Source organism: Arthrobacter sp. NicSoilB11 (assembly GCF_019977375.1).
Taxonomy (GTDB): domain Bacteria; phylum Actinomycetota; class Actinomycetes; order Actinomycetales; family Micrococcaceae; genus Arthrobacter.
Genome location: NZ_AP024657.1, coordinates 4276736 through 4332452 on the forward strand (window position 1 = coordinate 4276736; position 55717 = coordinate 4332452).

56 protein-coding genes (2 of these 56 cut by a window edge) are annotated in these 55717 nt (G+C 66.9%); 21 read left to right on the plus strand and 35 right to left on the minus strand.

Features of this window, described 5'->3' with window-relative positions:
• The 5 genes from LDO14_RS19885 to LDO14_RS19905 form a co-directional block, all read right to left on the minus strand.
• A protein-coding gene (locus LDO14_RS19885) for a phosphatase PAP2 family protein (RefSeq protein ID WP_026265843.1) crosses the window boundary here: on the minus strand, positions 1 to 616 show its 5' portion. It extends 2 nt beyond the left edge of the window; only the first 616 of its 618 coding nucleotides appear in the window; its start codon is at positions 614 to 616; the stop codon is cut by the window's left edge — 1 of its three bases falls inside, at position 1.
• Between the two features lie 15 nt (positions 617 to 631).
• Positions 632 to 2101: a dihydrolipoamide acetyltransferase family protein gene (locus LDO14_RS19890; protein ID WP_018769757.1), complete on the minus strand. Its 1470-nt coding sequence runs from the start codon at positions 2099 to 2101 to the stop codon at positions 632 to 634.
• Between the two features lie 7 nt (positions 2102 to 2108).
• Positions 2109 to 3089, minus strand: coding sequence for an alpha-ketoacid dehydrogenase subunit beta (locus LDO14_RS19895; RefSeq protein ID WP_018769758.1), 981 nt, complete (start codon positions 3087 to 3089; stop codon positions 2109 to 2111).
• Entirely contained in the window at positions 3089 to 4321 is a 1233-nt protein-coding gene (gene pdhA / locus LDO14_RS19900) for a pyruvate dehydrogenase (acetyl-transferring) E1 component subunit alpha (protein ID WP_018769759.1), read from the minus strand. The genes LDO14_RS19895 and pdhA overlap by 1 nt, the downstream gene beginning before the upstream one ends.
• Before the next feature lie 150 nt (positions 4322 to 4471).
• Entirely contained in the window at positions 4472 to 5590 is a 1119-nt protein-coding gene (locus LDO14_RS19905; protein ID WP_208324268.1) for a histidinol-phosphate transaminase, read from the minus strand.
• A gap of 105 nt (positions 5591 to 5695) precedes the next feature.
• On the opposite strand from LDO14_RS19905, the gene LDO14_RS19910 reads away from it, so the two are divergent.
• Complete coding sequence (locus LDO14_RS19910) at positions 5696 to 6121, plus strand: phage holin family protein (protein WP_018769761.1); 426 nt, start codon at positions 5696 to 5698, stop codon at positions 6119 to 6121.
• Positions 6122 to 6316: 195 nt separating this feature from the next.
• Positions 6317 to 7225 (plus strand): hypothetical protein, encoded by a 909-nt coding sequence (locus LDO14_RS19915; protein ID WP_223993106.1) that lies wholly within the window; start codon positions 6317 to 6319, stop codon positions 7223 to 7225.
• 31 nt (positions 7226 to 7256) lie between these two features.
• On the opposite strand, the gene LDO14_RS19920 is transcribed toward LDO14_RS19915, so the two are convergent.
• Together LDO14_RS19920 and LDO14_RS19925 are read right to left on the minus strand one after the other, a co-directional pair.
• Complete coding sequence (locus tag LDO14_RS19920; protein ID WP_223993108.1) at positions 7257 to 8603, minus strand: hypothetical protein; 1347 nt, start codon at positions 8601 to 8603, stop codon at positions 7257 to 7259.
• On the minus strand, positions 8603 to 8905 hold the full coding sequence (locus tag LDO14_RS19925; RefSeq protein ID WP_018769764.1) for a hypothetical protein: 303 nt from the start codon (positions 8903 to 8905) through the stop codon (positions 8603 to 8605). The genes LDO14_RS19920 and LDO14_RS19925 overlap by 1 nt, the downstream gene beginning before the upstream one ends.
• Before the next feature lie 167 nt (positions 8906 to 9072).
• On the opposite strand from LDO14_RS19925, the gene purB reads away from it, so the two are divergent.
• On the plus strand, positions 9073 to 10515 hold the full coding sequence (gene purB, locus LDO14_RS19930; RefSeq protein WP_223993110.1) for an adenylosuccinate lyase: 1443 nt from the start codon (positions 9073 to 9075) through the stop codon (positions 10513 to 10515).
• Between the two features lie 133 nt (positions 10516 to 10648).
• On the plus strand, positions 10649 to 11326 hold the full coding sequence (locus LDO14_RS19935; RefSeq protein WP_018769766.1) for a histidine phosphatase family protein: 678 nt from the start codon (positions 10649 to 10651) through the stop codon (positions 11324 to 11326).
• Here the strand turns inward: LDO14_RS19935 and LDO14_RS19940 are convergent.
• The 3 genes from LDO14_RS19940 to LDO14_RS19950 all read right to left on the minus strand — a co-directional run bounded on the left by LDO14_RS19940 (position 11323) and on the right by LDO14_RS19950 (position 13218).
• Positions 11323 to 12315, minus strand: coding sequence for a serine/threonine-protein kinase (locus LDO14_RS19940; RefSeq protein WP_223993111.1), 993 nt, complete (start codon positions 12313 to 12315; stop codon positions 11323 to 11325). The two genes, LDO14_RS19935 and LDO14_RS19940, sit on opposite strands and share 4 nt — an antisense overlap.
• The gene (locus LDO14_RS19945; protein WP_223993112.1) at positions 12312 to 12626 is read right to left on the minus strand and encodes a hypothetical protein; all 315 of its coding nucleotides are present in this window, start codon (positions 12624 to 12626) and stop codon (positions 12312 to 12314) included. The genes LDO14_RS19940 and LDO14_RS19945 overlap by 4 nt, the downstream gene beginning before the upstream one ends.
• 76 nt (positions 12627 to 12702) lie before the next feature.
• Positions 12703 to 13218, minus strand: a complete 516-nt coding sequence (locus tag LDO14_RS19950; protein ID WP_043425008.1) for a MarR family transcriptional regulator — start codon at positions 13216 to 13218, stop codon at positions 12703 to 12705.
• A 156-nt stretch (positions 13219 to 13374) separates the two neighbouring features.
• On the opposite strand from LDO14_RS19950, the gene LDO14_RS19955 reads away from it, so the two are divergent.
• The 5 genes from LDO14_RS19955 (at position 13375) to LDO14_RS19975 (ending at position 18562) form a co-directional block, all read left to right on the plus strand.
• The gene (locus LDO14_RS19955) at positions 13375 to 13878 is read left to right on the plus strand and encodes a GNAT family N-acetyltransferase (RefSeq protein ID WP_018769769.1); all 504 of its coding nucleotides are present in this window, start codon (positions 13375 to 13377) and stop codon (positions 13876 to 13878) included.
• A 77-nt stretch (positions 13879 to 13955) separates the two neighbouring features.
• On the plus strand, positions 13956 to 14390 hold the full coding sequence (locus LDO14_RS19960) for a hotdog domain-containing protein (protein ID WP_018769770.1): 435 nt from the start codon (positions 13956 to 13958) through the stop codon (positions 14388 to 14390).
• 168 nt (positions 14391 to 14558) lie between these two features.
• Positions 14559 to 15635 (plus strand): extracellular solute-binding protein, encoded by a 1077-nt coding sequence (locus LDO14_RS19965; RefSeq protein WP_026265846.1) that lies wholly within the window; start codon positions 14559 to 14561, stop codon positions 15633 to 15635.
• 45 nt (positions 15636 to 15680) lie between these two features.
• Positions 15681 to 16745 (plus strand): ABC transporter ATP-binding protein, encoded by a 1065-nt coding sequence (locus LDO14_RS19970; protein ID WP_144601156.1) that lies wholly within the window; start codon positions 15681 to 15683, stop codon positions 16743 to 16745.
• Positions 16742 to 18562 (plus strand): iron ABC transporter permease, encoded by a 1821-nt coding sequence (locus tag LDO14_RS19975; protein ID WP_223993113.1) that lies wholly within the window; start codon positions 16742 to 16744, stop codon positions 18560 to 18562. Before LDO14_RS19970 ends, LDO14_RS19975 begins: the two co-directional genes overlap by 4 nt.
• 1 nt (position 18563) lies before the next feature.
• Here LDO14_RS19975 and LDO14_RS19980 read toward each other — a convergent pair whose 3' ends face one another.
• A complete protein-coding gene (locus LDO14_RS19980) occupies positions 18564 to 19619 on the minus strand; it encodes an FAD-dependent monooxygenase (RefSeq protein WP_223993114.1) in 1056 nt (351 codons plus the stop codon).
• 57 nt (positions 19620 to 19676) lie between these two features.
• Here LDO14_RS19980 and LDO14_RS19985 point away from each other — a divergent pair, with 57 nt between their 5' ends.
• On the plus strand, positions 19677 to 20216 hold the full coding sequence (locus LDO14_RS19985; RefSeq protein WP_223993116.1) for a TetR family transcriptional regulator: 540 nt from the start codon (positions 19677 to 19679) through the stop codon (positions 20214 to 20216).
• Between the two features lie 40 nt (positions 20217 to 20256).
• Here the strand turns inward: LDO14_RS19985 and LDO14_RS19990 are convergent, their stop codons facing one another.
• Entirely contained in the window at positions 20257 to 21444 is a 1188-nt protein-coding gene (locus tag LDO14_RS19990) for a 4-hydroxybenzoate 3-monooxygenase (RefSeq protein ID WP_134164884.1), read from the minus strand.
• Between the two features lie 113 nt (positions 21445 to 21557).
• Positions 21558 to 22301: an IclR family transcriptional regulator gene (locus tag LDO14_RS19995; RefSeq protein ID WP_026265847.1), complete on the minus strand. Its 744-nt coding sequence runs from the start codon at positions 22299 to 22301 to the stop codon at positions 21558 to 21560.
• Between the two features lie 215 nt (positions 22302 to 22516).
• Here LDO14_RS19995 and LDO14_RS20000 point away from each other — a divergent pair, with 215 nt between their 5' ends.
• A complete protein-coding gene (locus LDO14_RS20000) occupies positions 22517 to 23686 on the plus strand; it encodes an aromatic acid/H+ symport family MFS transporter (RefSeq protein WP_223993118.1) in 1170 nt (389 codons plus the stop codon).
• 52 nt (positions 23687 to 23738) lie between these two features.
• Here LDO14_RS20000 and LDO14_RS20005 read toward each other — a convergent pair whose 3' ends face one another.
• The gene (locus tag LDO14_RS20005; RefSeq protein ID WP_223993120.1) at positions 23739 to 24803 is read right to left on the minus strand and encodes an FUSC family protein; all 1065 of its coding nucleotides are present in this window, start codon (positions 24801 to 24803) and stop codon (positions 23739 to 23741) included.
• 153 nt (positions 24804 to 24956) lie between these two features.
• Here LDO14_RS20005 and LDO14_RS20010 point away from each other — a divergent pair, with 153 nt between their 5' ends.
• From LDO14_RS20010 to LDO14_RS20035, 6 genes are all read left to right on the plus strand, one after another.
• Entirely contained in the window at positions 24957 to 25799 is an 843-nt protein-coding gene (locus tag LDO14_RS20010; protein WP_134164881.1) for an ACT domain-containing protein, read from the plus strand.
• Between the two features lie 286 nt (positions 25800 to 26085).
• Positions 26086 to 27444 carry an MFS transporter gene (locus LDO14_RS20015; protein WP_223993122.1) on the plus strand — a complete coding sequence of 453 codons (1359 nt, stop codon included), beginning with the start codon at positions 26086 to 26088 and terminating at the stop codon, positions 27442 to 27444.
• A gap of 78 nt (positions 27445 to 27522) precedes the next feature.
• On the plus strand, positions 27523 to 28206 hold the full coding sequence (locus LDO14_RS20020; RefSeq protein ID WP_018769782.1) for a GntR family transcriptional regulator: 684 nt from the start codon (positions 27523 to 27525) through the stop codon (positions 28204 to 28206).
• A complete protein-coding gene (locus tag LDO14_RS20025) occupies positions 28203 to 28991 on the plus strand; it encodes an aspartate/glutamate racemase family protein (protein ID WP_223993124.1) in 789 nt (262 codons plus the stop codon). The genes LDO14_RS20020 and LDO14_RS20025 overlap by 4 nt, the downstream gene beginning before the upstream one ends.
• A gap of 30 nt (positions 28992 to 29021) precedes the next feature.
• Entirely contained in the window at positions 29022 to 30449 is a 1428-nt protein-coding gene (locus tag LDO14_RS20030) for an amidohydrolase family protein (protein WP_223993126.1), read from the plus strand.
• A gap of 8 nt (positions 30450 to 30457) precedes the next feature.
• Entirely contained in the window at positions 30458 to 31183 is a 726-nt protein-coding gene (locus tag LDO14_RS20035; protein ID WP_223993127.1) for an Asp/Glu racemase, read from the plus strand.
• A 6-nt stretch (positions 31184 to 31189) separates the two neighbouring features.
• Here the strand turns inward: LDO14_RS20035 and LDO14_RS20040 are convergent, their stop codons facing one another.
• From LDO14_RS20040 to LDO14_RS20065, 6 genes are all read right to left on the minus strand, one after another.
• Positions 31190 to 32110 carry a diacylglycerol kinase family protein gene (locus LDO14_RS20040; protein ID WP_018769786.1) on the minus strand — a complete coding sequence of 307 codons (921 nt, stop codon included), beginning with the start codon at positions 32108 to 32110 and terminating at the stop codon, positions 31190 to 31192.
• Between the two features lie 72 nt (positions 32111 to 32182).
• Positions 32183 to 33556 carry an NAD(P)(+) transhydrogenase (Re/Si-specific) subunit beta gene (locus tag LDO14_RS20045; protein WP_223993129.1) on the minus strand — a complete coding sequence of 458 codons (1374 nt, stop codon included), beginning with the start codon at positions 33554 to 33556 and terminating at the stop codon, positions 32183 to 32185.
• On the minus strand, positions 33553 to 33876 hold the full coding sequence (locus LDO14_RS20050) for an NAD(P) transhydrogenase subunit alpha (RefSeq protein ID WP_223993130.1): 324 nt from the start codon (positions 33874 to 33876) through the stop codon (positions 33553 to 33555). The genes LDO14_RS20045 and LDO14_RS20050 overlap by 4 nt, the downstream gene beginning before the upstream one ends.
• On the minus strand, positions 33876 to 35087 hold the full coding sequence (locus tag LDO14_RS20055; protein ID WP_223993131.1) for a Re/Si-specific NAD(P)(+) transhydrogenase subunit alpha: 1212 nt from the start codon (positions 35085 to 35087) through the stop codon (positions 33876 to 33878). The genes LDO14_RS20050 and LDO14_RS20055 overlap by 1 nt, the downstream gene beginning before the upstream one ends.
• A 161-nt stretch (positions 35088 to 35248) precedes the next feature.
• Entirely contained in the window at positions 35249 to 36031 is a 783-nt protein-coding gene (locus LDO14_RS20060; protein WP_056392429.1) for an IclR family transcriptional regulator C-terminal domain-containing protein, read from the minus strand.
• A 117-nt stretch (positions 36032 to 36148) separates the two neighbouring features.
• Positions 36149 to 36973, minus strand: a complete 825-nt coding sequence (locus tag LDO14_RS20065) for a shikimate dehydrogenase (protein WP_134164876.1) — start codon at positions 36971 to 36973, stop codon at positions 36149 to 36151.
• A 138-nt stretch (positions 36974 to 37111) separates the two neighbouring features.
• On the opposite strand from LDO14_RS20065, the gene LDO14_RS20070 reads away from it, so the two are divergent.
• Complete coding sequence (locus LDO14_RS20070; protein ID WP_056392427.1) at positions 37112 to 38449, plus strand: MFS transporter; 1338 nt, start codon at positions 37112 to 37114, stop codon at positions 38447 to 38449.
• A 162-nt stretch (positions 38450 to 38611) separates the two neighbouring features.
• On the opposite strand, the gene LDO14_RS20075 is transcribed toward LDO14_RS20070, so the two are convergent.
• From LDO14_RS20075 to LDO14_RS20130, 12 genes are all read right to left on the minus strand, one after another.
• On the minus strand, positions 38612 to 39424 hold the full coding sequence (locus tag LDO14_RS20075) for an IclR family transcriptional regulator C-terminal domain-containing protein (RefSeq protein WP_018769794.1): 813 nt from the start codon (positions 39422 to 39424) through the stop codon (positions 38612 to 38614).
• 23 nt (positions 39425 to 39447) lie between these two features.
• Positions 39448 to 40122 carry a 3-oxoacid CoA-transferase subunit B gene (locus tag LDO14_RS20080; RefSeq protein ID WP_056392424.1) on the minus strand — a complete coding sequence of 225 codons (675 nt, stop codon included), beginning with the start codon at positions 40120 to 40122 and terminating at the stop codon, positions 39448 to 39450.
• 2 nt (positions 40123 to 40124) lie between these two features.
• Positions 40125 to 40826 (minus strand): 3-oxoacid CoA-transferase subunit A, encoded by a 702-nt coding sequence (locus LDO14_RS20085; protein ID WP_223993132.1) that lies wholly within the window; start codon positions 40824 to 40826, stop codon positions 40125 to 40127.
• Positions 40826 to 42025, minus strand: a complete 1200-nt coding sequence (locus LDO14_RS20090) for a thiolase family protein (RefSeq protein ID WP_056392422.1) — start codon at positions 42023 to 42025, stop codon at positions 40826 to 40828. Before LDO14_RS20090 ends, LDO14_RS20085 begins: the two co-directional genes overlap by 1 nt.
• Entirely contained in the window at positions 42022 to 42462 is a 441-nt protein-coding gene (gene pcaC / locus LDO14_RS20095) for a 4-carboxymuconolactone decarboxylase (protein WP_018769798.1), read from the minus strand. Before pcaC ends, LDO14_RS20090 begins: the two co-directional genes overlap by 4 nt.
• Positions 42459 to 43277: an alpha/beta fold hydrolase gene (locus LDO14_RS20100; protein WP_223993133.1), complete on the minus strand. Its 819-nt coding sequence runs from the start codon at positions 43275 to 43277 to the stop codon at positions 42459 to 42461. Before LDO14_RS20100 ends, pcaC begins: the two co-directional genes overlap by 4 nt.
• Complete coding sequence (locus LDO14_RS20105) at positions 43270 to 44745, minus strand: lyase family protein (protein WP_223993134.1); 1476 nt, start codon at positions 44743 to 44745, stop codon at positions 43270 to 43272. Before LDO14_RS20105 ends, LDO14_RS20100 begins: the two co-directional genes overlap by 8 nt.
• Positions 44742 to 45299: a protocatechuate 3,4-dioxygenase subunit alpha gene (gene pcaG / locus LDO14_RS20110; protein ID WP_223993135.1), complete on the minus strand. Its 558-nt coding sequence runs from the start codon at positions 45297 to 45299 to the stop codon at positions 44742 to 44744. The genes LDO14_RS20105 and pcaG overlap by 4 nt, the downstream gene beginning before the upstream one ends.
• Positions 45300 to 45303: 4 nt before the next feature.
• Positions 45304 to 46176, minus strand: coding sequence for a protocatechuate 3,4-dioxygenase subunit beta (gene pcaH, locus LDO14_RS20115; RefSeq protein WP_223993136.1), 873 nt, complete (start codon positions 46174 to 46176; stop codon positions 45304 to 45306).
• A gap of 56 nt (positions 46177 to 46232) precedes the next feature.
• Complete coding sequence (locus tag LDO14_RS20120) at positions 46233 to 48104, minus strand: sugar phosphate isomerase/epimerase and 4-hydroxyphenylpyruvate domain-containing protein (RefSeq protein ID WP_018769803.1); 1872 nt, start codon at positions 48102 to 48104, stop codon at positions 46233 to 46235.
• A complete protein-coding gene (locus tag LDO14_RS20125; RefSeq protein WP_018769804.1) occupies positions 48104 to 48985 on the minus strand; it encodes a shikimate dehydrogenase in 882 nt (293 codons plus the stop codon). The genes LDO14_RS20120 and LDO14_RS20125 overlap by 1 nt, the downstream gene beginning before the upstream one ends.
• A gap of 147 nt (positions 48986 to 49132) precedes the next feature.
• The gene (locus tag LDO14_RS20130) at positions 49133 to 49924 is read right to left on the minus strand and encodes an IclR family transcriptional regulator (RefSeq protein ID WP_051081380.1); all 792 of its coding nucleotides are present in this window, start codon (positions 49922 to 49924) and stop codon (positions 49133 to 49135) included.
• Between the two features lie 309 nt (positions 49925 to 50233).
• Between LDO14_RS20130 and LDO14_RS20135 the strand changes: the two genes are divergently transcribed.
• Positions 50234 to 51553 carry an MFS transporter gene (locus tag LDO14_RS20135; RefSeq protein ID WP_018769806.1) on the plus strand — a complete coding sequence of 440 codons (1320 nt, stop codon included), beginning with the start codon at positions 50234 to 50236 and terminating at the stop codon, positions 51551 to 51553.
• Positions 51554 to 51663: 110 nt separating this feature from the next.
• On the opposite strand, the gene LDO14_RS20140 is transcribed toward LDO14_RS20135, so the two are convergent.
• Positions 51664 to 52752 (minus strand): ATP-dependent DNA ligase, encoded by a 1089-nt coding sequence (locus LDO14_RS20140; RefSeq protein ID WP_018769807.1) that lies wholly within the window; start codon positions 52750 to 52752, stop codon positions 51664 to 51666.
• 62 nt (positions 52753 to 52814) lie between these two features.
• On the minus strand, positions 52815 to 53738 hold the full coding sequence (locus tag LDO14_RS20145) for an AEC family transporter (RefSeq protein WP_018769808.1): 924 nt from the start codon (positions 53736 to 53738) through the stop codon (positions 52815 to 52817).
• A gap of 151 nt (positions 53739 to 53889) precedes the next feature.
• Between LDO14_RS20145 and LDO14_RS20150 the strand changes: the two genes are divergently transcribed.
• A complete protein-coding gene (locus tag LDO14_RS20150) occupies positions 53890 to 55116 on the plus strand; it encodes a pyridoxal phosphate-dependent aminotransferase (RefSeq protein ID WP_056392398.1) in 1227 nt (408 codons plus the stop codon).
• Between the two features lie 150 nt (positions 55117 to 55266).
• A complete protein-coding gene (locus LDO14_RS20155; RefSeq protein WP_056392396.1) occupies positions 55267 to 55503 on the plus strand; it encodes a hypothetical protein in 237 nt (78 codons plus the stop codon).
• Between the two features lie 64 nt (positions 55504 to 55567).
• Here LDO14_RS20155 and LDO14_RS20160 read toward each other — a convergent pair whose 3' ends face one another.
• Positions 55568 to 55717, minus strand: partial view of a MoaD/ThiS family protein gene (locus LDO14_RS20160; RefSeq protein ID WP_026265850.1) — the 3' portion only. Its footprint extends 138 nt past the window's final position; 150 of the gene's 288 nt are visible here — the last part of the coding sequence; the start codon falls outside the window, past its right edge; it ends in the stop codon at positions 55568 to 55570.

The following is a 55717-nucleotide window of genomic DNA, read 5'->3' on the forward strand; positions in this document are numbered from 1 at the left end:
AGCCCACCAGCCAGCCCTGGAGCAGCCACCAGATCCCGGCCATCACCACTCCGCCAAAGAGCGAACCTGCCACCACCTGCCCCGGGGTATGCGCCCGCAGGACAACGCGTGACCAGCCCACCGCCGGAACCAGGAGCAGCAGCGGGGCCCAGGCCGCGCCAAGCATCAGCACCAATACGACGGCGGCACAGGACACTGCAGCGGCATGGCCGCTCATTTTCCAGAACGGGCTGACGACTGCCAGCACGGCCACGCCGCCCACCACCGCCAGGACCATGGCGGTCACGCTCTGCGGGGCGTTCACGGTGTCCAGCACCAGCAGCCCCACGGCAATGCAGGCCAGCGCCATCAGCAGCACCGGGGCGCGCTGCCTGCGGTCGCTCACATGATGGTCCGTCACCTTCCCCAGCCTGACCAGCACCAGCAGCACCACAAGCGGAAGCACGCACACAAAGAGGGCCGCCAGCGCCCCGTAACCCATGGTCCCGGGGAATCCTGCCTCCGTCAGGGGGCTGATCAACAGCTGGATGCTCACCACCACCGGCGGCTGGAAGACCTCAGTCAGCCACCTGGCGGTGTGGTTCCTGGCCCGGATTGAGCCGCTGCTTACCGTCACGTCCTGGTCCGGGCCCTAGTCCAGCAGGAGCGCGGGCTCTTCCAGGATGGCTGCGACGTCGGCCATGAAGCGTGCGGACAGGTCACCATCCACCACGCGGTGGTCGAAGGATCCTCCCAAGGTGGTGATCCAGCGGGGAATCACCTCACCGTCCAGGACCCAGGGCTTTTGCTTGATGGTTCCGAAAGCAACGATGGCCACCTCGCCCGGGTTGATGATGGGCGTGCCGGTGTCGATGCCCAGGGCACCGATGTTGGTGACGGTGAGCGTGCCGCCCTGCATCTCGGCCGGCTGGGTCTTCCCGGCCCTGGCGGTGGTGGCCAGGTTGTTCAGCGCCAGCGCCAGCTCCTTCAGGGACAGGTCCTGGGCATTCTTGATGTTCGGGACCATCAGGCCGCGCGGGGTTGCGGCGGCAATCCCCAGGTTCATGAAGTGCTTGACATGGATTTCAGCGGTGTCGGAGTCTTCGTTGTCCACCCACGACGCGTTCACGCTGGGGTTCCGGGCCGCGGCCCAGATGACGGCTTTGGCCAGGATGAGCAGCGGCGAGACCTTGATGCCCTCGAAGTCCCGGGAGGCCTTGAGCCGCTTGACGAATTCCATGGTGCGGCTGGCATCCACGTCCACGAAGATGCTGACGTGCGGCGCTGCGAAGGCGGATTCCACCATCGCCTTTGCGGTGGCCTTGCGGACGCCCTTGACCGGAATCCGCTCCACGCGCTGGTCCTGCGGCTTTCCGGCCTTGCCCCAGAAGCCGTCCGCCTTGTCCAGCTCGGCATCGCGCTGAGACTGGTAGCTGACCAGGTCCTCGCGCGTTACTTCACCCCGTGAACCGGTGGCAACAACATCTGCCAGGTCGATGCCCAGGTCACGGGCAATTTTCCGGACGGGCGGCTTGGCCAGGACCCGGTTGACCAGGCCCGTGATGGTGCCGCCAAGGGTAGGACGGTTGTCGACGGCGGCGGGTTCGGTGGCGGACACTGCAGCCGGCGTGCCCGGCTGGACAGGTTCAACCTGCGGGGCATTGACCGTTACGGCAGCGGCCGGCGCCGTTTTCCGCGGGCGCCGCTTGACCGCGTCGGCCTTGGGGCCGGACCCCACCAGCGGGCCGGCGGCCGGGGCACTTCCGCCAGCGCCGCCGTCGGCCGTTGTGTCCACTGCCGCATCCTGCGGGAGCTTGCCGTAGAGCGGCTGCACTGGTGCTTCCGGTGCACGGACGTCAGCGGGTGTGGGATCGCCGGACACGTGGTCGCTGACGCTGATGATGGCCGTGCCGACGTCCACGGTCACCCCTTCCCCCACCAGCAGTTCGGTGACCGTCCCGGCGAACGGGGACGGCAGTTCCACGATGGACTTGGCGGTTTCGATCTCGCAGAGGACGTCATTGATGGCGACGGCGTCGCCCGGCTTGACCTTCCAGGAGACGATTTCCGCTTCGGTGAGGCCCTCGCCGACATCGGGCAGGTTGAACTTGTTCAGGGTCATGGTGTCCTCAGTAGGAGAGGGCGCGGTCCAGCGCCTCCAGGATGCGGTCGATGTCCGGAAGGTAGTCTTCCTCCACCTTGGCAACGGGATAGGGCATGTGGAATCCGCCAACGCGGATCACCGGAGCCTCGAGCGAATGGAAGGCACGTTCACTGATGCGGGCGGCGATTTCGCCGCCGATTCCACCGAAGGTGGGCGCCTCGTGCGCCACGATCAGCCGTCCGGTCTTCTGGACGGAGGCGGTGACGGTATCGAAATCGATGGGCGAGATGGACCGGAGGTCGATGACCTCAACGCTCCTGCCGTCCTCCGCCGCGGCGTTGGCGGCCGCAAGCGCCACGGGAACCAGGGGGCCGTAGGCAACAATGGTGGCATCAGTACCCTCACGCAGCACGTGGGCCTTGAAGGGGTCCTCCGAGGGGCCCGGAGCGTCAACGTCGACGTCGCCCTTGAGCCAGTAGCGCCGCTTGGGTTCGAAGATGATCACCGGGTCCTGGCATTCCACGGCCTGCTGGATCATCCAGTAGGCGTCGTGCGGGTTGGAAGGGGTGATGATGCGCAGGCCTGCCGTGTGCGCGAACAGCGCCTCGGGGGACTCGGAGTGGTGCTCCACGGAGCCGATGCCGCCGCCGTACGGGATGCGGATGACGACGGGAACCGTAAGGTTGCCGTGGCTGCGGGCGTGCATCTTGGCCAGCTGGGTGGTGATCTGGTTGAAGCCGGGGAAGACGAAGCCGTCGAACTGGATCTCGCAGACGGGGCTGTAGCCGCGCAGGGCCAGGCCGATGGCGGTGCCGATGATGCCGGATTCGGCCAGCGGGGTGTCCACCACGCGGTCCGGGCCGAACTCGCCGATCAGCCCGTCGGTCACCCGGTACACACCACCCAGGGGACCAATGTCCTCGCCCATCAGCAGCGACTTGGGGTTTGCCGCCAGGGTGGCCCGGAGGCCCTCGTTGATGGCCTTGGCAATGGTCATGGTGGTCATCAGTGGCCTGCCTTTGCTTCCTGCGCGGCGGCTTCTTCCTCGCCGGCGAATCCTGCGCTGTACTCCTCGAACCATGCCAGTTCCTCGGCCACCAGCGGATGCGCCTGGGCATAGACGTTGGCGAAGGCCTGCCGGATGTCCGGGTTTTCAAGATCATGGGCGGTGCGCCGGACATACGCGGCCAGCTCGTCGCCGTCGGCCTTGACCTTGGCGAAGAAGTCGTCGTCCGCCAGGCCTTCGGCACGCAGGTACTTCTCGAGCCGTGTCAGCGGATCCTTGGCCCGCCAGGCGTCTTCTTCCGTCGACGGGCGGTACTTCGTGGGGTCGTCGGCGGTGGTGTGCGCGCCCACCCGGTAGGTGAAGGCCTCGATCAGGACGGGTCCGTTGCCCTGGCGGGCATGCTCCAGGGCCCATTCGGTGACTGCATGCACGGCGATCACGTCGTTGCCGTCCACCCGGATCCCCGGGAAACCATAGCCCTTGGCGCGGTTGGACAGCGGAACCCGGGTCTGGACGTTGGTGGGTACGGAGATGGCCCAGTGGTTGTTCTGGCAGAAGAACACCACCGGCGCCTTGTAGGAGGAGGCGAACACCATGGACTCGTGCACGTCACCTTCCGAGCTGGCGCCGTCACCGAAGTAGGCGATGACGGCGGCGTTCGGCTGCTCGTTGGCCGCATCCGTGGCGGCGGCGAGCTTCTGGTCGCGCTGGATCCCCATCGCGTAGCCCACGGCGTGGAGGGTCTGGGCAGCCAGGACCAGGGTGTACAGGTGGAAGTTGGTGTCCTTGGGGTTCCAGCCGCCGTTGGAAACTCCGCGGAACTGGCGCAGGAGTTCGGCCAGGTCCACGTTGCGGGTCAGCGCGACGCCGTGCTCCCGGTACGTGGGGAAAATGTAGTCCTGCGGCTGGCTGGCACGGCCCGAGCCAATCTGCGCTGCCTCCTGGCCGGTCAACGGTACCCACAGTGCCAGTTGGCCCTGGCGCTGGAGGGCGGTGGCTTCAATATCGAACCGGCGGATAGCGGCCATGTCCCCATACAGCCCACGCAGGTCCTCCGGGGTCAGTTTGTCCGCGTAGCCGCTGAAGACCGGATCGCTGCCGAGCTTCCCGTCGGGGCCGAGCAGCTGCACCATCTGGGCCGCGGGCTCGCCCATGACGGCTTCAGCATCGGCTTCCCGCTGATCGTCTACCGCTGTTCCGTCGAACTCGGTGGAAGGCAGATGAGTGCCCATACCGTCTCCTTGCTTGCCGCATCCGGATGCAATGCAAATGTCGCTGGGATATATGCCGCAAAAGGAATACATTCCCCTTGCGGCATATACATTGGCTTACTGATCCTAACTTTATCTTCGGTAAGTAGCGGGAGGGCTACTTGTTAAGTGCTAGGAAGTTGCCGGTGCCTTTGTATAGTCGGCACACAACTGGAGGAACCGGGTGTTGGCCTCGGGTTCCCCGATACTGACCCGGACGCCCTCCCCGGGGAAGGCCCGCACGGAGAGGGCACGCGTCCCCGCCAGCTCCGCAAAGGCTGAACTTTCAGCACCGAGTGCCAGCCATACGAAGTTGCCCTGGGCATCCGGGACGGCCCATCCGAGCTCCTTCAGGCCGGCGGTTACCCGCGCCCGCTCGTCCACGAGCTTTTGTACCCTTTCCACAACCTGGGCGTAATTCCCAAGGGAAACAATTGCCGCGTCCTCGGCAATTTGGGACACGGCGAACGGGGTGGCAGCAACGCGGAGGTACTGCGTCAGTTCCGGTTGGGAGACGCTGTAGCCCACCCGAAGGCCGGCCAGTCCGTGGGCTTTGGAGAAGGTCCGCAAAACCACCACGTTGGGGTATTTGCGGTAGAGGTCGATCCCCTCAACGGCGTCCTGGGCCCTGACGAACTCCTGGTAGGCCTCGTCGATGACCACCACCACGTCCGCCGGCACGGAACGGATAAAGGCTTCGGTTTCAGCAGCGCCGAGTGCCGGGCCCGTGGGATTGTTGGGCGTGCAGAGAAGGATGACTTTGGTGCGGGCCGTTACTGCAGCCGCCATCGCTTCCAGGTCATGCCGTCCGTCCGCGGTCACGGGGATGCGCACGCTTTCCGCACCTGCCAGGCCCACGCTGATGGGGTACGCCTCAAAGGAACGCCACGCATAGATGACCTCGTCCGCCTTGCCGTCCTCGTTCTGGCCCGCAAAGGCAGCCAGAATCTGGTTCAGTGCGCCCAGGCTCCCGGCGCCGGTGACGATGTCCTCGGCGGGCACGCCAAGGAATTCCGCCAGCGCCGCGCGGAGCCTGCTGCTCAGCGGATCCGGGTACCGGTTGAAGTCCCGCTGCCGGGCGATCGCCTCGAGGACGGCCGGAATCGGGGGCAGCGGGTTCTCGTTGGACGACAGCTTGTAGCTGGCCAGCCCGCTGACGGCGGCCGGTGGCTTTCCTGCAGCGTAGCGGGGCAGCCGCTCCAGCACCGGGCGGGGTGCAATGCCGCCTGCCCTGGTCTCAGATGAGGTCATGGCTTCTAGCCTACTTCCAAGCCCCCACGGGAATCGGGGGACCATGCACCGAAATTCAGGGCACGCTGCCGCCCGCACATCAGCACCATGTGGAAGCATGGTGCCATGGGTTCATTCATCCTCCGGGTCATCGTCAATGCCGCAGCTCTTTGGGTGGCCAGCTGGATCCTGCCGGGCATGGACATCTCCAGCACGGCGGCATCGGATGCCGTGGCCCGCAGTGGTATTTCACAGGACACCGATGCCATCGGGATCGTCCTGGCCTACCTCTTCATCGGCCTCATCTTCGGGGTGGTGAACGCCTTCGTGCGGCCGCTGGTCAGACTCCTGGCGCTTCCCATCACCATCCTGACCCTGGGCCTGTTCGCGATCGTCATCAACGCGGCCATGCTGTACCTGACAGCCTGGATCAGCGGCTACACACCGGTGCACCTCACTATCGATTCCTTCTTCTGGACCGCCGTCCTGGCGGCGATCATCATCTCCCTGGTCTCACTGGTGGCAGGTTTGCTCCCGGGCGGCAGGCGCTGACCCCCGGTCCGGGATCCAGCCTCTAAGTAGGAAGGCGGGCGGAAACAGGTACCCGGCAGGTGCCGTTTCGCCACCCAGCTCCCAAAACAGCAGTACCCGCCACCCATGACCCCTGCCGGACGGGCCGCTTAGGCTGCGAACCGGGGCCTCCAGAGGCCCTGTTGCTGTCAGTTCCGGACCACGGGGGGCCCACGCATGAAGCCCATGAGATTCCTGCTTGCCGCCTGCCTGCTTTTGGCGTGGCAGGCAGGCCCTGCACACGCAGACGCCGAAACAGGGCCGGCACCGCGGAGCATGACCGCGCTTGGCAACGACATCTCCTGGCCCCAGTGCGGCGCAGACCTCCCCGCACCCCCGTCATTCGCAATCGTGGGCGTCAACGGGGGACGGCCGGACACCGTCAACCCATGCCTGGCTGCCCAACTGGCGTGGGCGGACCAGACGTCGGATGCCGCCGGGGGAACTCCGGCGGCGGTGTACGTGAACACCGCCGCAACAGGACCGGTGGAGTCGGTGTGGTGGCCTGCGAGCAACAGCTACCGTGGCATGGACGTCAGCAACCCCTACGGAGTGTGTGACGGCACGGGGGCACCTGCCTGCGCCTACGTGCACGGGTACGCCATGGCCGCCAATGACGTTGCCATCCTGAAGGATTCGGGCGCCGGGGAGCTGCGGCGCATGTGGTGGCTGGATGTTGAAACCGGAAACAGCTGGCTGTGGGACAAGACCGCCAATGCTGCGGAGCTGGAGGGCATGACCGCGTTCCTGGAGGGCACTGGCTTGGACGTGGGGATCTATTCCACCGGTTATCAATTCGGTGAAATTGTGGGGGAAGTGGGCCCCGGCAGCAACCTCTACCGGCTGAGGAACTGGCTGGCGGGTGCGGAATCCACGGAGTCTGCCCGCGAATACTGCTCGGCTTCCCCCCTGGCGCCGGGCGGGACCGTCACGCTAACCCAGTTCACCGAAGGCGACCTGGACTACAACTACCGGTGCACAGCCGCCGTGCCGGCGCCGGCCCCGAAGCCCGCCCCGCAGCCGGACCCGCAGGGAAAGACGCGCACCAAGAGGTTCGCGGAAATGCACGCCGCCCAGATCTCCTGAGGCCCTGCCCTGCTTTGGCTGGATGCAAGTTTTACCTGGCACCCGGCTGCGGCCGCCCCGAAAAGGGGTCCCTGCGTTCCCTGGGAAGAGGAGGCGGTGGCGGCTTGGACAGGGAAAACCTGGTGGCAGTGGCAGCACCGCCGGCACCCAGGACCCCGCCCAGCACCGCCGTGGACTGGGCCAGGGACGGGTCCTTGCTGGCGCCCACCAGGCGGGCTGCCTCCTCATAGCCGGTGAGGCGGTGGCCCGGCCCCAAGCCGGCGTCTTCTCCCCCGCGCACGTAGAGGTCGTTGTTCACGGTCACCGTGACCTGGTTCCTGGCATCCCGGTTGTCCAGGCCATCGCTGCCGGGCACCCAGTCCGTGCGGTGTTCCAGGTGAAGAGTGCTGACATCGGGGGGAGGCGTTATGCGCGAAATGGGCGATCCCGCAGTCAGGACGTATTTCATGTCGTACTCCTTGAGGAACTCCTTGTCCGCCGCCAGGTTCATGGCATGGATTCCGCCCTGGCTGTACCCCACCGCAACGACGTCCGCCCCCGGCTCGGCGCCGGCCTCCCGGAGTGCCTGCAGGACTGCGGCATTCACCTGCCGGGAATTGCTGCCCAGGCCGTCGACGATTCCGGCAAGATCGAACGGGTTGGTGCCTTCGTCTTCGTCATGGACCTGGGTTCCCGGAACCACCACCACGTAGGCCTTTCCGCCTCCGTTGTCCACCTCGATGACTTCGATATAGCCACTGCCGCGCTCCTCCACCAGCCTGACCCGTTCAAGCAGCCCGGCGGGGGTGGCGTCGAGGTCGATGGGCACGCGCTCTTCCTGCCTGGCCGTCACCGGGCCCGGACGCAGCGCGGGGTTGACGCCTTCGACCAGAGACTTGATCAAGGGAAGGGTGGTGACGGCATTGGCCACCAGCATCTCCATGGCATCCCCATTGAGGAATCCCGTCCGCCAGAAGTCCACATGCTTCCGGAGTTCAACGTCCGGATTCGACAGGCCCAGCATCCACTGCGTGTGGGCAATGGATTCGGCCATCTGGTAATCCCACCTGCAGCTCCGTACCTGGCCGCTGATCCGCTGGAGCTCCAGCCGGACCCTGAGGACCGCCTCCCTTGACTCCCCCACGGCAATAAGCGCTGCAGTCCCCGTGGTTCGCGGCTGGTTCTGGTACTCACCAAGCTCCCGCCAGACCGTGAAAAGCTCCGCCTCGATGGCGGCGAGACGGCCGGCGAGTCCATCGAGCTTCGCGGCCCCCGCATCCAGTTCCTCCAGCTGGACGGTGATTCCACCCACGCCACCGGAAATGGTCAGGATGCCGTCCGGGGGCGGTGGTGAAACGTGGATGGGACCTCCTGAACCGGAGGGCGTCACATCGGCCATCAGAACCGGCTGCCCGGCGAGCACTCGGCCGTCAATGCCGCGCTGGCGTGCGCGGCCACCGCGGCAGACGCCTCCCTCACCCGGTCAAGCGCCCTGCGGACCGCCACCGCCTGCAGGCTGACCGAATCGCGGTATGCCTGCCCGGCAGGTGATTCCCAGTTCGCCAACTGGATCTCGTGGAATCCTGCGAGCACCTCTTCCGCCGTGTGACAGCACTGCGCCACCCTTCGCCCCAGTTCCTGGACTTCAAGGCTGACGCCCAGCCCGTTGCCCCATATCCCGTCCGTCAGATCGTTCCCCATGCCAGCTCCCCGTCACGGCCTTCCCGGCCAGATGTTTCGCCATCTCCCTGCTGTGTCCAACGCTAGGCAGGCAGCCCCCGCGGGGTAAGCACCGCCGTCGGCTATGTGGACAAGTAACGTGGCCGCCCGGCTTAAGGCGGTGCCGGACTTCATGAAAGAATCAGCACATGCCTGAAACTGCCGCCACAGCTGATACCCGTACGCCCTCAGGACGCCTGGCCCTCGCCGCGTCATCGGAAAAAATCGCGCTCGGACCCCTGGACGGCCGTTACCAGTCCGCCGTCGCCCCCCTCGTGGACTACCTGTCCGAGGCCGCCCTGAACCGCGACCGGGTGGCTGTGGAAGTTGAATGGCTCATCCACCTGACCAGCAACAACGTCCTGCCGGGAGCCGGTCCCCTCAGCAAGGAGCAGCAGGACCAGCTCCGCGCCATCGTCACCGAATTCGACGCCGCCTCGGTAGCCGAACTCGCAGAGATCGAGGCCGTCACCGTCCATGACGTGAAGGCCGTGGAGTACTACATCGGCCGCCGGCTGCCCGCTGTCGGCATCGAAAACCTGACCGCCATGGTCCACTTTGGCTGCACTTCCGAGGACATCAACAACCTTTCCTACGCGCTGGGCATCAAGGGCGCCGTGGAGGATGTGTGGCTGCCCGCCGCCCGCGCCCTGGTGGAACAGCTCAGCAGGATGGCGGAAGACAACCGCGCCGTCCCCATGCTGTCCCGGACCCACGGCCAGCCGGCCACGCCCACCACCCTGGGCAAGGAGCTGGCTGTCATCGCGCACCGCCTGACCCGCCAGCTGGACCGGATCGAAAAGACGCAGTACCTGGGCAAGATCAACGGTGCCACGGGCACCTACGCCGCGCACGTGGCCTCCGTCCCGGGCGCTGACTGGCAGCAGGTGTCCCAGACCTTCGTGGAGGGGCTGGGCCTGACCTGGAACCCGCTGACCACGCAGATCGAGAGCCACGACTGGCAGGCAGAGCTCTACGCCGACGTGGCACGCTTCAACCGCATCCTGCACAACGTCTGCACGGATATCTGGAGCTACATCTCCATCGGCTACTTCGCCCAGATTCCGGTGGCCGGCGCGACGGGTTCGTCCACCATGCCGCACAAGGTGAACCCCATCCGCTTCGAGAACGCCGAGGCCAACCTGGAGATCTCCAACGGCCTGCTGGACACCCTGGGCGCGACGCTGGTCACCTCCCGCTGGCAGCGCGACCTGACCGACTCCTCCAGCCAGCGCAACATCGGCGTGGCATTCGGCCATTCCCTTCTCGCCATCTCCAACGTGGCCAAGGGCCTGGAGCGCCTGGACGTTGCCGGGGACGTGCTGGCGGCGGACCTGGACACCAACTGGGAAGTGCTGGGTGAAGCCATCCAGATGGTCATGCGCGCGGAGGCGATTGCCGGCGTCGAAGGCATGGAGAACCCGTACGAGCGCCTCAAGGACCTCACCCGCGGCCAGCGCGTCGACGCAGCGCGCATGCGCGAGTTCGTTCAGGGACTGGGCCTTTCCCCAGATGCCGAGGCACGCCTCCTTGCCCTTACCCCGGGCAAGTACACGGGCATCGCTGACCAGCTGGTGGACCACCTGAAGTAGGCTCCGCACCAACGCAGAAGATTACGACGGCGGCGCCGGGCTCCCCAGGGCCCGGCGCCTTTCTGCGACCCCGGCGATGTGACGCCCGTTCCGGCCGTACGCCGGCAGCATTCCGGAGTGCGAAACTGGGATCATGAAGTTGCTCCTGATCCGCCACGGCGAAACCCCCGGCAACGTGCTGGGCCAGCTTGATACCGACCATCCCGGCCCTGGGCTGACCGAACTGGGCGAGCGCCAGGCGGAGGCCATGGCGCGGGCCCTGGCCAACGAACGCATCGGGGCCCTCTACGCCTCAACGCTGATCAGGACCCAGATCACCGCCGCCCCGCTGGCGCGGCTGCAGACCCTCGATGTCGAAGTGCTGGAAGGGCTGCACGAAATCGAGGCCGGATCGCTGGAGAAGCTCACCGACCACGAATCCCACAAGCGCTACATGGGGACGGTCATCTCCTGGGCCGCCGGGGACCTGGATCTCCGCATGCCGGCGGGTCCGGACGGCCACGCCTTCTTCGAACGGTTTGACGGTGCCATCGCCCGGGTGGTGGAGCGGGCCGAACATCACCAGCACGGCACCGTTGCGGTCGTCAGCCATGGTGCAGCCATCCGCACGTGGGCCGGGTTGCGGGCCGACGGCGTTGACCACGAGTTCGCCGCCCGCCATGTCCTTGCCAATACCGGGATCGTGGCGTTGGAGGGCGACCTGCGTGCCGGCTGGAACCTGATCCATTGGGACGGCAGCCCGGTGGGCGGCCTCGCCCTGGCGGACCCGACCGCCGAGGACCCGACAGGGCGGGACGCGGGCGCCCCCTAGACCTGCTGCCGGTGGCGCCGGGGAGAGAAGATGCGCATTGCCTTGCACGGGACGGCACCCGGCTCCACGCGCTGACTTACACGGCTGCGCTGGTCGTCCCCGCCGGGCCGGCTGTCTTGGGCCTGCACCGGGGCCGCGGGGATCAGCCGTGCTGCCATCGCCGCGGCGCTTGCCGCCGTCGGCCGTTCGACGGGATCCATGGCTGTCAGGGACCGCAGCAGGATGGCCCATTCACCGAGGTGGTCCGGAACATCCGGTGACCGCAGGGTCCTGGCCACAAGGGATTCGATGGCGGTGCCCGGAAACGCCTTGGAGCCGGTGAGAAGCTCCAGCAGGACCAGGCCCATGGCGTACACATCCCAGGAGGGGTCAGCCGTGCCGCCGGAGGCCTGCTCGGGGCTCATGTAATGCACGGTGCCGGAGGAAATTCCGGGCTCGGGAGCCGACCCCGCCGCGGCGGCGATTCCAAAATCGATGATCCGGACCGGACTCCTGCGCAGCCCGCTCAGCATCAGGTTGGCAGGCTTGATGTCCCGGTGCACAAGCCCGCTGGAGTGAAGGTGCGCCAGTGCACGGAAGAAACCCTGTGCCCAGAGTGCAACATCCCCGGGCCCCGGATTCTGCAGCCGGATGGTTTCGGCCAGGCTCGCGCCCAACGCAAGTTCCTCCACCAGAAAGGGGCGCCCGGAATGGCGCCCGCCGTCGGGCATGACGCCCTGGGCCAGCAGCCGCACGATGGACGGGTGGTTGAGCCCCGCCAGCACGCTTGCTTCATTGCGGATGCGCTGGTGCTGCTTCCGGCCGTTGACTGCCGCGATCTTGACTGCGGCATAAGGACCGCCCTCCAGGTCAACCGCACGGAAGACTTCGGCAGCGGACCCGCGGCCCAGGCGTTCCCTGAGCTGGTAGCGCCCGGCAATGAGACCGTCCGGGCCAGGTTTCTGCGGGCTGAGCGGCAGTACAGGCGCTGCCGTCCCGGCGATGCTCATGCTGAAAAGGCAGCGGAGGTGTGCGTGGCGCGGACATCGGCCGGCTGCCAGGCATCCAGCTGGAATCCGCAGGCGCAGCGCCACACGGGCGGAAGCTCCGTACCCCCTGCGTCGGCCGGCGTGAAGGTGTAGCTGGCGCGGTGCCATCCCACAGCCGGCGTCACGAGCTGCATGGCGGCACCACAGTGGACTGCCGGATCTCCCTGCGGCGCAGTGGTGCCGTCCAAGGTGGATTCCAGCAGGTGGCTTGTCAGGACCGCCCCGGCCAAGCGGGGTTCAGGCGGTGAAACTTCGGTGAAAGTAACCAACACACTCACGACTCCGTTGGGAAGCAACTTTGGGAACAATCGTAAGCTTACATATAACTAGTTGATCTAGCTAGTCCACCTAGTGAATTTTCTGGTCCTTGCCTTCGGGCGCCTGGAGCGCGTCCGTCATCCGCTGGAGGAAATCGACCACGACCCGGGCCTCCTCCGCGGTCAGGCCTTCCGCCACCTGCATCATGCGCCGGTGCATGGCGCCGAGCGTCTCGCGGACCTCCTTGTCCGATTCAACGGTGGGGATGACCACCACGGACCGGCGGTCCGAGGGATGCGCCTCGCGGCGAACGTGGCCGCTGGCCACCAGCCGGTCGATCAGCGAGGTTGTGGAAGCGCTAGTAATATTGAGGAACTGGCTCAGGTCCTTGGGGACAACCTGCTTGCCTGAGGCCTGCACACGCAGCAGATACCGCAGCGCGAGAATGTCGGTTTCCCCCATGCCCATGGAGTCCCTCGTGGTGCGGCGGATTTCGGTTTCGGCCGCGCGGTAGTCGCGGAGCGACTTCAGCACCGCAGCACTGTAGTCCAGCTGCCCGTCGGGCCCGTACCAATAGCCGGATCCCTCGTTGCCCATAGAAGCCATGGATTTATTTTAGACCAGCTGGTAACTAGGCTGCCAAGTAACCTGCACAGCCGCGTCAACATCCGCGTTATCCAGGTGCTTACCGCCAGGAAACACCTGTGTAACTCCCCGCGCCTAGCCTTATCAGGCATACCCCTCCGGCGAATCGAGGCAGATATGCAGACCAACCCCAGGCTGAACATCCGGCAGGTCCCCTGGTCCAACCCCGTGGGCGCCGACCTCCGCCGCGCCCAGCAGGCCGAACTTGACGCCCGCTTTGGCCGGCCTGACCACGAACCCGGCCCGCCGCCGTCGGGCGCCGACTGTGCGGTGTTCCTGGTGGCGTACGACAAGGGTTCGGGGCAGCCTGTGGGCTGCGGGGGGCTGCGGCTCCTGGACGGATCGACGGCGGAAATCAAGCGCCTCTACGTACTGCCGTACACGCGGGGATCCGGGGTGGCCAGCTCCATCCTGGCGGCCCTGGAAGCGGAGGCCTTCAGGCAGGGCATTACCCGCATCAAGGCAGAGGCGGGGTCCGCGCAGCCGGACGGCCGGAACTTCTACGAGAATTCAGGATTCGAGGCCATCCCGAACTTCGGTCCCTACGTCGGGGTGGAACACTCGTACTGCTACGCCAAGAGCATCAATGCCCGCAGCGCGGCGCAAACCGCCATGGCCTAGCAGTGGAGCCCGTGGCACCGGTGCCGGCGCGCCGTCACACTGGAAGGGCGCACCGCCCCGTCGGCTAATCTCAGCCTATGGAAACAGCGGACATCACCTTCCGGACCCGCAAGTGGGTGCGGCCCGAGGACCTCAACGCCAACGGGACGCTCTTCGGCGGCAGCCTGCTGAAATGGATTGACGAAGAGGCCGCCATCTATGCCATCCTCCAGCTGGGAAACGGCCGCGCCGTCACCAAGTACATTTCGGAGATCAACTTCGTCAGCTCGGCCGTCCAGGGCGACCTCATCGAGATGGGCCTCACGGCCACCCGGTTTGGCCGGACCTCCCTCACCATGCGCGCCGAGGTCCGCAACATGATCACGCGGCAAAGCATCCTCACCATCGAGGAGATCGTGTTCGTGAACCTGAACCAGGACGGCAAGCCCGAGCCGCACGGCTACACGGAGATCACCTACGACCGGGACCGGATTCCCACGCACCACCTCAGCGGTACCACGGTCAAGGACTAACGTTCGCCCCCGGTTCACGCCGCGGGCCCCCAGAGTTTCCCCATCTGGTCCAAAGTGGACAGCCGGGCTGTTTATCGAATCGATAGGTATAACAGCCCGGTTTTTGTCATGCGCGGCTATAGGCTGTGCGGACATGCTCCGATTCCAGTCCAGAAATGAGTCCTGATCGTGCGTAAATTGCAGACTTTGGTTGCCGCCGCCGTCGCCGTCACCCTCCTCGCCGGATGCGGTGGTGGATCGAACCCACCAACTTCAACGGGGGAAGCTTCCAAAGCTCCGCAAGGTGCGTCCGGGGACACCCTGGTTGTCTACACCAACTCCAACGGTGAAGGCCGGGGTGACTGGCTGGCCGCCAAGGCGGCCGAGGCCGGATTCAAGATTGAGATCGTGGGGGCCGGCGGCGCTGATGCCACCAATAAACTCATTGCCGAGAAGAACAACCCGATCGCGGACGTCGCATTCGGCTTGAACAACATGTACTTCTCGCAGATCAAGAACGAGGGCGCATTGGAGGCCTATCAGCCGGCGTGGGCAGGTGACGTGGACAAGGGACTCGGTGACGGCGAGACGTACTGGCCCCTCGTGAAGCAGGCGATCCTCCTTGGCTACAACTCTGACAAGTTCGCCAAGGATGCAGCACCGAAGGACTGGACTGACCTGTGGGCCAAGGATGAGTTCAAGAGCCGCTATGAAAGGGTCACCGGCCTGGGCACCGCCACAGCCCAGCTGGTCTTTGCCGGCATCCTCTCGCGCTACCGGGACGACTCAGGGGATTTGGGAATCTCCGATGACGGTTGGAAGCAGGTTGAGCAGTACTTCAAGAACGGAAGTCCCGCCGTGGCGAAAACCGACCTGTTCGCCCGCATCGCATCCGGTGAAGTGGACATGGGGCAGATGCCGTCCTCGATCATTGCCGACCGCGAAAAGTCCTTCAAGGTGAACGTCGACACGGTGATCCCTGCGGTTGGCGTCCCGCTGGCGGTAGAGCAGATCGCGCTGGTGAAGGGGACCAAGAAAAAGGACCAGGCGCAGAAGTTCATCGACTGGTTTGGCAGCGCCGAGGTCCAAGGCGAGTTCGCCCAGAAGTTCAACTCCATGCCGGTCAACAAGGGCGCCCAGGCAAAGGCCAATCCCGAGGTGGTGGGCTTCTTCGCGGATCTTAAGCAGCAGGACATCGACTGGGACTTCGTCCAGAAGAACATGGGTGCCTGGGTGGAGAAGATCGAGCTCGAGTACATGACGTAACCGTCCCGCCAGTCACCGTTCCGCTTTCCATCAGACAGGTATGCCATGATCCGCTTGGAAAACATCGAAGTTACCTTTGGCGATTTCACCGCCATTCCGCAGCTGGACCTGCATGTGCGCCCCGGCGAGTTCTTCACCCTCCTGGGGCCCTCGGGCTGTGGAAAGACGACGGCGCTGCGCACCTTGGCCGGCTTCATCCAGCCGGCCAAGGGTACGGTCCGGGTGGATGGAAAGGACGTGACCCGGCTTCCCAGCGACAAGCGGCAGGTGGGCATGGTGTTCCAGAATTACGCCCTGTTCCCCAGCATGAGCGTGTGGGAAAACATCGCCTTCGGGCTCCGTGTCCGGAAAGAAAAACCTGCCGAGAGCGACCGACTTGTGCGGGATATCGCGCGGCGCGTTGAGCTCAGTGATGAGCAGCTGGCAAAGAATGTGGCGGAGCTCTCCGGTGGCCAGCAGCAGCGGGTGGCCGTTGCACGGGCCCTGGTGCTGCGGCCCAAGATCCTGCTGCTGGACGAGCCCCTGTCAAACCTGGACGCCAAGCTCCGCCACCAGCTGCGCCAGCAGCTCAAGGACCTGCAGAGTGAATTTGGCATCACCACCGTCTATGTCACTCACGACCAGGATGAGGCACTCGCCATGAGTGACCGCGTCGCGGTGTTCAACAAGGGCGTCATCGAGCAAGTGGGGACACCCCAGGACATCTATGACCATGCCGCCACGGAGTTCGTCTGTAACTTCATCGGCGACAGCTCAACCCTGACTCCGGACTTTGTCTCCGAGGTGAACCAACTTTCGGGGGCCGGCCTCAGCACCGACGCCAGGTCCTACCTCCGCGTGGAAAAGGCTTCACTGGACCGGCCCTCCGGCGGAGGCACCGCCGTCGGGCTTCCGGCCACTGTGGTCTCCCGCACCTATCATGGCCTCCACAGCCGCTACGTTGTGCGCAGCCACGGCGCGGACATCCGCCTCCTTGTCAGGGAGAACGGAGGCACGCACCCGGAGGCCGGCACGAACACCACCGTCTATGTCCAGCCTGAACACATCCTCCAGTACCATCCGGAAACCGGTGTGTCGCTGCGCCGGGACCGGGCAGTTGCCCTGCCATGAGCGCCAACGCCACTGTGCGCAGCATGGGCCGTTCACCCTTCGTCCTGGTGGTGGGCGTCGTCCTCACCTGGTTCATCACCGCGTTTTTGGTCTGGCCCAACGTCAATATCCTGATTGCCACCTTCTTTCCTGACGGCAGCTTCTCGGGGCGCGCCGCGGAGAAGCTGTTCTCGTCGCAGCGGGCCATGAAGGCACTCGGCAAAAGCTTCCTCCTGGCCGTGGCCCTTTCCGTCACCGTCAACCTGGTGGGGGTCTTCATCGTGCTGGTGACGCACTATTTCCGGATCCGCGGCTCGCGCATCCTCTTCCTTGGCTACGCCTCCACCTTCATCTATGGCGGCATCGTGCTGGCTGCGGGATACAAATTCATTTATGGGGACAAGGGCATCGTCACCTCGCTGCTGGTCAAGCTGATCCCCGGAATGGACCCGGGATGGTTCTCCGGGTTTTTCGCCGTCCTGGTGGTCATGACCTTTGCCACCACCACCAACCACATGCTCTTCGTGGCCAACGCACTCAAGGGGATCGACTACCAAACCATCGAGGCCGCCCGGAACCTTGGCGCATCCCCCTGGACGATTCTTCGGCGCATCGTCCTGCCAATGCTCAAGCCCACGCTGTTCGCCGTCACCATCCTGTCGTTCCTGACCGGGCTGGGGGCTTTGAGCGCACCGCAGGTGCTGGGCGGCCGCGAATTCCAGACCATTACCCCGATGATCCTGACCTTCACCAACAGCCCCACGTCCAGGGACCTGGCAGCGCTGCTGGCGGTGATCCTGGGCCTGGCCACCATGCTGATGCTCGCCGTCATGTCCCGGCTTGAGAAGGGCGGCACCTACTTCTCGGTGTCCAAGGTGTCCTCCGAGCTGCAGAAGCAGGACATCACCAACCCCGCAGCCAACATGGCCGTCCACGCCGTGGCATATCTCCTGTTTGCCATCTACACGCTCCCGGTGGCCCTGATCGTGCTCTACTCGTTTGCCGACGGCGCGGCCATCCAGACGGGGCAACTGTCGCCGGCCAACCTCACGCTGGACAACTACGTGCGCGTCCTCACCCAGCAGTCCGGGCTCCGTCCATTTGTCGTCAGTGTTGTGTACAGCGCCTTGGCGGCCGTTATTGCCGTCGGCGGACTGCTCTTCGTGGCCCGGCTGCTGCAGAAATACAAAAACTGGGTGGCCTCGGCCTTCGAGTACCTGCTGCACATTCCCTGGATCCTGCCGTCTGCGCTGCTGGCTTTGGGCCTGATCGTCAGCTACGACCACCCCAGCCCGCTGGTGGGCGGTGCCGTGCTCACCGGAACAACGGTGATCCTGCTCATCGCATTCGTCACGGTGAAGATTCCGTTCACCCTCCGGATGCTCAAAGCATCCTTTGCCTCCGTGAATTCGTCGCTGGAGGAGGCTGCATCCATCATGGGAGCCAAGACGCTGTACGTCTTTCGGCGCATCCTCCTGCCGTTGGTTCTCCCGGCGGCAGCAGCCATAACCGCCCTGAACTTCAACAGCCTGTTGGACGACTATGACACAGCCATCTTCCTGGCCCACCCGCTGGTACAGCCGCTGGGCCTGGTGATCAAGGCCAACACCGATGGCGCAGAAGGCACCGAGGGTATTGCCAACACGTTCGTCTACACGGTGCTCCTCATGATCATCACCGGCGTGACGATGTACCTGGTCTACGGCAGGTCGGGGCGGAGGCGGACCAGGAAACGACTGCCCGCGGTACCGCCCGTCCAGCAGGCTCCTGGAGGACTCCCCGGCGCCCAGGCCCCGGGCGGGGACGACGCAACACGGCCTGCCGCGGCCGTGCGCTGAATCACCTGCCGGAACTGCTGCCGACGGCGGCGCGTTTGTTGCGCCGCCGGGCCAGGTTGAGCAGGCCGTCACGCAGCGGCTGGCCGCGTTCGGTGAGCGCGACGCGGCCCAGCGCCGAGGACGCCAGGCTCACCGCGCGGGTCCGGAACCTCCGCTGCCGGTCGTAGGCGCGCAGTGCCTGGTCTTCGGGCAGCGTGTTAAGCAGGTCCGCAAGTGTCACCGCGTCAACCAGCGACTCGCAGGCGCCGCGGCCAAGTGTGGGCATCATGGCATGGGCCGCATCACCGATGAGCGCAATCCTGCCACTGACGTAGGAGCCCAGGCGCGGAACCGTCCACAGGCGCTGGACCAGGCATTCCTCCGGCGTGGCTGCAGCAAGGGCGCGCCGGATGGCAGGTGCGTGGCCCGCATAGCGCTCCCTGGCCTGTTCCAGCGCTGACGGAACGTCGATCCCGTAGGGGCCAAGTCCGGACCGGTAACTGGCGTACCAGAAGGACCCGCCCCGGGCGACGGCCATGCCGAACAGGTCCCCGCGGCCCCAGTACTCGCCCACCTCGTCCGGGGCAACTGGAGTAGGCAGGGTCCCGCGGAGGGCGAGGTAGGGCGTCAGACGTGCGTCCGCGCCGGGACGCCAGGCCGTGCTGCGGACAACGCTGTGGACGCCATCGGCGCCAACCACCAGTCCCCCGTCCGCGGGCAGCCCCCGTATCTGGCTGGTGGCCCGGCGGACGCTCCCCGGGACGGCCGTGTCCAGGAGCCGCAGCAGGTCGGTCCGGGAAATGCCGAACATTTCCCCGGCATCGACCGTAACCCAGGGCTCCCCCTGGGCGTTACGTACCGACCCGCTCCCGAGCACCGGGCTCACCGCCCGCGCCTGGTCCAGTATCCCCAGCCGGGCCAGGGCGCGTTGGGCGTTGGGCCACATCCCGAGAGCGTTGCCGACGGCGGGCAGTTCCGGACGCTTCTCGTACACCGTCACGTGGAAGCGGTTGGGGTCCAACGCCGCCGCGAGGGCAAGCCCGGAGATGCCGCCGCCCACGATGGTGATGGTCTCCATACGCAGGATTCTACTACTTTTGTAGTGAATTGAAAGGAGTCCCACTAGACTGTGGCCATGCGCGACAGACGTACCCAGCTCCTTGATGCCGCGCTGTCCGTGGTGGCAAACAAGGGGCTGAAAGGCCTCACGCACCGGGCCGTGGATGCCGCCGCCGACGTGTCCGAAGGCACGACGTCAAACTATTACCGCAACCGGTCAGCACTGGTGGAAGGCGTCCTGGACCGTTTGCTGCAGCTGGACGCAGAGCTCCTGCAGCACGTTGGCCCGGCCGGTCCCCCACGGGACGTCGACCAGCTGGCCGGGCAACTGGCCGCGATGGTTCTCGCGCTGGCCCGGCAGCATGCCGGCCTCACCAGGGCCCGGCTGGCCCTGTCCCTGGACCATCCGGAGGCGGTGACCGGCGGGCACCACCTGCTGGTGGGCAGGCTGGAACAGGCTCTTGCAACCCTGGGGGTGGCTGACGCAGCAGCACGCGCCCGGGATATCGCGGACTACGGCGACGGGGTGCTGTTGCACCTGCTTACCGTCAGGCGCGACGAGCAGCCTGACGCTGCCGCCATCGCGGCGGCCGTCCGGCGACTGGCAGGCCCCTGAACCCACCCCGGCCGACCGCCGTCGTCCTTCTCCCGCGGCTTTAGGCGCCGCCGGGCCAGCCCGTGTAGGCCTCGGCCAGGTAAGCCATGCCGTGGCGGGAGGAGACCACCGAGTTCAGCTCGCCGAGCTGGCGCGCGCGGGAGAAATCGTCCGCGTCGGCGGGGGTGTGCAGCATGGTGGTCATCCAGTACGAGAACTGCTGCGCCTTCCAGACACGCTCCAGTGCCCGGTCGCTGTAGGTTTCCAGCAGGCGGCCGGAACCGGAGTTGTAGTGGCTGTCCAGCCCCTCGAAGAGGACCTTGACGTCGTTGATGGCAAGGTTCAGGCCCTTGGCACCGGTGGGCGGCACGGTGTGCGCGGCGTCGCCGGCGAGGAAGAGGTTGCCGTGGCGCATGGGGGTGTGGACGAAGCTGCGGAACGGCAGCACCATCTTTTCCAGGACGGGCCCTTCCTTGAGCTCGAAGCCGTTGCCGTTGACACGGCTCCGGAATTCGGCCCAGATCCTCTCGTCGTCCCAGTCGGCCACGTTCTCCTTGGGGTCGCACTGGAAATACATCCGCTGGACTGTCTCCGTACGCTGGCTGATCAGGGCGAATCCGTTGGCCGAGTTGGCGTAGATCAGTTCATCGGAGCTGCGCGGGGCCTCGGCCAGGATGCCGAACCAGGCGAAGGGGTACTCGTGGAAGTACCACTTGCGGTGGGCTTCCGGGATCTGGAACCGGCAGTGGCTGCGGGAGCCGTCGGCACCCACCAGGAAATCCGCCTGGATCTCGAACTCAACGCCTTCGGAGTCGGTAAACCGGACTTTCGGGCTGCCTTCCAGGTCATGGACAGTGGTGTCGGTGACGCTGTAGCGGACGTCGCCGCCGTCGTCCTTCCTCCGCGCGGCGAGGTCCAGGAAGACGTCCGTCTGCGGGTACAGCCAGACGGACTCGCCCACGAGGTCCTTGAAGTCGATGCGGTGGCTCTCGCCGTTGAACCGCAGTTCGATGCCATCGTGCCGGTCGCCCTCGCGCAGCACACGGTCCGAGACACCGCTGTCCACCAGCAGGTTGACCGTCCCGTGCTCCAGGATGCCGGCGCGGACGGTGTGGGCAATCTCCTCGTGGCTGCGGACCTCGATGACCGTTGACTCGATGCCTGCCTTCGCCAGGAGATGGGACAGCATCAGCCCTGCCGGGCCGCCTCCCATGATGGCCACCTGGGTGGTGATGGTTTTTCGTGCCATGACTGCGTCTCGCTTCGTTGCGGGTCCCGCCACGGGCGGCACCGGATCGGTTTGTCTGCCATCAGTGTGGGGGAAGCCGGGTGACCGGCGTTACAGAAATTCCGTTGAATGGTTCAGGCGTCCGCAAGTTGCCGGGCAATGCCCCGGGCGGCCGTTTGCAGTGCCGGAACCAGTGCCTGCAGGCGCATCTCCTGCAGGGGCACCACGACGCCCAGTGAGGCTACGGCCCGCTGCCGGCGGTCCAGCACGGGCACCGCGATCCCCCAGGTGCCCGCATCCACCACGCCTTTCAGTTGCGCAAAGCCCTGATGGGCGGTCTCTGCCAGCAGCGCCCGGACGTCGGCCGCAGCCAGCCTTCCTTCGGGATCGGTGAACTGGCCCAGGTACTCCTGCTGCATGGCCTTGTCCTGGTGGGCCATCAGCGCCAGTCCAGCGGACGAGATATGGATGGGCATCCTGCCCGCTACCTGCGCCCGGTTGGCCACCGAGCCCCGGCGGGACAGCCGTTCCACAAAGAGCGCCTCCCAGCCATCCAGCACCGCGAGGTTCACGTTTTGGTTCAGGACCTGCTGGATGTCCTCCATAAAGGGCATGGCTGCCTGCCGGAGCGCCAGCGCCGGCGAGGCACGGTTCACCAGTTCCCACAGCCTGAGTCCAGGCCGCACCATCCCGCCGGGAGCAGTCTCCAGCAGTCCGTGACCTGCCAGCTGGCCCACCAGCCGGTGGGTGGTGGTCAGCGGAAGGCCTGCCCGCCCGGCAAGGTCAGACAACTGGAGGGCATTGACGTCCTGGGGAAACGCGGAGATCAGCCGCACGATCCGGTCCACCACGGAGTCGCCGGACGGGGAGTTGGCCAGCGTGAACACCTGCTTCCATTGAATGGGAAAAGTTGTCCCAGATTACACCCGATAGTGATACAAACCTCACTGGGGATGTGGGCAATGCTGCCCACCCACTACCGGCAAAGCAGCCTGCCGCTCAAAACTCCTGGAAGATACACCGAGGTATTTCTATGTCATTTGCGCCATCCCAGCACCGTTCCAAGTGGCCAGTCTGGCTTTGCTGGCTGGCTATGGTTCTTGACGGTTTTGACCTGGTGGTTTTGGGCACCGTCATTCCCACACTGATCAAGACCCATGAGCTTGGCTTCGACGCGGTGGGTGCCACCTTGGCCGCCACAATCTCACTGGTGGGCGTTGGCGCCGGTGCCCTGTTCATCGCCCCGCTGTCCGACCGCTTTGGCCGGCGCCGCCTCCTGGTGGCCTGCGTCCTGTGGTTTTCGATCTTCACCATCGCCGTGGTGTTCGCACCCAACGTGGCGGTGTTCTGCGCCTTCCGGCTTCTTGCCGGGCTGGGACTGGGCGCCTGCCTCCCGGCCGCCCTGGCCTACATGAACGACTACGCTCCGGCAGGTACCGCCGGAAAGTCGACCACCCGGACCATGACCGGCTACCACGCCGGCGCTGTGGCCACGGCCTTCCTTGCCCTGCTGCTGATCCCGGACTGGCGGATGATGTTCATCATGGGCGGGCTGGCAGGCTTCGCCCTGGCACCCTTCCTGTGGTTCAAGCTCCCCGAAACCCTTCCCCCGGCGGCGGCAGGAACAGAACCTGCCGCAGCCCGCACGGGCTTCCGGGACCTGGCACGGAAGCCTTACCCCTTGGTGGCGCTGGCCATCGCGGCCGCGTCCTTCATGGGGTTGCTCCTGGTCTACGGCCTGAACACCTGGCTTCCGCAGCTGATGGCCGGCGCCGGGTACACCGTCAGCACCGGCCTGGTTCTCCTGCTGGTCCTCAACGTAGGGGCCGTGGTGGGCCTGGTGATCGCAGGGATCCTGGCCGACAAACACGGCACCAAGCGTGTGGTGCTGCTGTGGTTCGGACTCTCCGCGGTTTTCCTGGCTGTCCTGAGCGTCAAGATCCAGAATGAACTGCTGCTCAACGCGGCAGTCTTTGTCACCGGCGTGTTCGTCTTCAGCGCACAGGTCCTGGTTTACGCATGGGTCAGCCAGCTGTTCCCGGCAACCCTCCGTGCTACAGCCCTCGGCTTCGCCGCCGGGGTGGGCCGGCTCGGCGCGATCATGGGCCCCGCCGTCACCGGCACGCTGGTCGCTGCCAACATCGCCTACCCCTGGGGCTTCTACGTCTTTGCGGCCGCTGCCGCGATTGCCGTGGTGGCGCTGGTGACGGTGCCGCACACCATCGCTGCGGTCCGGGAAGCATCAGCCGCGGAACGTCCGTAACGGGTCACCACCCGCCCCTGCCCCTGGTGTTGCAGGGGCGGGCACAAGGCGGTCAGGCCGCCGTCGTCCTTTGCCTGATCCGGCGCCATGCGCCGGGCGCCAGCACCACGGCAATGCCGACGGCGGCGCCGATCACGGTCTCGATGATGCGGTCGCGCAGCAGGATGGAGGGTGACGCCGGGACCACCAGCAGTGTTGAGACCAGCGCGAGGGGTGTCACGAAAACCTGGGCCAGAAGGTACTGGCGGATGATGAACATCTCGGCCCCGAACTGGCACAGCGCCATCACCAGCACGGTTTGCCACGGCTGCAGGCCCACCAGCAGCACGGCCGCGAGGACCAGCAGGCCCAGGACCGTGCCGATGATCCTTTGTATGCCGCGGCGCACCCGGTGCCTGGTGGTGTGGCCCACCAGCGGCACCACGGCAGCAACCATGGCCCAGTAGTTGTGCCCGAACCCCAGGCGCTCCCCCGCCCACGTGGCCAGCGTGCCGGCAAGGCCTGCGGCCACCAGGTAGCCGAGCCCTTCAAGCCAGGCCGCGCGCTTCTCCGCGGGAGTGCGGCGGATGCGGGGCGGCCTGGCCCAGGGAGTCCTGTGGCTGGGAAGGATGCGGGACGAGAAGCCGACCAGCAGGGCGAACACCGTGGTCAGGACGGCCACCAGCATGCCTTGCCAGAGCGGCGGCTGGTTGGGAATGGATGCGATGGCGGCGAAGGCGAAGATATGGAAGAGCGAGCCGCCGGGGCGCAGCCTGAGCCAGGAAATGGCAACCGAACAGGCGCCGGCCACCAGCGTGGTGGCCAGGACCAGCAGCCACGTGTGGGTGGGGGCGTCCAGGCCCCAGGCGGGACCCATGCGCGCCGCCAGCGCCGCCAGGAGCATGACGAGCAGCATCAGCAGACCGGCGCGCAGCTGCAGGATAAACCGGACGGCGTGGGGTTCGCCGCGGCCGTAGATTCCGGTGAAGGCGCCGAAGGACGCGAAGATTGCCAGGTCCAGCCTGCCGAGCAGCACCAGCGTGATCAGCGGAACGAAGACGCCCACGGCGCACCTGAACGCGGGGTGGTGGTCCTTGTTGCCGGGGGCAATGCTGAACATTTCAGCAAACAACTTCACGGGCAGCGCCTTCCTGGGGTGGATTCTGACGGGCGGCCGCGCTGACGTTCCTGATAAATCCTACGGTGCGGGACCCGGAAGGCCCCCGGCGCGTTCCCATGAATGGAATCGGGAGGCAATGCGGTGGAAACAGCACCGCACCATGCTTGTGTCATGAAGCGCCCTGCCCACAACACACCCGCTGCCGAACTGCGCTGCGAGGTCTGCGGCCTGATGCCTGAGCCGCCCAAGGCGCGGCTGACCTTGGCGAACGTCGCCGTGATGCTGCCCATCGAGCTGCTGGTCCACGCCCTGGTGGTGGAGACCCACCTTCCCTATGTGGCCAAGGTCCTGGTGCTGACCCTGACGGCCACAGTCCTGGTGATCTGGGTGGCCGAGCCCTCGGCTGCCCGGATCCTGCTGCGCTGGCTGCACGCCCCGGCCCTCCGGCACCGGCGGCAGCTGGCGTCGGCGCCGTCCCTGTGGCGGGCGCGGACGCTTCTCCAGGACCGGCCCGGTTCGCTGCAGCGGATCACGGCGGCGCTGGCCCGGCTGGACACCAACATCCTGAGCATCCACGTCCACCCGGTACCGGCTGGGGTCCTGGATGAGTTTGTCCTCTCGGTGCCCGGGGACGTGGGCGAACGGGAACTGCTGGCGGCACTTCACGACGGCGGCGGCAGCAGTCCGCACGCCTGGCCCACCACCGCCCTGGCCATGGCTGACGGGCAAACCCGGGCGCTCAGCCTGGCAGCGAGGATCGCCGCCACCCCGGACGAACTCCCCCTGGCGGTGGCCGAGCTGCTGCACGCACGGATTGTGCCGCCGTCGGACGCCGGCTTCAAAGCGTCCGACGACGGGACGCACCTTAAGATCCCCACGGCCTGGCATGGCCCCATCACCTTCTCCCGGCCGGATGAGCCGTTTACGCCGGCCGAGTCCGCGCGGGCCCACCGGCTGGCGGAACTGGCCGAGATCCTGTCCCACCGGCCGGACGGATCCCCCACGGCGCGTTGAGCTTTCCGCGCTGCTGCCGCCCGGCCTTACCCGTGCGCGGCAGTCACAATCCGTCAGCAGGGCCCCTGCAGCGCCCGGCCGGCAAAAACCCTTGACAGTGGCCGGAGTCACTTCTACCTTTGATTTTGGGATCCCAAATTGGGATCCCAAAAGTGCATTTCCCGCTCAACGCTCCGGATCGTCCAGCGGCCCCCTGCCGGCAGGCGCAACAACCCTGCCCGGCACGTACGTACAACGCACCATTCGCATCCTCCCCATCCGTAAACTTCCCCGTGAAGGAGAAGCTGTGTCCATCCCAAACACTGAAACAACGGCCACGTCCGACGAGGCCACCCCCGGCACTACCGAAACGCGCGGAAAGGGCGGAACGCAACGGCGCACCTCCGTCCGCTGGCGGCTGTTCCTGCTGCTCCTGGTCCTGGTGTCCGTCAACTACATCGACCGCGGCTCCATCTCGGTGGCCCTGCCAATCATCCAAAAGGAGTTCGACCTCGCCCCGGAACTGGTGGGCCTGCTGCTCTCCGCCTTCTTCTGGACCTACGCCCTGATGCAGATCCCTGTGGGCCTGCTCATCGACAAGTTCGGTCCCCGCAAGGTGATGACCGCCTCCTGCGTGGGCTGGGGCGCGGCAACGGCCGCATCCGGCATGGCCGGCGGCTTCCTGAGCATGTTTATCGCCCGCCTCGGCATCGGCGTGACCGAAGCAGGTGTCATGCCCGCCGGCGGCAAGCTCAACGCCATCTGGATGCACAAGTCGGAGCGCGGCCGCGGTGCCACCATCCTGGACGCCGGCGCCCCGCTGGGTGCAGGCCTTGGCGGCATCCTCATCGCCGGCCTCATCGCAGCGACGGGCAGTTGGCGCAGTTCGTTCGTCATCGCCGGCGCCGCAACAGTCCTGATGGGCCTGGCCGTCTGGTGGTACGTCCGCGACAACCCGCGGCAGCACCGCGGTGTCAATGCCGCCGAAGCCGAGTACATCGAAGCGTCGCACGCTGCCGAGGATGCCGAAGCTGAGCTCGACGGCAGCCAGGGCAAACGCGCACTGCTCCCCTACCTCAAGTTCCGCTCCTTCTGGGCGATGTGCTTCGGCTGGCTCGGCTTCAATGGAGTGTTCTATGGCCTGCTGACCTGGGGCCCGCTCTATCTCGCCCAGGCCAAGGGCTTCGACTTGAAGACCATCGGCTGGTCCACCTTTGTCATCTTCGGTGCCGGCTTCGTCGGTGAAATCCTGGGCGGCACCATTGCGGACAAGTGGCGTGCGTCCGGCGCGTCAGCCAACCGGGTGATGCGCACCCTCCTGGGCATCTCGAGTGTCGTGGTGATCGGCGGCCTGGTGGGCGTCACCGTGGTCCCTGACCCCACCACCGCTGTGGTCCTGCTGTCCCTCGTCATGTTCTTCCTGCGCTGGGTGGGCCTGTTCTGGAGCATCCCCTCCATCCTGGGCGGCCGCACCAACGCAGGCGTCCTGGGCGGTGCCATGAACTTCAGCGGTAACATCTCCGGCTTCGTCACGCCGATCGCCGTCGGCCTGATCGTCGGAGCCACAGGTTCCTACACCTGGGCGCTGCTGTACTTCGTGGGTTCCGCGGTGATCATGGGCGCCTCAGTCCTGACGCTGAACTACAACAAGCGGCTTCCTGTCTAAGCTGACCCTCGCAGGGAAACTTGCAACCAACGCCCCCGCAGCCGGGAGCAGTGCCGTACAAAATCCGAATGGAGCATCATGCTGACCGCAGAAGAGACCCAGGACAAGGACCGCCCCCTCCGCGAGACTGTCCGGGATACCCTCCGCACCAGGATTTTCGAAGGACACTACGCTCCCGGCACGCGGCTGGTGGAACGCGATCTGGCAGCCGAATTCTCCGTCTCCCGGCTGCCGGTCCGCGAGGCCCTGCGCATGCTTCGCCAGGAAGGCCTGATCAGCGACCGGGGCGCCCGCGGGGCTGAGGTGAGCAGCCTCAGCCCCAAGGACGTGGAGGACCTCTTCGATGTCCGCCAGTCCCTGGAAGTCCTGGCCTGCCGGCTCGCCGCCAAACGGGCCACCAAGGAGGACCTCGCCCATTTGAAGGGGCTGCTGGACGATGCGGAAACCTTCCTGGCCAAGGGATCAGTGATGGAGGCGCACCGCTCCAACAGCGAATTCCACGACGCCATCACCCGCATCGCGGACAACAACTTCCTCAAGTCCGCCCTGGAACCCCTCCAGGGCCGCATGCACTGGCTGTTCCGGCATGTCAGCGACCTGCCCGAACTCATCCGCGAACACCGCGACCTGTACACCGCCATTGCCAGCGGCGATCCGGACAAGGCAGCCGCCCAGTCCGCATCACACATTGGAAAGTACCGGGACCAGTTTCCCGAGGACTTCCAGAAGACCGAACCAGAATTCCACCGGAAGAGAAAATGAAACTCCTGGTCATCAACCCCAACATCAGCGCCGATGTCACCGCGCTGATTGAATCCGAGGCGCTCCGTTCCGCCTCCGCCGGCACCGAACTGCTGGTCAGGACTGCCGGGCACGGCGTGGAGTACATCGAGACCCGCTTCGAAGCCCTCATCGCCGCGGGTGCCGTGGCAGAGATCATTGCCGAACACACCCGTCCCGGCGCAGACCCGGTGGACGCCGTATTGGTGGCTGCCTTCGGGGACCCGGGAATGCCGGCCCTCAAGGAACTGGCCGAGGTGCCCGTCATCGGGATCACCGAGGCCGCCCTGTGCGCAGCAGCACTGCAGGGCCACCGGTTCTCCATCATCGCCATCTCGGACCGGATCAAGCCCTGGTACCGCGAGTGCGTGGAGCAGTTCGGACTTGCCGGACGGCTGGCCTCCATCCGTTCCATCAATGACTCCCTGACCAGCATCGCCTCCGTCCAGCAGGACTTCAGGGAAACCCTGCTGGCACTCAGCCGGCAGGCCGTGGCGGAGGACGGCGCCGACGTCGTGATCCTTGCCGGCGCCCCGCTGGCCGGCCTGGCCCGCGACCTCACGGGGCAGATTCCCGTCCCTGTGGTGGATGGCATCTCCGCAGGCATCCGCATGGCCGAGGCCGTTGCCGCGCTGCAATCCGGGCCGCACCGCGCCGGCGCCTTCGCCCCGCCGCCGGCCAAGGACCGCAAGGGCCTGCCGCCCAATCTGGACGCGGCCCTTGCCGCCCGCCAGGAGCACGCCGGCACCCCCCAGCCCGCCGCCTAGCCAGAGCCCAACAACTTTAGGAGGACACCGATGTCCCACCAGCCACAACTCGTCATTGCCAACGCCACTGTGGTGAACAGCCACGGCCGCCGGGAGGCGCACGTCGTGGTCCACGACGGCCGCATTGCCCGGCTCGTCGACGCCGCCGGGCCCGTCCCCGCGGCGGACCGCACCATCGATGCGGCGGGCAAACTCGTGATCCCCGGCGGCGTGGACGGACACTGCCACGTGGCCCAGGTCACGGGGCGATTCCGCACCCTGGACGACTACCGGACCACCTCCACGGCAGCGCTGTGGGGCGGAACCACCACCATCATCGATTTCGGAATTCCCCGCGACGCCCAGGAAACCCCGCTCGCCGCCGCCCTGCAGAAGAAGGAACTCGCCACGGAGTCCCGCTGCGATGTTGCCCTTCACGGCGCCGTGGTCACCTGGGACGAAACCGTCCCGTGGCAGCTTGAGCAGCTGGCAGCGGAAGGCGTCCGGTCGGTGAAGATGTACACCACCAACCGGGGCACCACCATGGCGGACGGCGACACCATCCTGAAGGTCATGCGGGAAATGGTCCGGCTGGACGGGTTGACGTACATCCACGCCGAACACGATCCCATCATTGCCGACTGCACCGCCCAGCACGCGGAGGACGGGCGGATCGGCATCGAACACCTGCACCGGACCCGGCCGGAACTGGCCGAGGAGATCTCGGTCAAGGAAACCCTGGCCATGGCCGAATACACCGGCGCCCCGGTGTACTTCGTCCACCAGTCCACGCCCGGGGCAGTGGACCTGGTGAGCGAAGCCCGCTCCCGGGGACTGGAAGCCTACTCCGAGACCTGCCCGCATTACGTCACGCTGGACGATTCCGTCTACGGATCCACCTTCCCCGAGTGGTTCGCCTGCTGCCCGCCCATGCGCAGCCCGGAAACCGTGGCCGCCCTCAAGGAGCGGCTGGTGTCCGGAGCCATCCACACCATGTCCTCGGACCACTCCTGCTACGACCTGTCCCAGAAGCGCGAGCGCACCGACGACGTGCGCGCCATGCCGCACGGACTGCCCGGCGTGGAGACGCGGATGCCGGTGACGTTCACCGCGATGACCTCCGCCGGGGCAACCGTGGAGCAGTTCGTGGAGGCTTTCGCTGCCGCGCCGGCACGGATCAACGCCGTGCCCGGCAAAGGCTGCATCGCCGAGGGGTTCGACGCCGACCTGGTGGTTTTCGACCCCGCAGAGGAACGCACCGTGAACGGCGCGGCCCTGCACATGGGAACGGACTTCTCGCCTTTTGACGGGAAGGCACTCACGGGCTGGCCCGCCGTCGTTGTTTCCAAGGGACGCGTGGTCCTGGACGCGGACGGCTTCCATGACCCCGGCGCCGTGGGCCGCTTCATCAACCGCACCGGCTTCCGGCAGCACCAGTCTGCTGCCCCCGAAGCTTCCCGACTCGCCGCCGCCCTCTAGGAGCCCCCATGCCTGCAAGCACACGCCCCCGCCGGATCGGCATGATCGTGCCGTCCTCCAACACCTGCCTGGAACCGCAGACCTACCGCATCCTGGGCGTCCGCACCGACGTCACGGTGCACTTCACCCGGATCCCAGTCACCCGCATCGCGCTCGATGACTCCTCCGACCGCCAGTTCGATCCCACAGTCATGCAGGAGGCAGCAGCGCTGCTGGCGACGGCGGACGTGGACGTGATTGCCTGGAACGGCACTTCAGGCTCGTGGCTGGGCCCGGCGCACGACCAGGAGTTGGCGGCCGGGATCAGCGGCGCCACGGGCATCCCCGCCACCACCTCCACGCTTGCCTACCTGGAAGCCTTCCGGACCTTCGGCACGGAGCGGATCGGCCTGTTCACCCCCTACACCGCGGACGTGAACCACCGGGTCATCGCCTGCTACGAGCGCGAAGGCATCAAGACCGTGGACCACCGGGCGCTGGGATTGAGCGACAACGAGTCCTTTGCCCGGGTCACCGACGACGAGATGCGCCCGGGCTCCCTGGAACTGGCTGCCGCGGCACCGGACGCACTGGTGTACCTGTGCACCAACCTCTACGGAGCCAACATCACCGCAGAGGTCGAGGATGCCACCGGGGTTCCCGTGCTGGACTCCGTGGCCGTCACCCTCTGGCACGCTCTGAAACTGGCAGGCGCGCCGTTGCTGGAACCACGCTGGGGACGGCTGCTGGGCTAAACCGCCCTACATCCGCAAGGTCAGGGCGCCGGGCTCCATGGTCATGAGCACGTGCTTGCCCTCGCCTTCGTGGTCCCCGTCCAACTGGTAGTCGTCCTTGTGTTCCAGCGTGATCTCAACGGTCTTGCCCTGGAAGTACTCCACGGCGGTGTCCTTGCCGCGGCCCTTGCCGATCATTCCCGCCACCACGGAGAGCCACCCCAGCTTTCCGTGGTGGGGAGCCAGTACGGCGATGTCCAGCAGGCCGTCGTCCACCTTGGCATCAGGGAAGATTTCAAGACCGCCCTGGACCTTGCCGCAGTTGCCCACCATCACGCTGCGGACGCCCCGGTGCACCACGGGCTTGCCGTCGATCACCACGGTTGCCTTGACCGGTTTGCCGGGCAGGTTCCGGATGCCGGCGTCCACGTAGGCCAGCCAGCCCACCTTGTCCTTCAGGTCCTCGTTGGTGTCCGCCATGATGGTGGCGTCATAGCCCAGGCCGGCCATGACCAGGAAGAGCTGGTCCTTGTCCGGGTCGCTGCGCCGGGCCCGGACCACGTCGATCTTCCGCTCCGTGCCGATGAGGGCCCCGGCCATGGCGCCGTCGTAGTCGGTGACGTCCATGCCCAGGTTGCGCGCCAGCAGGTTGCCCGTCCCCAGCGGCAGCAGGCCCATGGGGGTGTCGCTGCCGGCCAGGACCTCGGCAACGCACCTCACGGTGCCGTCGCCGCCGGCCGCGATCACGATGTCCGCACCCTGGGCCAGCGCTTCCTTCGCCTGGCCGACGCCCGGATCCTCCTTGGTGGTTTCCAGCCAAATGGCTTCCCCCCACCCGTTTTCCACGCAGTGCTTGGCCACCAGGCCGCGCACGTCGATATCCACCGGCTTGGCAGGATTGACGATGATGGCGGCACGTTTGGGCGAAGTGGAGCTGTTGTCAGTCATGGCGTCCTCTGATGGCGGATGGAAAGCAAGCTTCTGAGAGAAGGGTAACCCGCCCGGTGCGCCGTTCAGCGCCTACAGGGCCTTGACCGCGCCCAGCACCTGGGCCAGGGAGTCCTTGGCGTCGCCGAACAGCAGCGATGTCTGGGGTTCGTACAGCAGGTCGTTCTCGATGCCGGCGAATCCCGGGCGCATGGACCGCTTGAGGAACACCACCTGCCGCGCCTCCGCCACTTCAAGGATGGGCATGCCGTAGATCGGCGAGCCGGACGAAGTCTTGGCGGCGGGGTTCACCACGTCGTTGGCGCCCACCACCAGGGCCACGTCCGTCGTCTTGAACTGCGGGTTGATCTCGCCCATCTCCTTGAGCGACTCGTACGGGACGTTGGCCTCGGCCAGGAGCACGTTCATGTGTCCGGGCATCCGGCCGGCCACGGGATGGATGGCAAAATCCACTTCGATGCCTCGGGCCTCCAGGGCCAGGGCCAGCTCGGCGGCCGTATGTTGGCCCTGCGCCACGGCCAGGCCGTAGCCGGGGACGATGATCACCCGCTGGGCGTACCCCAAAAGGACCGCCACGTCCTCGGCCGAGGACGAACGGACCGGACGCTCGCTTACGGCGGTGGACCCCGCCGTCGAACCTCCCCTGAAAGCCCCGAACAGGATGCCCGCCACGCTCCGGCCCATGGCGGCGGCCATGGCCCGGGTGAGGATGGTGCCCGAAGCCCCCACCAGGGTCCCGGCCACCACCAGCAGGACGTTGCCCAGCACCAGGCCGGACGCCGCGACGGCCAGGCCGGTAAAGGCGTTCAGCAGCGAGATGACGATTGGCACGTCGGCGCCGCCTACCGGCAGCACCAGCAGGACGCCGGCGGCAAGGCCCAGCAGCAACAGCAGGACCGCAAGGGGCAGCGAGGCGGTGAGCACCAGGGCCACGCCGGCGGCCACTGCGGCGAGCAGGACCACGGCCATCACCACCGGGAGGCCCGGGAACACCACGGGCCGGGTGGTCATCAGTTCCTGCAGCTTGGCGAAGGTGACGCCGGAACCGGCGAAGGAAACGGCACCCACCAGGAGCGTGAACACGATGGCCACGCGGACCCAGGGATTGCCGGCATGGCCCAGTTCCAGGAGGGCCACCAAGGCAGCCGCGCCGCCGCCCACGCCGTTGAACAGCGCCACCAGCTGGGGCATCTGCGTCATCTTCACGCGCCGGGCCACGGGTGCCGCCACCACGCTGCCCACCGCGATGGCGGCCAGGATCCAGGGGATGTTCTCCAGCCGGGCGGACAGGAACACCGTGACGACGGCGATCAGCGCACCGAGTGCGCCCACCAGGTTTCCGCGGCGCGCGGTCCGCGGGGAACTGAGCCCGCGCAGGGCCAGGATGAAGCAGACCGCCGCGACGAGGTAGAGCAGGGAGGTCCCGATGGGGTCGAGGAGGCTCATTTGCTGCCCGTTTCAGGCTGCACGGCACCTTTTGGGGCTGCGTCCTTCCTGGCATGGAACATGTGCAGCATCCGGTCCGTCACCACGAACCCGCCCACCAGGTTGGCGGTGGCAAGGACAACGGCGAGCAGCGCCACCGCCAGGACCCATGGGTCTGCTGCCTGGCCGGCCACAATGATGGCACCGACAAGGATGATGCCGTGGATGGCGTTGGCACCGGACATCAGCGGCGTGTGCAGGGTGCTGGAGACCTTGGACACCACTTCGAAGCCGACGAACACCGCCAGTACCGTAATGGTCAGCAGGGCTGTTCCGTCCATCAGAGCGTTCCTTCCTGCCGGGCCGCGGCCGTGGCCGGCTCTGCGGCGGCACGTGCGCGGGCGGCCAGCAGCTCCGCCGTGGGCTGGTGCCGCACCACGCCGTCGTGGGTGAGGCAGGCACCGGCCACCACTTCGTCGTCGAAATCCAGGGTGAGCCCGCCGGCACCGGCGTCATCCGGGCGCACCAGCAGGGCCAGCAGGTTGGCCACGTTCTTGGCGTAAAGACGGGAGGCGTCCGACGCCATCGCCGAGGCCGGGTCCTTCAGGCCCACCAGGGTGACGTGCCCCATTCCATCGGCGGTGGGGATGGGGATGTCCTGGCCCGGTACCGAACCCTCCACGTTGCCGCCGGACTCCGCGGCGAGATCAACCACCACCGACCCGGGCCGCATGCCCTGCACCATCCCGCGCGTCACCAGGAGGGGTGCGGGGCGCCCGGGGACTGCCGCCGTCGTAATCAGCACGTCCGACTGAGCCACGTGCGGCGCCAGCAGCTGCCGCTGCCGTGTGCCGGCATCGGAGCTCAGCTGCCGGGCGTAGCCGCCGGCCGCCTCCGCCGTCTCCAGGTCCAGCCGGATGAAGGTGCCGCCCATGGAGGCAACCTCGTCCGCGGAAGCCGGACGGATGTCGTTGGCGAAAACCCGGGCGCCCAGGCGCTTGGCCGTGCCGATGGCCTGCAGCCCCGCCACCCCGGCTCCGAGGACCAGGACCCTGGCGGGCGGAATGGTTCCCGCGGCCGTCATGTAGAGCGGGAAGAAGCGGGGCAGCCGGATGGCAGCCTCCAGCACGCAGCGGTAGCCGGCCACCAGCGCCTGCGAGCTGAGGGCGTCCATGGACTGGGCACGGGAAATGCGGGGCACCAGTTCAAGGGCGAAGGAGGTCACCCCGTTGTCCGCGAGCGCCTGCACTGCCGGCAGCTCGGACGACGGCGACGCGAGCCCCACGGTGACGGCTCGCCTTTTCAGGGACGCGGCGGTGTGCGGGTCAAGGGGGCGGACATGCGCCAGGATGTCGAGGGCCGTGGTGTTGAGTTCCGGGACGACGGCGGCGCCGGCGTTTTGGTATGCCTGGTCAGCGTGCCCGGCGCCGTCCCCCGCGCCGGTCTCCACCAGGACCTCCAGCCCCATCCCGGCCAGCTGCCTGACGGTATCCGGCGTGGCGGCCACACGACGCTCGCCCTCCCGGCGTTCCCGCGGTATGCCCAGTTTCACCCGCCGACCCCTCCTCCTGACAAGCGATGCAGCGGCTCTGCTGCACGCAGTTGGCTAGAGTCTATGGCCCGTTCAGCTGCGGCGGGAGTGGTGCGCTGTGCTTGTGTGGAAACAGTTACATGGCAAGCGGCCTTGAGCGCGGTCCACCGCGGGAGGGAGGGTCAGCCGCGGGTGGTTGGGCCAGGGCCGCCGTAATCGAGTGCGATCCGCCGCGCGGTCTCCATCAACGGGGGAAGGACTGACGCTTCAATGTCCTGGGCGGCCGCCCGGTGCGTCTGCAGTGAAACATTCGCCGCAGCCACCACCTCGTTCCCCCGCCGCACCGGCACGGCCACGCCGCGCAGGCCTTCCTCGAGCTCCTGGGAAACCATGGACCAGCCCCTTTTACGCGCCAGCTCCACTTCGGAACGCAGGTCGTCAATGCTGCTGATGGAGCGGTCGGTGTAGCGGTGCAGCTGGACCGTGCGGAGATACTCCTCGAGCTGCGCCGGGGGCATTCCGGCGAGGAGCACCCGGCCCATTGAGGTCGCCCAGGCCGGAAACCGGGTCCCCACGGTAATGGAGACGCTCAACAGCCGCGGCGACGGCACGCAGGCAACGTAAACCACGTCGCCGCCGTCGAGGATGCACAAGGCCGTGGTCTCGTTCAGGTCCTCCGCCAGTTCCTTGAGGTGCGGCTGGGCCACCCCGGGAAGCGTAAGGCCGGCCAGGTAGGCCCGACCGATGTCCAGGGAACGGGCGGTCAGTTCAAAGGCCTGGCCCTCGGCGCGGAGGTAGCCAAGATCTGCCAGGGTCAGGAGGAACCGGCGCGCGGAGGCGCGGGTCATGTCGGTCCGGGCAGCAACCTGGGAAACAGTGAGCCGTGGCTGGTCGGCGGAAAAGGCGAGCAGCACGTCGAAGGCCTTCTCAACCGACTTCACAAAGTAGGCTGGCTGCTCCTCCATGAACGTTGCGGTTCCTCTCCCGACGGTCGGCGCCCCGGCACAGGGTCCGCCGGGCTTCAGCGCCTGTCCGATCATATCGGGCCGGTGGGCACTGGAGTGCGGGGTGCGGCCCGCCGGTCAGGAGGCTGCCCGGATGCGTTCCAGCGTTTCCTTGAGCAGCCTCCCGGACTGCCCGTCGAGCCCCAGGAGCGGCACCATGGCCACCGCCTGTTCCCGCAGGTGCTCCCAGCCATCGATGCACCGGACTCCCATGCCACGCGCCCGGGCCACGCTTGCAGTGGTGTGGCGGGCATACACGAAGTCATAGACGACGGCGTCAGGGGCGAGTGGGCCGTCGCCCCATGCCGGACCGTCGGACATGCTTTTGCCGATGGGAGTGGCATTCACGATCAGGGAGGCATCGGCGGACAGCTCCTGCCCCTGCTGCCAGGAGACCGTCCGGGCGTCCATGCCGCGTTCCCGGGCAAGATCCAGCAATTCCGCCGCGGCGTGCGGGTCGCGGTCAGTGATGGAAACGGTCCCCAGATGCCCCTCCAGGGCGATCATCGCGGCCCTTGCCGCTCCACCGGCGCCCAGGAGGAGGGCGTGCCGTTGGTACTGGCCGCCCAGCAGCGCGGTCAGGGCGGATATATCGGTGTTGTGCCCCACCAGCCGTGTGCCCTTTCGAACCAGGAGGTTGCAGGCACCGCTCAACAGGACTGGGTCTGTTGCCTCGTCCGCTGTTTCCGCCGCCCAGTGCTTGTGCGGCATGGTCACGTTGGCCGCCACGATGCCGGGCGCCAGAAGCCGCCTGCGGACCTCGTCGAGGTCGCCGCCGGCCGGCACATCCCAGGCATCGTAGGTCCATTCAAGGCCGAGTTCCTGGAAAACAGGATTCCAGAGGCGCGGGGACATGGCCTTGGAAGCTGCTGATCCGATCAGGACTAAGCGGGAGGGTTCCATCGTGAAGCACCTTTCCGTCGGCGTTGTGATTGGCGTCACCGACTAGTATCCTCTTTGTAGGCGCATTACGCACACATGTTCGCAATGCGTACAAATAGAACAGATCCCCCGCCTTCAGCGTGGAAGGAAAACCCGGACATGACCGACATCGCAGCAGGAGCCCAGGCCAAGCCGACGCCTGAGGCACAACGCCGGCTAAAGCGCGCCAAGAAGGCAGCGCTGGCCGCATTCCTCGGCGGCGCCCTGGAGTACTACGACTTCTTCATCTACGCCACTGCCGCTTCCCTCGTCTTCTCGAAGATCTTCTTCCCGGCGGGCGACCCCACGGTTGCCTTGCTGGCCTCCTTCGCCACGTTCGGCGTGGCATACGTGGCCCGGCCCTTCGGCGCCGTGGTGTTCGGCCACCTTGGTGACAAGATCGGCCGGAAGAATACGCTCGTGCTCACCCTGGTGCTCATGGGCAGCGCAACGTTCCTCATCGGCGCCCTGCCGGACTTCAACACCGCCGGCTACTGGGCACCCGCGCTGCTGGTCCTGCTCCGCCTGATGCAGGGCCTCTCCGCCGGCGCCGAGACGGCCGGCGCCTCCGCCCTCTCCACGGAAGAGGCTCCCGAGGGCCGGCGCGGCTTCTTCGCCAGCTTTGCCATGAGCGGCATTTCCGCGGGCATCGTCATGGCATCCCTGGCCTTCCTGCCCGTGGCTGCCATGAGCGAGGCCGACCGCCTCGCCTGGGGCTGGCGGATCCCGTTCTGGCTCTCCCTGATCGTGCTCATCGTCGCCTACCTGGTCCGCCGGTCACTGGCCGAACCTGAGGTCTTCGAGGAAAAGCAGGAGCACGGTGAACTGGTGAAGCTTCCGTTCGCCAAGATGTTCCAGACCCACCCGGCGCAGTTCTTCCAGGTGGCGCTCATGTCCTTCGAAACGGTCACCAACACGTTCATGCAGTCATTCGGCCTGGCCTACGCCGTGTCCGTCGGCGTTCCCGCTTCCACCATGCTGTGGGTCAGCATCGTGGGCAACATCCTTGCCGTCTTCACCCAGCCCCTGACCGCGCGCCTGTCGGACACGTTCGGCCGCCGGCCCATCTTCATCATCGGCGTCCTGGGCTCCGGCATCATGATCTTCGTGTATTTCTCGGTGATCGCCACCGGCAACATCCCCATGATCTTCCTGACCAGCACGCTGATCACCGCCGGCACCTATGCCATGTCCAACGCGATCTACCCGGCCTGGTTCTCCGAGCTCTTCAACGTCAAGGTCCGCTACTCCGGCATGGCCATCGGGCTCCAGATCGGCATCCTGTGCGCCGGTTTCACCCCGCTGCTCGGCACCGCCCTGGTGGGCGCCGACAAGGCGAACTGGGGACCGGCAGCCTGGATCGTGGCGGGCTCGTCGATCCTCGCCGTGGCCGGCGCCTGGTGGGCGCGCGAGACCGCCAAGACGCCGCTGCGGGAGCTGGGCAACCCCGTCCGGTAGGGGCATTCACAGCCCCATAACGAACAGAAGAGGACGACGGCGGGAAGCACCCGCCGTCGTCCTCTTGCTTAACCTGGCGGCGCGGCGAGGCCCTGGTTGAGTGCGCAGGAACAGTCCCGGCGCACTCAGGCCAGGAGTGGACGCACGGCTGGGGTGGTATTGCTAACCGCGGGCGGTCAGGTCCGCGGAGATGAGTTTCGCGGTGGCCATGATCTCCTGCGCCACCGAGGCCAGGTAGGCTTCCCGGTCCGGTTTGGCCTCCACGGACTGGGCCTGCAGGGAGACGTTCACCGCGGCCACCACCTTGGGTCCGTCGTACACAGGAGCGGCAACGGACATCAGGCCCAGCTCCAGTTCCTGGTCCAGCAGGCACCAGCCCTGTGCACGGACCGTTTCCAGGACGGCCAACAGTTCCTGGACGGACCCGAGGGCGCGGGGGGTCAGGGGCTTGATGTCGGCCGCGGCGAGATAGGCCTTGAGGTCCGACGCCGGCAGGTGGGCCAGCAGGACCCGGCCCATGGAGGTGGCGTAGGCGGGGAACCGGGTGCCCACGGTGATCCCGATGGTCATGATGCGGCGCGTGGTGACGCGGGCAATGTAGGCGATGTCGGTGCCGTCCAGCACGGCGGCCGACGTCGATTCGCCGAGTTTGAGGGACAGTTCCTCCAGGTGCGGCTGGGCCAGTTGGGGCAGCGACAGCCCGGAGAGGTAGGCGTAGCCCAGCTGGAGGACTTTGGCCGTCAGCGCGAAGGTCTTGCCGTCGGTGCGCACGTACCCCAGCTCCACCAGGGTATGCAGGAACCGGCGTGCCGTGGCACGGGTCAGGCCCGTGCGGCCCGCCACCTCGGTGAGCGTCATGACCGGCCGGTCGGCGTCGAAGGCGCGGATCACCGCCAGCCCGCGGGCCAGCGACTGGACGTACTGGTCGCTGGCCTGCGGGGTTGGCTGGATATCGGTACCTGCGGCGTCGGTCATGGTAACCAATCCTAGGGCCGTCCTTAGCCGGCCGAGGCGGCCTTGAGCGGGACGGGGATGAGTTCCTGGAGTTCCTCGAGGGTGCAGCCAAAAGTCTCGCGGACGGTGACACCGTTGGGACCGGTGAGGAAGACGGCTTTGTCCGTGTAGACGCGGGTGACGCAGTTGACGCCGGTGACCGGGTAGGTGCAGGCCTCGACGATCTTGGAGGCGCCGTCGCGGGTCAGGAGGGTCATCATGACGAAGACGTCCTTGGCGCCGGTTGCCAGGTCCATGGCACCGCCGACGGCGGGAATCGCCCCGGGTGCGCCGGTGTGCCAGTTGGCCAGGTCACCGGTGGCCGAGACCTGGAAGGCGCCCAGGACGCAGATGTCCAGGTGCCCGCCGCGCATGATGGCGAAGGAGTCGGCGTGGTGGAAGTAGGAAGCGCCCGGGAGTTCGGTCACGGGAATCTTGCCGGCATTGATCAGGTCCTCATCGATCTCGTCGCCCTTGGCTTCGGGGCCCATGCCCAGCATGCCGTTCTCGGTGTGGAGGGTGATGTTCTGGTCCTCGGTGAGGTAGTTGGACACCAGGGTGGGCTGGCCGATCCCGAGGTTCACGAACGAGCCCGGGGCGATGTCGCGGGCCACGAGCCGGGCGAGGTCATCCCGGCCCAGGGGCGTGGCGGAGGTCTGGAGTGATGTTGCAGTGGTCAAGGTCAGGCCACCTTTCCGCTGGTGCCGGTTGCGCTGCGGTCTGAGGCCGGGACGCGGACAACCGTGTTGACGTGAATGCCGGGGGTGACCACGTTTTCCGGGTCCAGCGCCCCCGTGGGCACGATCTCGGAGACCTGCACGATGCTCTGCTTCGCGGCGGCAGCCATGATGGGGCCGAAGTTCCGGGCCGTCTTGCGGTAGACCAGGTTGCCCTTGCCGTCCGCCTTCAGTGCCTTGATCAGGGCGACGTCGGCGTGGATGGGGGTTTCAAAGACCTGGCCGCGGCCGTCAATGATCCGCGTTTCCTTGCCCTCGGCCAGCATGGTGCCGTATCCGGTGGGGGTGAAGAACCCGCCGATGCCTGCCCCGGCGGCACGGATCCGTTCGGCCAGGTTGCCCTGCGGCACCAGTTCCAGCTCGATCTCGCCGGCCTTGTACTTGGCGTCGAAGTGCCAGGAATCGGACTGCCGCGGGAAGGAGCAGATCATCTTCCGCACCCGGCCTTCCTTGATGAGCAGGGCCAGGCCCTGGTCGCCCTGCCCGGCGTTGTTGTTCACCACGGTCAGGTCCGTGGCGCCGCAGTCCAGCAGCGCGTCGATCAGTTCGAACGGCTGGCCGGCGTTGCCGAATCCGCCGATCATCACGGTGGAGCCGTCCTTGATGCCGGCCACGGCCTCCTGGACGGTGTCAACAAAAGTCAGCATTACTGGTCCTTTCCAGCGGTGACGTTCTCGAGTACCACGGCCAGGCCCTGGCCCACGCCGATGCAGATCGCGGCGACGCCCCAGCGTTCGCCGGAGGCCTGCAGGGACCGGGCCAAGGTGCCCAGGATCCGGGTGCCGGAAGCACCCAGCGGATGGCCCATCGCGATGGCCCCGCCATGCCGGTTCACGATCGAGGGATCGATGCCCCAGGCGTTGATGCAGGCCAGGGACTGCGCAGCGAACGCTTCGTTAAGTTCGACGGCGCCCACCTGGTCCCAGCCGATGCCCGCCTTCGCGAGGGCCTTGTTCGCCGCCTCCACCGGTGCGTACCCGAAGTACTGCGGATCATTCGCGTGCGCGCCGCGGCCGGCGATCCGGGCCAGCGGATCCAGCCCCAGCAGCCCGGCGGCCGCCTCGGACCCGATCCACGCCGCGGAGGCGCCGTCGGACAACGGCGATGCGTTCCCCGCTGTCACCGTGCCGTTCTCGGTCCGGAACACGGTCTTCAGCCCGGCCAGCTTCTCCGCCGACGATCCGGCACGGATGCCTTCGTCGCGGACCAGGTCCGTCCCGGGCACCGGGGCGACCAGGTTGTCGTAAAACCCTTCATCCCAGGCGGCGGCGGAGAGGTTGTGGGAGGCCGCGGCGAACTCGTCCTGCGCCTCGCGGGTCACGTTGTACTTCTCGCGCAGCCGCTCCGTGGCCTCGCCCAGGGAGATGGTCCAATCCTTGGGCATGGCCTTGTTCACCAGCCGCCAGCCCAGGGTGGTGGAGGCCAGGGTCATGTCCCCGGCCGGGTAGGGCTTCTCCGTCTTGGGCAGCACCCACGGGGCACGGGACATCGACTCGGCCCCGCCCACCAGCACCAGGTCGGCGTCGCCGGCGTTGACCTGCCGCGACGCGATGATCGCCGCGTCCAGGGACGAGCCGCAGAGCCGGTTGACCGTGGTGCCCGGGATGGACACCGGCAGCCCGGCCAGAAGGGTTCCCATCCGCGCGATGTTGCGGTTTTCCTCGCCCGCGCCGTTGGCGTTGCCGAACACCACCTCATCGATCCGCTCGGGATCAAGCCCGGGAGCCCGCTTCACGGACTCGCTGATAACGTGCGCGGCAAGGTCATCCGGCCGGACGCCGGCGAGGCCGGAACCGAACTTGCCAAAGGGGGTGCGCACGGCGTCGTACACAAATGCCTGGTTCATGGGGTTTTATCCGTTCCGGTGTTGTCCATGTCGTGGAACACCTGCTGTGCTGTCTTGAAGGCGGTGTTGGCGGAGGGGACGCCGCAGTAGATGGCGGTCTGGAGCAGGATCTCCTTGATCTCGTCCCTGCTCAGGCCGTTCCGGAGGGCGGCGCGGATATGCATGGCCAGCTCTTCCCAGTGCCCGTGCGCCACCATGGCAGTGATGGTGACGGCGGACCGCATCTGGCGCGGGAGCCCCGGGCGGGTCCAGATACCACCCCAGGCGATCCGGGTGATCATGTCCTGGAAGTCCTCGGTGAACTCATCCTTGTTGGCGTTGGCCCGGTCCACGTGCGCGTCCCCCAGGACTTCGCGCCGGACCACCATGCCGCCGTCGTAAATCTCCTGGCTGGTGGCGCCGGGCTGGACCACGCCGTGCCGCTCATTTCCGCTCACTTGGCTGCTCCTTGGGATTCGGTCCAGCTGATCAGGCTGCGCATGAGATCGGCAAGATGCGCGGGAGCCTCGGCCGGTGCCAGGTGCGCCACGCCTTCCAGCGTGACGGCAGTGGCGGTGCCGCCCCCGGCGGTGATGCCGGCTGCCACCTCGTCAGCCATGGCCGGCGTGGCCACGCCGTCCACCGCGCCGGCGATGACCTGGGTGGGGACGCGGATGCTGCCCAGCTGGCTGCGGACGTCGAAGGAGGCCAGGGCCTCGCAGCAGAAGGCGTAGCTGAAACGGTCGGCGTCGCGCAGGGCGTGCAGGAGCCGGCTGCTGAACTCGGGTTCCCGGTCCATGTAGCCCGGCGCGAACCAGCGCTGCGCCGAGCCCTGGATCATCACGGGTGTGCCCTGGGTGCGGACCGTTTCGGCCCGTTCCAGCCAGCCCTCCGGGGTGCCGATCTTCGCCCCGCTGTTCTGGATGGAGAGGCTCTTGAGCCGCTCGCCGTGCTTGATGCCCAGCTGCAGGCCCACGGCGCCGCCCAGTGAAACGCCGGCGTAGTGGAATGTTTCACCGGGGGCGATGGAATCCACCAGGTCCACCACGGCGTCCGCGAGGGCTGCGACGTCGAAGGTTTCGGTGGCTGCCGGAGAGACGCCGTGGCCGGGCAGGTCCCAGGCGACCACGTCGTAGTCATTGCCGAGCAGGGTGGCCACCCTGTTCCACAGGATGGAGGAGGTGCCCAGGGATGGGCCCGCCACCAGCAGGGGGTGGTCGCCAAGGGGTCGCTGGGGGGACAGCAGCGCTGCCTTCAGGGTTGGCTTAGCCACGGGAAGCTCCGTTCGCGTCGGTGGTCTGGGAATCAAAGTCGGGGAACGCCGCCAGGATGCGGCGGGAGATCTGGGCCGCCTGGCCCAGGTAGCTGCCGGGGTCCAGGAGCTCCTCCAGCCGCTGGTCGGGAACGACGGCGGCAGGGACGGCCTCGCGGAGCAGCTTCCGGTAGGTGGCGGCCTGGTCGGAAGGCGGTGCTTGAAGGGTCTGGTCCACCACGTCCTGCAGCTGCTGCTTGCCGGTGCGGCCGTCCTTCCCGTCCAGGAGGGGCGCCACGGCCGCGCTGACGCCTTCTGCCAGCAGCAGCGGCCCGGACAGGTCCAGGTTGCGGCGCATGGCGTCGGGGAACACCTGGAGTCCTTCGGCGAGCTCACGGATATGTCCGGCAGCGCCGAGCGTGAGCGCCAGGAGCTGGCGGAGTGCCGGCCATTCGATGTGCCAGGCGCCGTCCGGGCGTTCGTCGTTGAAGGTGGCGGCGGCCAGGTGCAGCTGGGCAGCCAGGCCGGGCGCCTGCAGTGCGGCGCTGCGGACCAGGACGGACAGGACCGGGTTCTGCTTTTGCGGCATGGCAGAGGAAACCCCGCGCCCGGGAGCGCGTGGCTCGGCAAGCTCGGCCACCTCGGGCCTGCTCAGGAACAGGACGTCCGCGGCGATCTTTCCGAACGCATCCAAAACCGAAGCCAGCCCATGCCCAAGGGACGTGATGGCCAGCCGGTTGGTGTGCCAGGGAGCCGCCGCGGGGGCCAGGCCCAGCTGGGCGGCCAGGGCATCGGCCAGGGTAAACGGGGTGGCAGTGGATCCGTCGGTCAGCACGGTTGCGGCGGCGAGCGTTCCCGCAGCCCCGCCGAACTGGACCGGGAACTCCAGGCCTTGCAGCTGCCGGCCGGCGGCGGCCACGCCCTGGAACCACTGCGCGGCCCGGAGCCCGAAGGTATAGGGAAGCGAATGCTGCGTCAGGCTCCTGCCCACGCACAGCGTCTGCGCATGTTGCCCCGCCAGGGCGGCCAGCGCCGCGGCGGTGCCTTTGAGGTCGGCCAGCACGGCGTGGACGGTGTTGCGGGCCACCAGCATGAGGGCGGTGTCCAGCACGTCCTGGCTGGTCAGGGAGGTATGCACGGCCTTCCCGGCACCGATCCCGGCGCTGTCCAGCGCGGCCACCTTCTTCCGGAGGTCCGCCAGCAGCGGAATGACCGGGTTGCCGCCGCCCTGGGCACGCAGCGCGATGTCGGCGAGGTCGTATCGCCCTGCCTCGGCAGCGGAAGCCACGACGGCGGCAGAACCGGCAGGTGCCAGGCCGGCCCGTTGCAGCACGGCTGCCCAGCCCGATTCGACGGCGAGGATCGCCGCCAGCACTGCCCGGTCCCCCGTCAGCGCCGCCACCAACGGTGACGCTGATACGGGACTGAGCAGGCCGGCGTCGGCCTCTTCCGCGAAGGCGCGCAGATCTCCCGGGGCGGCGTTGGTCACTGGAAGTCCAGGAAGACCGTCTCGCCCTCACCCTGGAGGCGGATGTCCCAGGTGAGGCCGCCGTCAGGGTCGCGGCGGGCGATGAGCGTCTTGCGGCGCTCCGGATCCAGCGAGCTGAGCAGGGGGTCGTTGGCCAGCGCCTCGGCGTCCTCAGGCAGGTAGATGCGGGTGAACAGCCGGTTGGTCAGGCCGCGGGCAAAGAGCGCCACGGAGATGAACGGCGCCGCACCCGGTTTGGTGGGGCCGGGGTTGACCGTGGTGAACGTGAAAACGCCGGAGTTGCCCACGGCGCCGCGGCCCCACCCAGTGAAGGTGTAGCCGTCGCGGACCAGGGAGCCGGTGCGCTGGACAACCCTGCCGTCGGCGTCCGGCTGCCAGATTTCCAGGATGGCGTCCGGGATGGTGTGGCCGGCGCCGTCGTAGACGGTGCCCTGCAGGCGGGTGGAGCCCGGGAAGCCGGGAGGCAGCAGCTCGTTGTCCTTCTCGAACGGAAGCGCATAGCCATAGAAGGGGCCAACGGTCTGGCCCGGGGTGGGAACAAGTTTGGTGCTCATTTTCCTACTCCTCGTCACCTTCTGCGCCGAGCGCCTCGTTTTCGGTCCAGGTCCGCTTGGGCCCGGTCAGGACGATGTCCCAGTTGTAGCCCAGGGCCCACTCGGGCTCGGTGAGGCTGTGGTCGTAGGTGGCCACCAGGCGGTCGCGGGCGTCCTGGTCCACGATGGTCTGGTAGATGGGGTCCAGCGGGAAGAGCTGGTCGCCCGGGAAGTACATCTGGGTGATGATGCGCTGGGTGAACTCCGTGCCGAACAGCGAAAAGTGGATGTGGGCGGGTCGCCACGCGTTCAGGTGGTTCTTCCAGGGGTAGGCGCCGGGCTTGATGGTGATGAACCGGTAGGAGCCGTCCGGGCCGGTGATGCAGCGGCCGATGCCGGTGAAGTTGGGGTCGATCGGGGCGGGGTGCTGGTCGCGCTTGTGGATGTAGCGGCCGGACGAGTTGGCCTGCCAGATTTCCACCAGCTGGCCTGCCACCGGGCGGCCGTCGCCGTCCAGGACCTTGCCGGCGACGATAATCCGCTCGCCCAGCGGTTCGCCGTTGTGCTGGATGGTCAGGTCGGACTCCAGGGCGTGCACGTCCTGGTGCCCGAACGCCGGCGAGTACAGCTCGATGGTCTCCGGATCCGCGTGGTGCAGGCTCTTGGTGGGGTGGCGCAGGATGCTGCTGCGGTACGGCGGGTAGTCCAGCCGCGGCTGGGTCTCCGGCTGGGCGCCGTCCTTCAATGCCCGCTGGTAGGCCTCGCCGATGGCGTTGATCTCTGCGCTGAGGTCCGCCTGTAACTCGATGGCCTTGTCCAGGGGCTGGTGGGCAGCCTTCGGTTCGGCCGGGGGCACGAGTTCCTCCGACTCCAGCTCGGCGGTGATGTCTTCCGGCATGGCTGGCTCCTTTCTGATCTGTTCGGTTTCTTGCGTCCGGGGTTGTGTGGTGCGGTCTAAGGCGTGCGGTGCAGCGAGTCGTACTGGACGGCGTGGCGCACCGGAGCATTGGGGGCGCCGTAGCCGTCGTAACCGCCGCGGCGTTCCACCATTTCGAAGAACACGCTGCCCACGGTGGCGGTGTAGAAGTGCAGGAATTCGCCGTCGGCGTCGCGGTCGAACAGCAGGTTCAGCTCCTGCAGGGTGGCCAGGAACCCAGGCTCCAGGTCGAACCGGGCGTCCAGGTCCTCGTAGTAGTTGGCCGGGATCTGCAGGAATTCCAGGCCCCGTTCCCGGGCTGCCCGGGCTGTGGCCACGAGGTCGTCCACGGCAAAGGCGATGTGCTCCTGGTAGGTCTTGCGGACCTCGCTCCGTGCCTGCTGGATGGGGGCGAGGTTGAGCACCAGCCGCACCGCGCCGTCGGAGGTCTGCATGACCTGCGAGCGCACCAGCCCGCTGGGGCTTGGCACCTCCGCGAACGGCTGCGGCTCCAGGGCCAGGGCGCTGGTGTAGAAGAGGACAGCTTCGTCGAAGTGCTGCCACGGCTGGGCAAGGTTGACGTGGTCGATCACGGCACTGGCTCCGGCGGACGGGTGTTCCAGCCCCTCCCCGAACTCGTGGGTCCACGCCGCCGTGCCGTCCGGGCTGCCCTGGCAGAGAAAGATCTCGGTGGAATCGGGCGCGGAGATGCCCTGGAAGACTTCCTCGTCCGCCTGCACCTTGCGGGCCACCACGGGGGCCTTGAGCTGCTGGGCGCGCGCCGAGGCAATCACGGGGGAATCGACGTCGAACCCCAGTGCGGCAATGGCCGGCTCGGCATGCCGGGCCGCCTGTTCGTTGATGATCACCCGGGCCTGGCCCATGGTCCACAGCTGGACGTCCTTGGTGCGGTGCCTGCCCTCGAAGGCGAAGCCCAGCTGGCCCAGGAGTTTCTCCAGCTGCGCGGTGTCGTCCGCCTTGACCTCGGCAAAGTTGAAGCCCGCGGGTTCGTTCACCTTGGGCAGGGTGGCAAGTTCCATGGGGTAACGACGGCGGAGCGCTGCTCCGTTGCCTGGTGCGGCTTCGGTACCGGCCAGCCACTTGGCGCTCTGTTCTTCAAGCCAGATGAGCGACCGCATGGCATCCACGGCCGTCCGCTCCACGTCCGACTGGCGGAAAACGTCATTGAAGACTTCCAGCGAAACGGGTCCGGTGTACCCGGCCCGGACCACGTGGCCCATGAACTTGGCCAGCTCAAACTGGCCCTCGCCCGGGAACACCCGGTAGTGCCGGCTCCAGGACAGCACATCCATGGAGAGCTTGGGGGCGTCCGCAACCTGGACGAAGAAGATCTTCTCCGGGTTGAATGCCTCAATGTGGGCGGTTTCCCAGTCCCGCGAGAGGATGTGGAAGGAGTCCAGGCAAGTGCCCAGATTGGGATGGTCAACCATCTCCACCAGCCGGTAGGCATGCTCGTAGTCGTTGACGTACTTGCCCCACGCAAGCGCTTCATAGGCCACCTTGACGCCGTGGTCGCCGGCCAGGTTGGCAAGCTGTGCCAGCTGCTCGGCGCGGAGGCCGTCGTCGTCGATGGTGGCGGTGGCAACGTTGGAGCAGACCAGGATGGTGTCCATGCCCAGGCGGGCCATGAGCCGGAACTTGGCCTCGGCCCGGCGGAGGTTGGCCTTCAGCAGGTCCGGGCTGACGCCGTCAAAATCCCGGAAGGGCTGGTAAAGATCCAGGCCAAGGCCCAGGTCCGCGGCCAGCTTGCGGACGTCCTCGGGACTCAGCGGGGACGTCACCAGGTCCTGCTCGAAGATCTCGATGCCGTCGAAGCCTGCGATGGCGCAGGCCTGCATCTTCTCTTTGAGGGTTCCGGACAGGCAGACAGTGGCGATTCCGGTGCGCATCAGGCAGCCACCTCTTCCGCTGCCACGAGCTCCAGGAAGTGGGCGCGCATGCGGTCCGGGTCCGCGTCCAGCCCGGTGAAGATCCGGAACGCGTCCGCGGCCTGGCCCACGGCCATCCGGCCGCCGTCCAGGACGTCGCAGCCCTTGGCCCGGGCGCCGCGGACCAGTTCCGTGTCGATGGGGCGGTAGACGATATCCGCCACCCAGTGCCGGGACTCCAGCAGGTCCAGGTCCAGCGGCACGCCGGGGTGGGCGGCCATCCCCACGGGGGTGCAGTGCACCAGGCCGTCGGCCACGCGCATCAGCTGCGGCAGCTCCGCCGTCGTACCTGCCGTGACGGTGCTGTCCGGGAAGAAGCCCTGGAGCTCGGCGGCCCGGGCTGCCGCGCGTCCCGGGTCCACGTCCACCAGGTGCAGGGTCCTGACGCCGGCGGTCAGCAGGGCGTAGGCGACGGCAGATCCGGCACCGCCGGCACCGAGCTGGACCACGCGGTCCAGCGACGCCCCGGGGAGGCCGGAAGCCAGTGCCGCGGCGAAGCCGGAGAAGTCGGTGTTGTAGCCGATGAAGCGGCCGTCCCGGATCACCACGGTGTTGACGGCGCCCAGGCGGCGGGCGTCCGGGGAGATTTCGTCAAGGTACTCCAGGACCAGCTGCTTGCAGGGATGGGTGATGTTCAACCCATTGAAGCCCAGCGTCCGGGCGCTCTGCAGGATGCTGCCGACGGACTCGCCCGCCAGGCCCAGCTCCAGGAGGTCGATGGGGCGGTAGAGGTAACGCAGGCCCTGCACGTCACCTTCCCGTTCGTGCATGGGCGGCGTGAGCGACGGCGTGACACCGTCTCCAACCAGTCCCACGAGGTAGGACTCAGTTCGAATACTCATCCGTGCAGCTCCTTTGGTAACGGCACCGGCAGTGTCCATGCGGGGATGGGCTGCGCCGGTGATAGGGATTACAGTACAGCATTTGTTCACTTCTCGCACTACTGTTCGAGATACGAACCAAATATTTTGAGTAACGGCACAGGCGCCTTAGCCGCGCTGCGGAAGGCGTGCAGCCAACTCGGCTGCCGCATCGACCAGGACGGGGACGTGGGCCTCCAGCTCCTCGAGGCTCAGGCGGAAGACCGGAACGGCCGTCGCCAGGGAGGCAAAGGCGTGGCCCTGGCTGTTGAGCAGGGGCACCGCCACGGCACGCATGCCGGCCTCGTTCTCCTCATCCATGACCGCGTAGCCGCGGCGGCGCACCTCCTCGATTTCCGCCCGGAACGCGTCCCGGTCGGTGATGGAGCGGGCGGTGAGCGCCTCGAGCGGGAGTTCCGCGAGCAGCCGCTCCCGTTCCGCATCCTCGGCGAATGCCACCAGGGCCTTGCCGACGGCAGTGGTGGACAAGGAGCCCAGGTGGCCCGGATCGCTGGTGACGCGGAAGATCTGCGGCCCGTCCACCTTGCTGACGGTGAGGTGGTGCAGGCCGTCCCGGACGCTGAGGATGGTGGCTTCCCCGGTCTGCTCGGTCACCCGGCGCAGGATGGGCATGGCAGTGCCCGCGAAACCGTGGTGGTTGGAGACCCGCTGGCCCAGCTGGAAGATGCGCAGGCCCAGGTGGTAGCGGCGGCCGTCCGGCTCGTAGTCAACAAAGCCGTCACGGGTCAGGGATCCGAGCAGCCGGTAGGTTGTGCTGAACGGCAGTTCCGCGCGGCGGGAAATTTCCGCGGCGCTGGCACCGCGGGGTTCGTCCCCCAGGAGGACAAGCAGGCCCAGGGCCTTGCCCACCATGTCCGTGCGTTCCGCAGGACGCGCGCCAACCTTCGCCTCCGGGGGCATGGCGTTCACGGGCTCCGTGGCGGCAGGGGCAGCAGCGGATTCTTCATTGGCCGCTGTGGTTTGGTTCACACTCATGGCAATCATGTTGCCACAATGTGAGAGCTATTTCTAGATGGTGATTATTTTCTTGACAGGTGACTGCCCTCACAGTCATAGTTTCTATATCGCACAAGTAGCTCCCACCATGTGGCTACTGACGCCGGGTCTTCTTCCGGACTCCAGCCGCATCGCGCCCCGCCCGCACCAAGGCAGCGGCGGCTGCGACCTCCAGATCCATCCGCGACAATGTCGTCACACCAAAGGAACACCATGAGCCAGACACTTCCGTCCGCCGGGGCGGGTGCCCTCACCCGTGCCGGGACGCCCAGGAAAGCAGCCCTCGCCAGCTTCCTGGGCAGCGCCGTCGAATACTACGACTTCTTCATCTTCGGATCCGCTGCGGCGCTGATCTTCCCCAAGGTCTTCTTCCCCGATGCAGACACCAACGCTGCCATCATGTCCTTCGCCACCTTCGGCTTCGCCTACGTGGCACGTCCCGTGGGCGCCATCATCCTGGGCCACTTCGGCGACCGGGTGGGCCGCCGGAAGGTCCTGATGTTTACCCTGCTGCTCATGGGCGCGTCGACGTTCGTGATCGGCTGCCTCCCCGACTTCCACACGGTCGGCTGGTGGGCCCCGGTCCTGCTGGTGCTGGCCCGCCTGTGCCAGGGCCTCTCCGCCGCCGGTGAGCAGGCCGGCGCCTCGTCCATGACCCTGGAGCACGCTCCGGACAACCAGCGTTCCTTCTTTACGTCCTGGACCCTCACCGGTACCCAGGGCGGCCAGATCCTCGCCGCCCTGGTCTTCATCCCCGTCCTGGCCCTGCCGGATGAGATCAAGTACGGCATCGGCTGGCGCGTCCCGTTCTGGCTCAGCGCCGTCGTGGTCATGGTTGCCTTCTTCATCCGCCGCACGCTGCACGAGCCGCCGGCCTTCGAGGAAGCGCAGAAGAACGCCCAGATCTCCAAGCTCCCGGTGGCCGACCTCCTCAAGGGCCACTGGCGCGACGTCCTGCGTGTTGTCGCCTGCGCCTTCATTGCCGCCGTCTCCACCGTCTTCGGCACCCTGGCCATCAGCTACGCCAAGACCGTGGCCGGAGTGGACGGCACCACCACCCTGTGGCTCGTCGTGGGGGCCAACCTGGTGGCCCTGGGCACCCAGCCGCTCTTCGGGAAGCTCGCGGACAGGATCGGCCGCAAGCCCGTCTTCATTTACGGCGCCGTGGCCAGCGCAATCCTCACCCCGCTGTTCCTGCTCAGCCTGGAATCCCACAGCATCCCGTTGATGTTCGTTGCAGCCATCGGCTTCTTCTCCTTCGGCTACGCCGCCTCCAACGCCGTGTGGCCGTCCTTCTACGCCGAGATGTTCAGCACCAAGGTCCGCTTCTCCGGCCTGGCCATCGGCACCCAGCTCGGGTTCCTGATGGCTGGCTTCGCCCCGGCCATTGTGGCTGCGATGGGCGGCATCCAGGCGGGCGGCTGGGTCCAGATCAGCATCTTCACCGCCATCATCTGCGCCATCGCCGCCGTCTCGGCACTCACGGCCAAGGAGTCCTTCCGGACCCCCACCAACCTGCTGGGCGTGAAGTAGGCGCCGACGTCACACCAGCCCGGTTTAGAGCCGGAAAGCCCGCCATTCCCCCAAATGGCGGGCTTTCCTTCGTGAAAGATGGGCTGCTTCGGAAGCGTCCCGCAGGGCACTTACCCCCGCCCGGTCTCCAGCACCGAGGCCAGGTCAAAATTGACCGGTTCCTCCAATTGCTCATAGGTGCAGGACTCCGGGTCCCGGTCCGGGCGCCAGCGGTTGAACTGGGCCGTGTGGCGGAACCTGTCGCCCTCCATGTGGTCGTAGCGGACCTCCACCACCAGTTCGGGCCGCAGTGGGACGAAGGACAGGTCCTTCCCGGCGCTCCACCTGCTGCCTTCGGCGTTCCGCGGCGTCCGTTCCCCTTCTTCCTGCTTGCCCCACGCCCACGGGTGGCCCTCGAAGCCGGTCACCAGCGGCTGGAGTTCTTCGAACAGTTCCTTGCGGCGCTTCATGGGGAAGGCGCCGATCACGCCCACGCTCGCCAGGCCGCCGTCGTCCTTGTAGAGGCCCAGCAGGAGGGACCCGATAGCATCGGGACCGCTCTTGTGGAGGCGGTATCCTGCCACCACGCAGTCGGCCGTGCGCTCGTGCTTGACCTTGAACATCACCCGCTTGTCCGGCTCGTACCGGCCGTCCAGCCGCTTGGCCACGATGCCGTCCAGCCCGGCGCCCTCGAACTGTTCGAACCACTGCGCGGCCGTGGCTTTGTCCGTGGTGGCAGCTGTGAGATGGACCGGGGCGCTGCTGGCCGCGAGCGCCTTCTCCAGCGCGGCCCGCCGCTCAGAAAAAGGCCTGCCGGTGTAGTCGTCGTCGTCCAGCGCCAGCAGGTCGAACGCCACGAAGCTCGCCGGGGTTTGTTGGGCCAGCAGCTTCACCCGGCTGGCCGCGGGGTGGATGCGCTGCTGCAGGGTGTCGAAATCCAGCCGGTCGCCGGACGCACCGATAAGGATGATCTCGCCGTCCACCACGCAGCGCGGCGGCAGGTTTTCCTTCAGTGCCGCAACGAGCTCCGGGAAGTAGCGGGTCATGGGCTTCTCGTTGCGGCTGCCGATCTCCAGGTCATCACCGTCGCGGAAGATGATGGACCTGAAGCCGTCCCATTTTGGCTCGTAGCTGAGGTCCGCGCTTCCTGGAATGCCGTCAATGCCGCTGACGGCCTTGGCGAGCATGGGCGGGACGGGCGGCATCACGGGAAGTTCCATAGTGCCCATTCTTGCCCGGCCAGCGCCCTGCACGGTAGGGCGGCGCGGCGGCGGAGTGGTTTTCAGCCTGCCAGCAGCCAAACCACCAGCACCAGCACCGGCGCCGCGGCGGCCGTGGAGAGCAGGATGGTTTCCCGCGCCACCGCCACCCCCCTCCCGTACTTGCTGGCGAACAGGAACACGTTCTGGGCCGAGGGAAGCGCCGCCATGAGCACTACGCCCAGCAGCATGTGGTGGTCCAGGTTGAAGAGGAAGCGGCCGACGACGAACGCCACCGCCGGCATCACCGCGGACTTGAGTGCCGTGGCAGTGAGGATTTCGGCCGTGTGGCCGCCGCTTCGAAGCATCTTTGTTCCGTGCAGCGACATCCCGAAGGCCAGGAGCACCACCGGCACTGCAGCACCGCCCAGGAGCGTCAGTGGAGCCATCACCGGAGCCGGAAGCTGCACATGGAACGCGGCCAGGACCACGCCCAGGAGCGAGGCGATGATCATGGGGTTCCGGAAGGGCTGCGTCAGCATGAGCCGGGGCGAAAACCGGCCGGCCTCGGAGAGGTCCAGCAGGGTCAGGACCAGCGGGGCGAACAGGAGCAGCTGGACCAGCAGGACCGGAGCTACGGGAGTGGCGTCCCCCAGGGCATACAGCGTGATGGGGATGCCGATGTTGTTGGCGTTGACGTAGGAGCCCGCCATCGCGCCCACGGCCGTCTCCGCGAGCGGCCGCGGAAACCAGATCCGGCTGGCGGCCACATACAGGAGGGCCGTGATCGCCGCCGTGATCATGGCGAGCGGAACGTATGCGGAGAGGACCACGGAGAGGTCCGATTTCAGCACCACGGTGAAGAGCAGCACCGGGTTGGTGATGAAGAAGGCGGTCCGGGTCAGCGCCGAGATGGTGGGTTCATCGCCCAGGCCGCAGCGTGCGGCGATGTAACCCACGGCAATGACGACGCCGATCACCGCCAGTCCGATCAGCACACCGCCCACGTGGGGTACTTCCTTCCGCTCCCGCCGCATCCTGCCGCGCCGCAGGACAAAGTACTACAAGTCTCAAACTTATCGGACAAGCGGTCCCGACATTGCCAGGTGGGCCGCGTGACCCGCTGCCCCCGGTGTGCGCTGTGTGAAAAGATCAACCATGCACGCAATGCAGCACTCCAGCAAGCTTGAAAACGTCCGGTATGAGCTCCGCGGGCCAGTCCTGCAGGCGGCCAAAAACATGGAGGCCGAAGGGCACCGGATCCTCAAGATGAACCTCGGGGACACGGCGCCGTTCGGCCTGGAAGCACCTGAATCCGTGGTGGTGGACATGATCCACCACCTTCGCGGCGCCCAGGGCTACAGTGACTCCAAGGGCATTTTCACGGCGCGGACCGCCATCTCGCAGTACTACCAGACGCGTGGCCTGATGAACATCGGGGTCGAAGACATCGTGATCGGCAACGGCGTCAGCGAACTGATCTCCATGTGCCTCCAGGCGTTCATGGAGAACGGCGACCAAATTTTGGTCCCGGCACCGGACTACCCTTTGTGGACCGCCGCCGTGACCCTGACGGGCGGAAAACCCGTGCACTACGCCTGCGACGAGGCGGAGAACTGGTGGCCGGACATGGCCGACGTGGAGGCAAAGATCACCAGCCGCACCAAAGGCATCGTGATCATCAACCCGAACAACCCCACCGGCGCCGTCTACCCCCGCCACATCCTGGAGCAGTTCGCGGCGCTGGCCCGGAAGCACAACCTGGTCCTGTTCTCGGATGAGATCTACGAGAAGGTGCTGTATGACGACGCAAAGCATATCCACACCGCGTCCGTGGCTGAGGACCTGTGCTGCCTGACGTTCAGCGGACTGTCCAAGGCCTACCGGATGCCTGGCTACCGGGCAGGATGGGTGGCCATCACCGGACCGCTTGCCGCTACCGCCGCCTACCGTGAAGGCCTTGAGCTGCTTGCCTCGCTGCGCCTTTGCGCCAACGTTCCCGCCCAGCATGCCATCCAAACCTGCCTGGGCGGCTACCAGAGCATCGAGGCGCTGGTGAAACCCGGAGGCCGGCTGCGCGAGCAGCGGGACCTTGCCCATAGACTCCTTACCGCCATTCCCGGCGTGACCTGCGTGCCGGCGTCGGGCGCCATGTACCTGTTCCCGCGCCTGGACCCGGACCTGTATCCCATTGCCAATGACGAAAAATTCGTCCTGGACCTGCTCCGGGACCAAAAGATCCTGGTCTCCCACGGCTCGGCCTTCAACTGGCCCGCGCCGGACCACTTCCGGTTTGTCATCCTCCCCTCGGTGCTGGACATCGAGGAAGCCGTCCGGCGGATTTCCAGCTTCCTGGCCGCCTACCGCAACGGCACGGACGAATAACGCCGGGGACATGTAAGCAGAGGCAGGAAACCGCAGCGGCGCGAAGAACTAACCGGGCGCTAACCACGGGGAAACCGCGTCGCAACATTCCCGGCCCACACTGGGTAGTGCAGGCAAGAGCCGGCACCAGCTCCAGCCAGGAGGCCCCCGATGTTGAAGAAAGCGACCACGCATGTAACCAGAGTCCGCGCCCTGGACCAGCTCCACCGCGGTGACGAAATCGAAGCCCGCCTCTCCGTGGGCCCTTCCTACGACGACGTGGTGATCCGCCGCGGCAGCGTGCAGGAAACGGCGCCCGGCATTGGGGTGGTGTGGATCCTGGACCGGATCACGGGGGTCCGGAAAGCAATCAATACGGACGAATGCACCGTCTGGCGTGTGGCATAGGGACCTGGATGCGGGGCTGCGGGCGTAGTCAGTAAGGACTGCCCGCCACCGGCCCGCCTCCCGGTCAGCCGCCGGCCACGGACTGGATCACCAGTACTTCCTGGCCCGGCGCCACCCTGGTATCCAGGCCCTGCAACCGCCGCACCTCGTCGCCGTTGACGTAGATGTTGACGAACCGGCGCAGCGCACCGGTTTCGTCACGGAGCCGCCGGCC

Bases quoted from the DNA above. Each gene is read 5' to 3' on its own strand.
- LDO14_RS19985 (WP_223993116.1), top strand. From the start codon at position 19,677: ATGCGCGACAGACGTACCCAGCTCCTTGATGCCGCGCTGTCCGTGGTG.
- LDO14_RS20120 (WP_018769803.1), bottom strand. From the start codon at position 48,104: ATGCGCACCGGAATCGCCACTGTCTGCCTGTCCGGAACCCTCAAAGAG.
- LDO14_RS19925 (WP_018769764.1), bottom strand. From the start codon at position 8,905: ATGGGGAACGATCTGACGGACGGGATATGGGGCAACGGGCTGGGCGTC.
- LDO14_RS19905 (WP_208324268.1), bottom strand. From the start codon at position 5,590: ATGACCTCATCTGAGACCAGGGCAGGCGGCATTGCACCCCGCCCGGTG.
- LDO14_RS20085 (WP_223993132.1), bottom strand. From the start codon at position 40,826: ATGCTGACTTTTGTTGACACCGTCCAGGAGGCCGTGGCCGGCATCAAG.
- LDO14_RS20035 (WP_223993127.1), top strand. From the start codon at position 30,458: ATGCCTGCAAGCACACGCCCCCGCCGGATCGGCATGATCGTGCCGTCC.
- LDO14_RS19980 (WP_223993114.1), bottom strand. From the start codon at position 19,619: ATGGAGACCATCACCATCGTGGGCGGCGGCATCTCCGGGCTTGCCCTC.
- LDO14_RS20135 (WP_018769806.1), top strand. From the start codon at position 50,234: ATGAGCCAGACACTTCCGTCCGCCGGGGCGGGTGCCCTCACCCGTGCC.
- LDO14_RS20065 (WP_134164876.1), bottom strand. From the start codon at position 36,973: ATGGAACCCTCCCGCTTAGTCCTGATCGGATCAGCAGCTTCCAAGGCC.
- LDO14_RS19915 (WP_223993106.1), top strand. From the start codon at position 6,317: ATGAAGCCCATGAGATTCCTGCTTGCCGCCTGCCTGCTTTTGGCGTGG.
- LDO14_RS19940 (WP_223993111.1), bottom strand. From the start codon at position 12,315: ATGAGCATCGCCGGGACGGCAGCGCCTGTACTGCCGCTCAGCCCGCAG.
- LDO14_RS20125 (WP_018769804.1), bottom strand. From the start codon at position 48,985: ATGAGTATTCGAACTGAGTCCTACCTCGTGGGACTGGTTGGAGACGGT.
- LDO14_RS19895 (WP_018769758.1), bottom strand. From the start codon at position 3,089: ATGACCACCATGACCATTGCCAAGGCCATCAACGAGGGCCTCCGGGCC.
- LDO14_RS20150 (WP_056392398.1), top strand. From the start codon at position 53,890: ATGCACGCAATGCAGCACTCCAGCAAGCTTGAAAACGTCCGGTATGAG.
- LDO14_RS20130 (WP_051081380.1), bottom strand. From the start codon at position 49,924: ATGCCCCCGGAGGCGAAGGTTGGCGCGCGTCCTGCGGAACGCACGGAC.
- LDO14_RS19990 (WP_134164884.1), bottom strand. From the start codon at position 21,444: ATGGCACGAAAAACCATCACCACCCAGGTGGCCATCATGGGAGGCGGC.
- LDO14_RS19950 (WP_043425008.1), bottom strand. From the start codon at position 13,218: ATGGCTTCTATGGGCAACGAGGGATCCGGCTATTGGTACGGGCCCGAC.
- LDO14_RS20070 (WP_056392427.1), top strand. From the start codon at position 37,112: ATGACCGACATCGCAGCAGGAGCCCAGGCCAAGCCGACGCCTGAGGCA.
- LDO14_RS19890 (WP_018769757.1), bottom strand. From the start codon at position 2,101: ATGACCCTGAACAAGTTCAACCTGCCCGATGTCGGCGAGGGCCTCACC.
- LDO14_RS20090 (WP_056392422.1), bottom strand. From the start codon at position 42,025: ATGAACCAGGCATTTGTGTACGACGCCGTGCGCACCCCCTTTGGCAAG.
- LDO14_RS20030 (WP_223993126.1), top strand. From the start codon at position 29,022: ATGTCCCACCAGCCACAACTCGTCATTGCCAACGCCACTGTGGTGAAC.
- LDO14_RS20045 (WP_223993129.1), bottom strand. From the start codon at position 33,556: ATGAGCCTCCTCGACCCCATCGGGACCTCCCTGCTCTACCTCGTCGCG.
- LDO14_RS19910 (WP_018769761.1), top strand. From the start codon at position 5,696: ATGGGTTCATTCATCCTCCGGGTCATCGTCAATGCCGCAGCTCTTTGG.
- LDO14_RS20000 (WP_223993118.1), top strand. From the start codon at position 22,517: ATGGTTCTTGACGGTTTTGACCTGGTGGTTTTGGGCACCGTCATTCCC.
- LDO14_RS20140 (WP_018769807.1), bottom strand. From the start codon at position 52,752: ATGGAACTTCCCGTGATGCCGCCCGTCCCGCCCATGCTCGCCAAGGCC.
- pcaH (WP_223993136.1), bottom strand. From the start codon at position 46,176: ATGCCGGAAGACATCACCGCCGAGCTGGAGTCGGAGGAACTCGTGCCC.
- pdhA (WP_018769759.1), bottom strand. From the start codon at position 4,321: ATGGGCACTCATCTGCCTTCCACCGAGTTCGACGGAACAGCGGTAGAC.
- pcaG (WP_223993135.1), bottom strand. From the start codon at position 45,299: ATGAGCACCAAACTTGTTCCCACCCCGGGCCAGACCGTTGGCCCCTTC.
- LDO14_RS19935 (WP_018769766.1), top strand. From the start codon at position 10,649: ATGAAGTTGCTCCTGATCCGCCACGGCGAAACCCCCGGCAACGTGCTG.
- LDO14_RS19920 (WP_223993108.1), bottom strand. From the start codon at position 8,603: ATGGCCGATGTGACGCCCTCCGGTTCAGGAGGTCCCATCCACGTTTCA.
- LDO14_RS20020 (WP_018769782.1), top strand. From the start codon at position 27,523: ATGCTGACCGCAGAAGAGACCCAGGACAAGGACCGCCCCCTCCGCGAG.
- LDO14_RS20050 (WP_223993130.1), bottom strand. From the start codon at position 33,876: ATGGACGGAACAGCCCTGCTGACCATTACGGTACTGGCGGTGTTCGTC.
- purB (WP_223993110.1), top strand. From the start codon at position 9,073: ATGCCTGAAACTGCCGCCACAGCTGATACCCGTACGCCCTCAGGACGC.
- LDO14_RS19955 (WP_018769769.1), top strand. From the start codon at position 13,375: ATGCAGACCAACCCCAGGCTGAACATCCGGCAGGTCCCCTGGTCCAAC.
- LDO14_RS20060 (WP_056392429.1), bottom strand. From the start codon at position 36,031: ATGGAGGAGCAGCCAGCCTACTTTGTGAAGTCGGTTGAGAAGGCCTTC.
- LDO14_RS20010 (WP_134164881.1), top strand. From the start codon at position 24,957: ATGAAGCGCCCTGCCCACAACACACCCGCTGCCGAACTGCGCTGCGAG.
- LDO14_RS20040 (WP_018769786.1), bottom strand. From the start codon at position 32,110: ATGACTGACAACAGCTCCACTTCGCCCAAACGTGCCGCCATCATCGTC.
- LDO14_RS19975 (WP_223993113.1), top strand. From the start codon at position 16,742: ATGAGCGCCAACGCCACTGTGCGCAGCATGGGCCGTTCACCCTTCGTC.
- LDO14_RS19960 (WP_018769770.1), top strand. From the start codon at position 13,956: ATGGAAACAGCGGACATCACCTTCCGGACCCGCAAGTGGGTGCGGCCC.
- LDO14_RS19970 (WP_144601156.1), top strand. From the start codon at position 15,681: ATGATCCGCTTGGAAAACATCGAAGTTACCTTTGGCGATTTCACCGCC.
- LDO14_RS20025 (WP_223993124.1), top strand. From the start codon at position 28,203: ATGAAACTCCTGGTCATCAACCCCAACATCAGCGCCGATGTCACCGCG.
- LDO14_RS20075 (WP_018769794.1), bottom strand. From the start codon at position 39,424: ATGACCGACGCCGCAGGTACCGATATCCAGCCAACCCCGCAGGCCAGC.
- LDO14_RS20155 (WP_056392396.1), top strand. From the start codon at position 55,267: ATGTTGAAGAAAGCGACCACGCATGTAACCAGAGTCCGCGCCCTGGAC.